The sequence below is a fragment of the Aquabacterium sp. genome (assembly GCF_016195855.1).
GTDB lineage: Bacteria > Pseudomonadota > Gammaproteobacteria > Burkholderiales > Burkholderiaceae_C > Aquabacterium.
This window is the reverse complement of sequence record NZ_JACPYU010000012.1, coordinates 1-55120: the sequence shown is the minus strand read 5'-3', so window position 1 is coordinate 55120 and position 55120 is coordinate 1. Positions and strand designations below refer to the sequence as shown.

The following is a 55120-nucleotide window of genomic DNA, read 5'->3' as shown; positions in this document are numbered from 1 at the left end:
GCAGCTGCAGGTTGAAGACGGCAGGGTAGGCTTCCTTGGCCGGCACGGCTTCGGTTTTCAATTCCGAGCCGGCTTCCAGCGACGTCAGGTAGTTGGTGATCATGCCGTCGTAGGCGGCGGTGTGCGCGAACACCTTCTTGGCGAGCATGAACTTGGTCGAGCGGGTGATGCCCTCGGCCTTCATCTCGGACAGCACTTGCTCGTAGTCGATCGGGTCGATGATCACGGCCACGTCCTGCCAGTTCTTGGCGGCGGCGCGCAGCATGGTGGGGCCGCCGATGTCGATGTTCTCGATGGCGTTTTCCAGCGTGCAGTCGGCCTTGGCGGTGGCCTGGGCGAAGGGGTAGAGGTTGACCACCAGCATGTCGATGGTCTCGATGCCGTGGGCCTTCAGGGCGGCCATGTGCTCGGGCAGGTCGCGGCGGGCCAGGATGCCGCCGTGCACGCGGGGGTGCAGGGTCTTGACGCGGCCGTCGAGCATCTCGGGGAAGCCGGTCACTTCGGAGACCTCGGTCACGGGCAGGCCTTTTTCGGCCAGCAGCTTGGCGGTGCCGCCGGTGGACAGCAGGCGCACGCCTTGCGCGTGCAGGGCCTGGGCAAATTCAACGATGCCGGTCTTGTCGGACACGGACAGCAAGGCGGTCAAAGCCATGGTTTTTCCTTCAGTTCAAAGAGCGGGGATACAGGGGGAATGCTTTATTTGATGAGCTTGTGCTCAAGCAGCTTGCGGCGCAGCGTGTTGCGGTTGATGCCCAGCCACTCGGCGGCCTTGGACTGGTTGCCATCGGCGCGCAGCATGACCACCTCCAGCATGGGGCGCTCCACCGCGTTGACGACCATGTCGTACACGGCATTGGGCTCGGCGCCACGCAGATCGTGGAAGTAGCTGTCCAGGTTGTCTCGGATGCAGTCTTGGATGTTCTTCTTGCTCATGATGCTTTGTCAGTTCGCGGCACACGAGGCTGCGCGGTCCTCGTGGGCATCGTCATCTTCGTCGATGGCGGGCGCCGCGTCCGGCAGGCGGTCGTGGTGCAGGCTGAGTTCGTCGAAGAAATGGGTCACGGCCTGGATCTGGCTGTCGATGCTGTCCAGGGTGTTCATGTGGGCACGGAAGTCCTCCCCACCGGGCAGGGCGCGCACCGCCCAGCCGATGTGTTTGCGTGCCGTGCGCACGCCGGCGAATTCGCCGTACAAACCGTAGTGTTCATGCAGGTGCTCCACCAGCCACTGCCTGACCTGCAAGGTCAGGGGCCGGGCACGGTGCGTGCCAGTGGCCAGGTAGTGGGCGATGTCACCAAAGATCCAGGGGCGGCCTTGTGCGGCGCGGCCCACCATGATGGCGTCGGCGCCCGTGAGCTTGAGCACCAGCTCGGCCTTCTCGGGTGAGGTGATGTCGCCATTGGCCACCACCGGCACACGCACGGCAGCCTTCACCGCCGCAATCGTCTCGTACTCGGCCTGGCCCTTGTAGCCCTGCTCGCGCGTGCGGCCGTGCACCGTCAGCATGGCCACGCCGGCGCTCTCGGCGGCGCGGGCAATGCGCACGGCGTTCTTGTTGAGCTGGCTCCAGCCCGTGCGCATCTTCAGGGTCACGGGCACATTGCGCGGCGCACAGGCGGCCACCACGGCTTCGACGATCTCCAGCGCGAGGGCCTCGTCCTGCATCAACGCCGAGCCAGCCCACTTGTTGCACACCTTCTTGGCGGGGCAACCCATGTTGATGTCGATGATCTGCGCGCCGCGGTCGATGTTGTAGGCAGCGGCCTCGGCCATCATGGCCGCATCCGTGCCGGCGATCTGCACCGAGATCGGCGCGGTTTCACCCTCGTGGTTGGCGCGGCGCGAGGTCTTCAGGCTGTGCCACAGGTCCTTGCGCGAGGTCACCATCTCGCTGACCGCATAACCCGCGCCCAGGCGCTTGCACAACATGCGGAAGGGGCGGTCCGTCACCCCGGCCATCGGCGCCACGAACAGGCGGTTGGGCAGCTTGATCGAGCCGACCATCAGCGTGCTGGCGGGAGGAGTAGGGGTGGACATCAGGATGAGGCGAGCAAAGGTTTGCCGGAAAAGCGGATGGGCTCTTTTGACCGAAGAAGACAGGAAAGCCCTGACCGACCAACCGTGTGGAATGGGCTCAGGGCTGCTTAAAAAGGAGGCAGAGTATAGCTGTCCGGGTGAACCCTGTGCACCCCCTTTGATCAAATTTTGATCTGCGGATTTGGCCCGTGCGATACGTCACAAATGGACGTTGTGTACCGCCCTGATCCCCGCATGGTGCGAAGCGTGTTGCATAGAATGTGCAACTGTTGCAGTCATTCTGCAATGTTGTACGGCCAAAGCCGCCCCTCTCAGGGACGGTTTTTTTTCCTCCATCGGACCCTATGAAAACATCCTTCTTCCAGATGAACGCTCGCGCTGTGGTGTGCGCTGTGGCTTGCGGCGTGATCCCGTTTGCCGCTTCGGCACAGACCTATACCTTCAAGATCGGCGCAGGTCGCATTGATCCTCGCGCGACCAGCAGTGATCTGGAGGGCTCCCTGCCCGCTGCCAACCCCCTTCGTGCCACCTATGGCCTCGGTGTTCCGACCGGCTTGCAGATGGAGGTGCAGCCCAAGTCCACCTTGCTGTTCAGCATCGAGCGGGCTTTCAACGATAACTGGAGCGCCGAACTGGTGCTGGGTGTACCTCCCAAGCACGATGTGAAGCTGCGCATCAACGATGCCTCCAAGCTGGCACCTGCCGGTTATGGCGCGCTGAGCAGCATCCCCACCGCCAGCTACGGCCTGTTTGCCACGACCAACAACCAGGTGGTGGCCACTGTCAAGGAAGTCGCGCCCACGGTGTTCTTCAACTACAAGTTCGGCGATGCATCCAGCGCCTTGCGTCCTTATGTGGGCGTGGGCGTGAACTACACCCACTTCGATGCCAAGGCCACGCAGACCGGCACCGACTTCTACACGGATGGCCCCGTCAAGATCGAGCTGACGGACTCCATCGGCTTTGCCTTCCAGACCGGTGTCAACTACAAGTTCGACAAGAACTGGCTGCTCAGCGCAGGTTGGTCGACGGCGGCAGTCAAGAACAACATGACCATCTCGACCAATACGAGCCGGCAGACAGCGTCTTACCGCTTTCACCCCTCCGTGTTCTCGCTGATGGTGGGCTACAGCTACTGATGCACCGGGCGCAAGCCCTGTCATCGCCAAGCCGGGCATGTCCCGGCTTTTTTGTGCGCGTGGGGTTTTCAAGGGATTGTCATGAAGCGCGGGCATGCTGCCGCGCAGCGTTGTAACCCCTTGTTGGAGAAGTCCCCATGCGTTTCGTCCTGAGCCCCGTGGCCGCCCGTCTGGCCAGTGTGTTTGTTCTGAGCTCGGCCATGGGTTCTGCCCATGCCGCTTTCGAGTTGATCGGTATCGGCTCATTGGGCGGCAGCAGCGACCTGTCGGGCCTGACGGGCACGCTGGAAAGCGGCGTGGCCGCCAACGTCCTGGGTGGCATGGGCTCCGGCCTGGCCTGGGCCGGGGGCAACACCTTCCTGGCCTTGCCCGACCGCGGCCCCAACGCCATGGCCTACGCCGGTGGCGCGGCGGTGGACAACACCACCTCCTACATCGCCCGCTTCAACACGGTCAGCATGAACGTGACGGCGACCCCGTCGGCCGTGCCGGCTGGCACCTTGCCTTACACCGTCACCCCAACACTGCAGAGCACCACCTTGCTGTGGAGCAGCACCCCCCTGAACTATGGCAGCACGGCTGGCCTGGCCAGTGGCGTGCCCACGCTCAATGCCAATGGCAAGTACTACTTCACCGGCCGCTCCGATGGCTTTGTGGCGGGCAGCTCCGGCAACCCGAACAATGCCCGCCTGGACCCCGAATCCATCCGCGTCTCCAAGGACGGCAAGAGCGTGTTCGTGTCCGATGAATACGGCCCTTACGTCTACCAGTTCGACCGCAGCACCGGTGAGCGCATCCGCTCGTTCACACTGCCGACCAACCTGGCTGTGACCAACCAGAGCGCCATCGGCAACAACGAGATCAGCGGCAACACCGTGGGCCGCGTCGCCAACAAGGGCATGGAAGGCCTGGCCATCAGCCCGGACGGCAACAAGCTCTACGGCATCATGCAGAGCGCGCTGCTGCAAGACGGCGGTGACACCTCGGCCGGCAAGACCAACCGCATCGTCGAAATCGACATCGCCACCGGCAACACCAAGGAATACGCGGTCAGCAACCAGATCGGCACCAAGGGCTACAACAACAGCGACATCGTGGCCATCAACGACCACACGCTGGCCTTCCTGCCGCGTGACGGCAAGGGCCTGGGCGATGGCTCCAGCGCCGTCATCAAGCAGATGTGGGCCATCGAGCTCAACGGCGCCACCGATGTGAGCGGGCTCAGCGGGGACGCCGCGCTGCAGGGGCAACTGCTGGCCAAGACGCAACTGGTGGACTTCGTGGCGATGCTCAAGGCAGCCGGTTTCACCGACACGCAGATCCCCGCCAAGCTTGAAGGCCTGACCTTCGGCGACGACCTGGTCGAAAGTGGCGTGACGTACCACACCATGCTGCTGGCCAATGACAACGACTTCGTGCCCGGCGTGGCCGGCGACAACAAGTTCTACATGTTCCGCTTCACCGACGCGGACCTGCTGGCCAAGGGCGTGAGTGGGGGGTTGCAGATGCAGGCCATCAATGCCGTACCCGAGCCCGAGAGCTATGTCTTGGCGCTGATGGGCCTGGGCTTGATCGGCCTGGTTCGCCGCCGCGCCTGACCCGGCCTTGTCTGCACGCGCGTGGCCAGGCCGCGCACGAGGGAGGCTGCAACCCCCGCACAATGCACACATGGAAGATGCATTGATGGCGGGGGTTTCCGCTTTGCTGCACTGGCTGGCTGTCCCGGAGGTCGGGCTGGGTGCGATATTCGTGATTGCCTTTGTTTCGGCGACCTTGTTGCCGATGGGCTCGGAGCCGGCTGTGTTTGGCCTGGTCAAACTCCAGCCGGAGTTGTTCTGGCCTGCCATCCTGGTGGCCACAGTGGGCAACACCCTGGGCGGAGGGCTGACCTGGTGGATGGGCTTGGGCGCCCGGCAGGCGGCCGATCGCGTTCGGCACGAGGCGGGCCATGAGCCTGATCTGCAACCCGGTCACGACAAACCGGCCAATCACCGCGCCCTGAAGTGGTTGCAACGCTACGGCGCGCCAGCGTGCCTGCTGTCCTGGCTGCCTGTCGTGGGTGACCCCCTGTGCGCGGTGGCGGGGTGGTTGCGCTTGCCGTTCTGGCCCTGCCTGTTTTACATGGGCATTGGCAAGTTTCTGCGCTACCTGAGCATGACGGCCGTGCTCATCCATGTGACCTGATTTCACGGTATGGGATGGGGTGTGGTCACATGAACATGGGATTGCATCTTGTAACCACTTCCGAGGTATCCATGTCAGATTTGACATGTTCGGACACTAGACTCGGTACAACTGCACACCAAAGGCGCAAGCCAACACAAAAAGTGCAGCCAGAGCGCTGTCCACAGAACCACGTCCAGGGAGGACTAATGCAGCGAGACAGGCCCCAACGGTCGCCGTTGGGGCCTGTTTTTTTTTGCGCTGTTTACTTGCGCACTTCGATGGCGGTGATGGTGAACTGGCCGCCCACCTTGTCCGCAGAAAAGCGGACCTTGTCGTGCACTTGCAAGGTCTTGAGCCAACTGGGGTTGGCCACCCGGAAGGCCATCTGCATGGCGGGGATGTCCAGGTTCTTGATTTCGCCGTGCTTGAGTGTGACCTTGCCGGCTTCCTGGTCGATCCGCATGACTTCACCATCGACCGGCTGGGCGGCGGCGGTCAACGCCACACCAAGTCCCAGCATCAGGCCAGCGAGGGGGCGGGCAAAGTTCAGTTTCACGTCATGCTCCTTCAAGGGATGAGCCCTTGTTGCTACCTTCAACGGGACAGCGGTGCGGCAGGTTGACCCTGGAGGCGAGGGCGCGAACGCAAGTGATCACTAACCCCCTCAAATGGTGGGTTTTCAATTCATTACAGTAGGTGAATCCTGCGAGTTCCCATACCATGCCCCAAACCTCATTTAATCAGGGCCTGCCCGGTTTTTCCGTGAAGGCTTCACACTTTATTCGGGAGCAAGCATGTCCAAAGCAATTTTCCGCACCTTGACCTCTGTGGCGCTGGCTACCAGTCTGGTTGCTGCCTCTTCGGTTGCCTCGGCCACCACCACCGCTGATGTGGCCTTTCTGCCGGCCCTGACCGATTCGTTCAGCTTCTTCGGTGTGACGATCAGCGCCTCGGGTTCGGGCACTTACGCGAACAACACCTTCAGCGCCGCGACCTCCGATCTGGCTGCCGGTGGCACCCAGCTGAACTGGGCTCCCACTGCCGCGCTGACCTTTACCATCGCCGGTAACGGTGCCATGACCTTTGACGGTCTGGTTTACAACAACACCACTTCGTCTGTGGTGGGTGACATCCACTTCGTCAATGGCACCACCACGTTCGACTTCAATGACGTCACCGTGTTCTCGGTGTCGCCCTTGACGCCTGCTTTCTCGACCTTGACCACGGGTGGCTCCGTGTCCGGCGCTTTCGCTTTGAGCAGCGCAGGTCTGGGCACCGTGACCAAGACCTTGGGCATCACCATCCCCATCCCGACCCAGAACGTGGGTACCTTGACCTTCACCGCCACGACGCCCGTGCCTGTTCCTGAGCCCACCACCTGGGCGCTGGTCTTCACCGGCCTGATTGGCCTGGGCGTGTCCGGCGTCACTCGTCGCCGTCGTCAGGGTTGATTCGACTCGCGGCACCTGTCTCGCTGACAGGGCTGCCAGCCACACGTGGGGCCTCGGCTCCGCGTGTGGCTTTTTTCTTGTGCCTTTCGATGGCTCTTAAAATGCCTGTCCCGTCCATCGCTCCGAGTTGTCCATGACCGCCCCTACCCACCTGCCGCAATCCGACTCCGTTGCCAGCATCGCCCCGCGTGACAAGGCCGAGATCCTGGCCCAGGCGCTGCCCTACATCCGCAAGTTCCACGGCAAGACCATCGTCATCAAGTACGGCGGCAACGCCATGACCGATCCGGAGCTGCAGGCCGACTTCGCCGAAGACGTGGTGCTGCTCAAGCTGGTGGGCCTCAACCCGGTGGTGGTGCACGGCGGTGGGCCGCAGATCGACGCCGCGCTCAACAAGATCGGCAAGAAGGGCCAGTTCATCCAGGGCATGCGCGTCACCGACGACGAAACCATGGAAGTGGTCGAGTGGGTGCTGGCCGGCGAAGTGCAGCAAGACATCGTGGGCCTGATCAATGCCGCAGGCGGCAAGGCCGTGGGCCTGACGGGGCGCGACGGCGGCATGATCCGCGCGCGCAAGCTCAAGCTGATCGATCTGGAGGACCCGACCAAGGAGCACGATGTGGGCTCGGTCGGCGAGATCGAGGCCATCGACCCCAGCGTCGTCAAGGCCCTGCAGGACGACCAGTTCATCCCGGTCATCAGCCCCATCGGTTTTGGCGAGCACAACGAGAGCTACAACATCAACGCCGATCTGGTCGCCTCCAAGCTGGCCGAGATCCTCAAGGCCGAGAAGCTCATGCTGCTGACCAACATCAAGGGTGTGCTGGACAAGGAAGGCAATCTGCTGACCGACCTGACCGCGCGCCGCATCGACGAGCTGGTGGCCGACGGCACGATCTCGGGTGGCATGCTGCCCAAGATTGCTGGCGCGCTGGATGCCGCCAAGAGTGGGGTCAACGCCGTGCACATCGTGGACGGCCGCGTGCCGCACGCCATGTTGCTGGAGATCCTGACCGAGCAGGCTTACGGCACGATGATCCGCAGTCATTAAGACTTAGGCCCCCCAGCTCGTCGCTTCGCGCCTTCGCAGCCCCCCAAGGGGGAGGCGCCGGCCTTGGGGCGGCCCGGCGGCCGGCCGTCCCCCCTGCTCGCCGCTAACGAATGCCGCGCCTCATGTCTTCGGGCTCCCCCATCTGGTTATTTGATCTGGATAACACCTTGCACGACGCCAGCCGTGCGGTGTTCTGGCGGCTCAATGGCTCGATGACCGATTACATCGAGCAGCAACTGGGCTTGCCGCGTGACGAGGCCGATCGCCTGCGTATCCATTACTGGCGACGTTATGGCGCCACCTTGCTGGGTCTGGAGCGCCACCATGGCATCCGGGCCGCGCACTTCCTGGCCCAGACCCACGTGCTGCCGGGGCTGGAGGCGCAGTTGCACATGCCAGCGGCTGATCGCGCCGCGCTGCGCAGCTTGCCGGGCCGCAAGTTCCTGCTGACCAATGCCCCTGCCGAGTATGCCAAGCGCGTGCTGACCGCGCTGGACCTGGCCTCGTGCTTCGAGGGGGTCATCGCCATCGAGGGCATGCGGGTCTTTGGTGACCTGCGCCCCAAGCCGGACGCCCGCATGCTGCGTATCGTGATGGCGCGCTACAAGCTGCCCGCTTCACGCTGCATCCTGGTTGAAGACACGGTGGCCAACCTCAAGAGCGCCCGCAAGGTGGGGCTGAGCACGGTCTGGATGCAACACTATTTGCGCCATAACCAACACGGCCCCGAAGTGGGCATTCGCTTGCATGGCAAGCCCGTTGGGGTGTGTGTCAGAATCAAAAAGCTCAGGGCACTGCACGCTTGGAGACCACATGGCACCACAGGGGCTCGATGATCCGGACAAGGACGCACCAGACGGTGCGCCTGCGGCCCCCGTGCGCAAGCGCCCCAAGCCGGGCGAGCGGCGCGTGCAGATCCTGCATGCACTGGCCACCATGCTGGAGCAACCCGATGCCGACCGCATCACCACGGCGGCCCTGGCAGCGCGCCTGTCGGTGAGCGAAGCTGCCTTGTACCGGCACTTTGCCAGCAAGGCGCAGATGTTCGAGGCGCTGATCGAGTTCATCGAGCAGTCCATCTTCACCCTGGCCAACCAGATTGCCGAGCGTGAGGCAGACCCGGCCGTGCAGATCCAGCGCATCCTGTCCATGGTGCTGCAATTTGCCGAGAAGAACCCCGGCATGACGCGGGTGATCGTGGGCGACGTGCTGGTGTTCGAGCATGAGCGCCTGTCGGCCCGCATGAACCAGTTCCTTGACCGGCTGGAGTCGCTGCTGCGGCAAAGCTACCGGGCTTTGGCGGACGCGCGTGGCTCGATGTCACCCACGGTGGACGCGCAGGTCGGCGCATCGCTGGCCACCAGCTTCTTGCTGGGGCGCTTGCAGCGCTTTGCACGCACCGGTTTCAAACGCCCACCCACCGAACACCTGGCGACCACGCTGCAGCATCTGCTCGTGGCCTGAAGCCCGCTCCGGGCCATCAGGCCCGATGCCCATCGGATCATGCGCAGGCCATCGCCGCGTCATGACGCTTTGTTCTGATGCGCTCCAAGCCTTTCAATCTGGAGCGTGTCATGTCGTCCTTCCAACCCGCCCTGCTGGCCGCCGTCCTGGCCGCATCGTCCCTGGCCGCGCAGGCCACGACCCTCAACCTCGCTGCCGATGCGCAGTGGCAGGCCTTTGGTGTCGACAACTTCTCGGCCATCTCCATGGGGACGGAGTGGATCGACAACGCCGACAGCAACGCGGCCGGGTTTGGTACGCCGCTGGATTTCAGCTTCACCATCGCCGCCGGCTTCGTGGGGCAGTTGACCGTGGTGGATGCCAGCATGGCCGGTGACACCTTCAACGTGTTCAGCAACGGCCACCTGCTGGGCGCCACCAGCAGCGTGCCGGTGCAGGTGTATGGCAGCGCCCCCGATGTGGGTTATGACTACGACGCCGCCTTGCTCAGCAACGCTTTCAGCCGCGGGGTCTTCACCCTGGGGGCGGGCACCTACAGCATCACCGGTGCACTGGCCCAGTCCCTGATGCTGGACGACGGCCAAGGTGGGCTCAGCCCGCTCAATGCCACGGCGGGCGCCGTCAAGCTCAGCGTGAGCGCCGTGCCCGAGCCTTCGTCGCTGGCCCTCGTGTTCGCGGCCCTGGGCGCGACCTGGCTGGTGTCGCGTCGCGGCGCTTCGCGCTGATCCACTTTGCTGCCCATCCGCTAACGGGAGACCCCAACATGATCATCCGCACCCTGTGCCTCAGCCTGGCGCTGGCCTTCTCTGGCGGCGTCTTTGCCCAGACCACGCCTCCTAAGGCGGCCTTCACCGTCAAGATCATCGGCTTCAACGATTACCACGGCAACCTGGAGTCCCCGGGCACCTTCGGGGTCAACACGCTGGTCCCCACGGCCAGCCGCCCTGCTGTGGGGGGTGCCGAGTACATGGCGGCCTACGTGGCCCGCATGAAGGCCGCCAACCCGTTGAATGTGGTGGTGGGCGCCGGCGACTACATCGGTGCCACGCCGCTGATCTCGGCCCTGTTCTTCGATGAGCCCGCAGTCGAAACGCTCAACAAGATCGGCGTGGAGTTCAACGCCGTCGGCAACCACGAGTTCGACAAGGGCAAGGATGAGCTCAAGCGCCTGCAAAACGGCGGATGCAAGGTCACGGCTGGCGTGCAGGAGCCCAACAGCTGCAAGGGCTTTGGCTCGGCCGTGCCCGGCAGCTTTGATGGTGCCAAATTCAAGTGGCTGTCGGCCAATGTGCTCGACACCGCCACCGGCAAGACCTTGCTGCCGGCCTATGGCATCAAGACCTTCAACGGTGTGAAGGTGGCCTTCATCGGCATGACGCTCAAAGGCACGCCCGGCATCGTGACGCCCACCGGCGTGGCCGGCCTGAGCTTTCAGGACGAAGCCGACACGGTCAATGCCCTGGTCCCCCGCCTGCGCGCCCAAGGCATCGAGGCCATCGTGGTGCTGGTGCACCAGGGTGGCTTCCAGAACGTCGTGACGGGCAGCACCAACCAGCCCACCACCAGCGACATCAATGGTTGCACGGGTGACCTGCTCAACACCAATGGCAGCGACTCCGACATCCGCGCCATCGTCAAGCGCCTGGACAACGCGGTGGACCTGGTCATCAGCGGCCACACGCACGCAGCCTACAACTGCTCGGCCAACACCATTGATGTGCGTGGCACGACGCTGGCCAATGCCGTGACGACGGTGCGCCCCACGGGCATGCCCAACAAGCTGGGCCGCCTGATCCCGGTGACCAGCTCCAGCGCCTTTGGCCGCGTGCTGACGGAAGTGGACGTGAGCATTGACCCGGGCACGCGTGACATCGTGGCCGTGAGCCCGCACAACGTGCTGGTGGACCGCACGGATGCGGCCATCACCGCCGCCATCACCGCCAACCCCGAGGTCAAGAACGTGGTGGCCGCCTACAAGGCCGCCGTGTCCCCGCTGGCCAATGCGGTCATCGCCACCATCACGGCACCGATGACCAACGCGGCCAACGCCGCCGGTGAAATGGAAGCAGGCGATCTGATCGCCGATGCCCAACTGGCGGCCACACAACCGGCCACGCTGGGTGGGGCCGTGATGGCCTTCATGAACGCAGGCGGTGTGCGCAACCCGGGCTTCGTCAACACAGCGGGGACCTACCCCTATGACCTGACCTACGGCGACGCCTTCACCACCCAGCCTTTTGGCAACAGCCTGGTGACGATGACGCTGACGGCCCAGCAACTCAAGGATGTGCTGGAGCAGCAGTTTGCCAACTGCAATGGCCAGGGCTCGGCCAACCGCATCATGCAGATCTCCAACGGGTTGAAGTACAGCTGGAACTCGGCAGGCACCTGCGGCACGCGCATCGTCGAGGTGACGTACACGCCCACGGATGTGACGGTGGCCCCGCCGGTGGTCACGGGCCCGACCGAGTTCATCGTGCAGGGCGGGGTGGTGCTCAACCCCAGCAAGACCTACCGCGTGACGGTCAACAACTTCATGGCCACGGGTGGTGATGGTTTTGGTGTCCTGGTGGGCGGCACCAACCCGCTGGGTGGCGCGCAGGACATCGATGCCCTGACGGCCTATCTGGCCAACTACAAGGCACCGAGCGCGGCCTACAACCCCGCCAGCGCCGTGCTGAGCAAGCCCCGGATCACGCGCCAGTGATGCGGCGTTGCTTGGGGCGGCCCGCATGGTGGGCCGCTGCGCTGGGTGTGGTGGCCTCGTGTGCCTTGGCGGCCACCCCGCCCGGTGCGGTACCTGTTGGGCAGCCGCAGGCCGTGTCAGTTGACCATGGTGACCATGAGCACGGGCACGGGCACGGGCACGATGCAGGCAGCTCCCCGCAGGCCCTGGCCGAGCGACGCCGTCTGCTGGACGAAGGCGAAAGCCGCTTGCGTGCCGGTGATGCCGATGGCGCACGGCAGGCTTTCGAGCAGGCGGCCTTGCAGGCGCACGAGGCCCACATCGAGCTGGGCATCCTGCGCGCGCAGATGCAGGCGGGCGACTATCGCCATGCCCTGGCCTTTGCCGCGCACACGGCCGGCGTGCACCTGGATGAGGTGCAGGGGCGTGTGTTCTACGCCTGGCTGCTGAAGCTGGGCGGGCAAGAGGCCATTGCCTTGCAGACGTTGGCGCAGGCCGAGGCCACGGCACCTGATCACCCGATGGTCAAGGCGGCACGCAGCCGCTTCCAGTCGGGCGAGTGTCTGGCTGATGGTGTGCTGCTGTCCATTCCTGCCAGGCTGGCGCCGTTCGCCACGGGGGCTGTCGTCGCGCCTGGTGCAAGGGTGGTGGCATCGGCCATCTTGCTGGCCGATGGACGGCATGCGCTGGCGCCGCAGGCCGCCGTGCCTGCATCTGGCGCCATCTGGTTGCGCAATGGTCTGGGACAGACGGTCGCAGCGGCACCTGATCCACAAGACACCGCACCCGGCCTGGGACTGGTGTTGCTGAAGCTGGTCGAGTCGTTACCGATACCCGGCGCGATGGCCGTGCCCCCGCACGATGCCTTCCCCGGCTCGCCCGCTTATGTCATCGACTACGCACCCGATCCGGCGGGTGAGGCCGCCTGGCCCTTGATGCGCCTGGGTTTTCTGGGGGCGCCCACCCTGGCGGGCTCGGCAGGCGCGCGTCGCCTGGGCATCGCGCCGCCGGGCGTGGGCCCGCGTGGTGGCCCGGTGTATGACCAGGGCGGGCGCCTGGTCGGGCTGGCGCTGCGCGGCATGGATGACGCCGACAGCCTGGTCCCGGTGGGCGCCTTGCGTGGCCGTTTTGGCGAACGCTTTGGCGCCGAGCGCAACACACCGCGCCCCGTGCCACTGGCCAACGACGAGCTGTACGAGCGTGCGATGAAGGCCAGCTTGCAGGTGCTCGTGGGCAGGCCATGAACACACCATGAGCAGGCCTTGGGCAAGGCTCTAAACTAGCGCCCATGGCTCAACCTGCTCTTGACTCCCTGCTGATCCGCGCTGAGCGGCTCGTCGCGCAACTTGAATCTCTGCTGCCACATCAGCTGAGTGAACCCGATTGGGGGGCGTCCGTGGCCTGGCGTTATCGCCGGCGCGGTGGCGCCTCGGCCTGGGGTGGTGCGGCGCTGGAGCCCGTGCGCCACGTGGCCGTCATCCGCTATGAAGACCTCAAGGAGGTCGACACGCAGAAGGGGCGTTTTGCTCGCAACCTCGCGCAGTTCGTGGCCGGCAAGCCCGCCAACAACGTGCTGTTGTCCGGTGCGCGCGGCACAGGCAAGTCCTCGCTGGTCAAGGCCGGGCTGCACGCGCATGCGGCGCAAGGCCTGCGCCTGATCGAGGTCGACAAGGCCGACATGATCGACCTGCCTGATCTGATCGACCTGGTCAGCGGCCGCCCAGAGCGCTTCGTCATCTTCTGTGATGACCTGAGCTTCGATGATGGCGAGCCGGGCTACAAGGCGCTCAAGTCCATCCTGGATGGCACCGTCTCGGCCAGTGGCGACAACGTGTTGATCATCGCCACCTCCAACCGCCGCCACCTGCTGCCCGAATACCACGCGGACAACAAGAGCTACAAGCACACCGCCGATGGCGAGCTGCACCCTGGTGAGGTCGTGGAAGAAAAGATCTCGCTGTCCGAGCGCTTCGGGTTGTGGGTCAGCTTCTACCCCTTCACGCAGGACGAGTACCTGGCCATCGTGGCGCAGTGGCTGGCGCACTTTGGCCTGCCTGAATCGGCGATGGCGACCGCGCGCCCCGAGGCCCTGGTCTGGGCCATCGAGCGTGGCTCACGCTCGGGCCGGGTGGCCTATCAGTTCGCACGTGACTTTGCGGGCCGTGACCATGTCTGAGCGCAAGTCAGAACGCAAGTCCTATCACGTGATGGACGCCACCGATCGCACGCCGGTGGAGGTGGCTGTGGGCGTGTTGATCGAGCGTGATGCGCAGGGGCGGGAAGGGCGCTTCCTGCTCACCTCACGCCCTGAGGGCAAGGTGTACGCGGGCTACTGGGAGTTTCCTGGCGGCAAGCTCGAAGCCGGCGAAACGGTCGAGCAGGCCTTGCGGCGCGAGCTGCACGAAGAGATCGGCATCACCATTGGCGAAGCCCACCCCTGGCAGATCGAGGTCATGGACTACCCCCATGCCCGGGTGCGCCTGCACTTTTGCAAGGTCTACCAATGGCAGGGCGAGTTCGAGATGCGTGAAGGCCAGCACATGGCCTGGCAGAGCCTGCCTGTCGAGGCGGTGCCCGTCTTGCCGGGCACCATCCCCGTGTTGCAATGGCTGGCCGCTGAGCGAGGCCACCAGGGCCTGACCCATCACGAGGCCCAGCCAGGCTGAGCGCGCTGGCCGGGGGCGCAGGCCTGGCGCTTACTGCGAGGCCGCGCTGGCGGGTGCGGATGCCGCAGCCGTGTCATGAGGGGCTTCATGCGTGGCCTCGGTTTCGATGCCGTGCTTCTCACCGCCCATGTCCACATTGGCGCCGCCCTTCATCAGCAGGAACACGGCGAGTGCGGCGAAGATGATGAAACCCACGAGCAATTTCCACATGCTTGTTCTCCAGTTCAATGATCGAGCGGGCGCATTGTGCGCCGCATCGGGCGGCATCCTGGCCGGGGGATTCCCCTGCCGGCCGCTTTCGTGAATCTATAACAGATCGCATGCGTTATCCTGCGCCGCTGACAGCGCACATGCGCTGATCGCTCCCCGCACTGATCACACACAGACCGAGAAGAGACAAGCATGACCTACAACACCTTGGACTACGCCATCGGCGACGATGGCGTGCTGCTGCTGACCCTCAATCGCCCTGAACAGCTCAACTCGTTCACGGTCGAGATGGCCAATGAACTGGTGGATGCCTTCACCACGGCCAGCGACGACGACCGTGTTCGCGCCATCGTGGTGACCGGCGCCGGCAAGGCCTTCTGCGCCGGCATGGACCTGAGCGTGCCGGGCAATGTGTTTGGCCTGGATGAGACCCAGCAGCCCGGCATGCAGGACATGCGCGAGCGCCTGGACGACCCTGCCATCTTCAACGGCGTGCGCGACACCGGTGGCCGCGTGGTGCTGTCCATCTTCAATTGCAAGAAGCCGGTGATCGGTGCCATCAACGGCGCGGCCGTGGGCATTGGTGCCACCATGACCTTGCCCATGGACATCCGCATCGCATCTGAAAAGGCGCGCATCGGTTTTGTATTCGGCCGCATCGGCATCGTGCCCGAAGCCTGCTCCAGCTGGTTCCTGCCGCGCATCGTGGGCATCTCGCAGGCGCTGGAGTGGACCTACATGGCCGACATCTTCGATGGCCATGAAGCGCAGCGCGGTGGCCTGGTCAAGGCCGTTGTGCCGCCCGAGCAGTTGCTGGACGAGGCCATGAAGATCGCGCGCCGCATCGCCACCGAGCGTTCGGCCGTGGGCATCGCGCTGACGCGTCAGATGATGTACCGCAACTCGGCCCAGCCGCACCCGCTGGCTGCCCACCAGGTGGACTCGCTGGCCATGTTCTACACCAGCATCGGCGATGGCAAGGAGGGCGTGCAGGCCTTCCTGGACAAGCGCCCGGCGCAGTTCACCAGCAAGACGTCCGAGATGCCACCGTTCTACCCGTGGTGGGAGTGAGCGTGGCGGCCTGACGCAGGCCGCGCGTTCGTGCAAACGCAAAAAAGCCCGGCCAGGCCGGGCTTTGCTGTTGGTCAGCACCATCTGCCTCGTCAGGCTCGATGGTGCATCCCCACTGAATCAGGACAGTTGGTCGCTGATCAGCTTGGTCAACTCAAACATGGTGACCTGGGGCTTCTTGAAGATGACCTTCAGCTTGTCGTCTGCATTGATGTTGCGCTTGTTGGCGGCATCTTGCAGATTGTGCTTCTTGATGTATTCCCACACCTTCTTGGTGACTTCCGTGCGAGGCAGCGGGGCGGCGCCAATGATGGCGGCCAGTGCAGCGCTTGGGGTCAGAGGTTTCAGGAAAGCAGCATTGGGCGCGCGCTTGACGGCGGCCTTCTTGGCAGCGGGTGCTGCAGCTTTCTTGGCGGGAGCGGCCTTTTTGGCCGGGGCTTTCTTCGCAGTTGCCATGTGAATTCACTCCATCGAAGGTCAGATCTGATGCGGCTTTGGGCGCTTGCTCATTACGCAGGCGTTCCTCAAAAGCTGTGCGTTGCGATGGTAATGCGCTTTACCAGGGAAAAACAGCCCGCATCCACCTTTGTGGCCCTCGAACATCAAGATTTTTTGCGTTGAAGCAGGGCTTATGCGGTCTCGGGCCCTGTTTGAGCCCTCTTGAGTGATGCTTTGACGGTGTCGCCGTTCTTCCGAATCGTGTCGCGAATGTTCTCTGCAGCCTTGGCCTATTTGGTGTTCAATCTTGGCTTTCGCTGATTCACCGGAGTATTTCGATGACGCCTCAGGCCGTACTGGCTCAACCGTTCACCCTGCCCAATGGGCAAGTGATCAAGAACCGCTTGTTCAAGTCCGCCATGAGCGAGGCCTTGAGTGACCGCACTTGTGTGGCCACACCGGAGCTGGCCCGTCTGTATGGTGCGTGGGCTGATGGCGGCATTGGCTTGTGCGTCACCGGCAACGTGATGATCGACAAGCGTGCCCTGGGTGAGCCGGGCAATGTGGTCATCGAAGACGAGTCGCATCTGCCGGCGCTCAAGGCCTGGGCTCAGGCCGGCACGCGCAATGGCACGCAGTGCTGGGTGCAACTCAATCACCCGGGCAAGCAATCACCCAAAGGCTTGAACAAGGAAACCGTGTCGCCATCGGCGGTGCCCTTCAGGCCCGAGATGAAGATGATGTTCGCCACGCCGCGTGAACTCACCGATGAAGAGATCCGTGGCCTGATCCAGCGCTTTGCCAACGCTGCGGCCATTGTCAAGAAGGCTGGCTTCACCGGGGTGCAGATCCACGGTGCCCATGGCTACCTGGTCAGCCAGTTCCTGTCGCCGCATCACAACCGCCGCAATGACGCATGGGGCGGCACGCCCGAAAAGCGCCGTCGTTTTGTGCTGGAGGTCTACCGCGCGATGCGCGAGAAGGTCGGGCCTGACTTCGCCATCGGCATCAAGCTGAACTCGGCGGACTTCCAGCGCGGTGGCTTCACCGAAGAAGAGTCGCTGGACACCATCCGTGCCCTGGCCGATGCCGGCATCGACCTGGTCGAGATTTCGGGTGGCACGTATGAAGCGCCCGCCATGACCGGCGTGAAGGCCGGCAAGGAGCCAGCCAAGGAGAGCACGCGCCAGCGCGAAGCCTACTTCCTGGCCTTTGCCGAAAAGGCCCGGCAGGCCGTGAAGACGCCGCTGGTGGTCACCGGGGGCTTTCGCTCGGTGCGCGGCATGGCGGACGCCATCTCATCGGGCGCGGTGGACTTCGTCGGCCTGGCGCGCGCGCTGGCCATCGAGCCCGATGTGCCGCAGCGTTTGCTGTCAGGGCAGGAGCCGCGCCAACAGGTGCGCCCGCTCAAGACCGGCATCTCGTTTGTCGACAAGACCGGCTTGATGGAGGTGTCCTGGTACACGGGGCAGCTCAAGCGCATCGGTCGGGGCGAGGCGCCCAAGCCACGTGAGTCGGCCTTGTGGGTCTTCGTCAAGATCATGGCCCAGCAGGCGGGCCTGGGTCGCAAAAAGGCGCCCAAGCGTTTGCGTGCCAATTGAAGGCCCGGTTGGCCGACCGGGTGACGGCCTTGTCGATGGCCCTTTTCGTTTGAACACCAACCGCCCCCGTTCGCGGGGGTAGTTGACTGGCTTGCTGCGCCAGATCAAGTCTGGCGAATCAATAAATATGATAATGCGAACCATTGTCATTTAGATTCGCTTGCACATGAACCCCGCCTTGTTCCGGCCCCCTTTGGGGGCAACCTTGCGCATGATCCTGGTGGCTTGCACCAGCCTGGTCGTGAGTGCCTGTGGTGGTGGCGGTGGGGCGCCCTCGGGCAGTTCTTCGTCGACGACGCAGTCGGTGGGCTTGTCGGCCGCGGCGGCCCTGGGCGAGAAAATCTTCAAGGACACCAGCTTGTCCCTCAACGGCAATCAGGCTTGTGCCAGTTGCCACGTGGCCGAGCGTGGGCATGCGGGGCCACTGCAGTTCGTGGGGCCGAATACCGACATCCCCACCGAGCCGGGCTCGGATGGTGTGTCTGTTGGTGGGCGGATGTCGCCTTCGATCCGCTACCTGGTCTTCAACAAGCCTTTCCGGTTCGAGGATGGCACGGCCGCCACCGGCACGCCGACCGGCGGCTTCTTCTGGGACGGCCGGGCCGCGAGCCTGTCTGATCAGGGCAAAGCGCCTTTCCTCAATCCCAAGGAGATGGCCAACGCCGATGTGGCCACGGTCATCACCAAGCTGGCGGCGGCGACGTACGCCAGCGAGTTCAAGGCCTTGTACGGCCAGGCCATCTTTGACAACCCAGACGCGGCTTTCGAGCGTGTCGCGCTGGCCTTGCAGGCGTTTGAAAAAGAGTCCCCCGAGTTCGCGCGCTTCAGCAGCAAGTACGACGCCTTTCTGCGTGGGCAGACGGGTTTGAGCGGGAGCGAGTTGAGGGGGCTGGCCTTGTTCAACAGCTCGATCAAGGGCAACTGCGCCGCCTGCCACCCCAGTGCCATCGGCAAGGATGGCAGCTTCCCTTTGTTCACCGACTTCTCCTATGACGCGCTGGGCGTGCCGCGCAACTGGAAGGTGGCCACCGACCCGACCCAGTTCGACCTGGGCCTGTGCGACAACGGCACGGATGCCATCAACGCCTTGGATGCCTCGACCAAGGCGGCCTTGTGCGGCAAGTTCAAGGTGCCCTCGCTGCGCAATGCCGGCTTGCGCAAGGCCTTTTTCCACAACGGCCGCTTCACGTCCTTGACGGATGTGGTGACCTTCTATGCGCAGCGCGACATCGACCCGGATCAGTTCTACCTGGACGCCAATGGCCAGCCTGATGTCAAGTTCAATGACTTGCCGCTGGCCTACCGCGGCAACGTCAACACCACCGAGGGCCCCTACAACCGAGGTCCTGGTGACAGCCCCGCATTGAACGCCGCAGAGATCGCCGACGTGGTCAATTTCCTGTGCACGCTGACCGATGGCTGGTCCGGCTCGGACCTGGCCTGCCAGCGCTGACGGCCTTGCCGCCTTCCCCCCATTCACATCCATCAAGTCAACTGGAACCCTTGCCATGAACCAACTGCATCGTCTTACCTTGCTGGCCGGCGCGTGCCTGAGCCTGTGTTCGGCTGCTGGCGCGCAGACCGCTGCCAAACCCACGACAAAACCAAGGACTACGGCGGCCACCAAGGCCGTTGCCGCCACAGCGGTCGCACAGCCTTCGGTCCGCGAGGTCGAGCTGATGCAGCGCCTGGACAAGCTCGCTTCTGAAGTCGAGCAGCTCAAGTCGCAGCTGGCCGAGGTCAAGCAACAGCAGACCCGGCAAGCAGCGGCACCTCAGGTGGCACCCGTTGCCGTGGCGTCGCAAGCCACCGCGCCTGCAGCGCCGGCCACCGCAATGAACGGCGTGGCGAACGGTGTGGAGAACGGCGTTGGCGGCGCAGGCGCAACTGGTGGTGCCACGGCCGAGCCCGCCACCGTGCTGACCGGCTATGGCGAGATCAACTACAACCGCTACAAGGACTCGTCGCGCAACCAGGCCGATGTGCGCCGTGCGGTGCTGGGCGTGCAGCATCGCCTGGATGCCAAGACCAAGATCGTGACCGAGCTGGAAGTCGAGCACAGCGTGACATCTGCAGACGATGTGGGTGAGGTCGCCATCGAGCAGGCCTACGCCGAGCGCCAGCTCAATGACCGCTGGGCCCTGCGCGCTGGCTTGTTCCTGATGCCATCGGGCCTGCTCAATGAGAACCATGAGCCCACGGCGTATTACGGTGTCGAGCGCAACTTCGTGGAAACGGCCATCATCCCCAGCACCTGGCGCGAAGGTGGTCTGCAACTGGTCGGCAACTTCGACAACGGCCTGACACTGCAAGCTGGCTTGAGCACAAGTTTTGACGTGTCCAAGTGGGCCACGGATGACAGCGAGACGGCCGAGTCGCCTCTGGGTTCGGTGCACCAGGAGATGTCGCAAGCCCATGCCAAGGACCCGGCCGTGTTCGTGGCCCTGAACTGGCGCGGCGTGCCCGGGCTGCAACTGGGTGGCTCGTGGTTCTCGGGCAATGGCGGCCAGGGCCAGGCCGCCGCTGTGGGCAACAGCCTGCGCGTGACCTTGTGGGATCTGCATGCGCGCTACACCCTGGGTGCGCTGGACTTGTCGTCCGTGTATGCACGCGGCACGATCTCGGGCACGGCGGCTTTCAACACCGTCAACATCAGCAGCGGGCCAGACTGGTTCCCCATCCCCAAGAGCTTCGATGGCGCCTATGTGCAGGCCGCTTACAAGGTCTGGTCATCGGATGACCTGAGCCTGTCGCCCTTTGCCCGTGTCGAGCGCTTCAACACCCGCAAGTCCTATGCTGACATTGGCCAAGGCCTGACCCCGGATGCTGCACCCACCGAGCAGGTCTACACCCTGGGTGCCAACCTGAACGTGGGCCAGGGCCTGGTCTTCAAGGCCGACATCCAGCGCTTCAAGCAGAACAAGGACAATAACCGCTTCGACCTGGGAATGGGCTGGAGTTTCTGAACATGCGCTTCAAACTGATCGATGCGGCAAGTGCCTTGCCATGTTCCGCTCTGGCTGCCACGGCGGTGGTGGCTGCCGCCTTGCCGGTGACGGCTTATGCCGTGGACTACATGACGCCCCAACAGGCGCAGCAGGCCCTGTTTCCGCAGGCTGATCGGTTTGAGGTGCGCGAGATCCGGCTGGATGCCGCGCAGATGCAGGCCATGGCCACACGTTATGGCGTGCCGGCTCGCTCGGCCCAGTGGAAGGTGCTGGAGGCCACCCAGGCTGGCAAGCGCCTGGGCTGGGTCGTGATCGACAACGTGGTGGGCAAGTTCGAGCTGATCACCTATGCGGTGGGCATCTCGGCCGATGGCAGCGTCAGGCAGGTCGAGATCCTGTCCTACCGTGAAAGCCACGGTGGCGAGGTGCGCCTGCCCGCCTGGCGCCAGCAGTTCGTGGGCAAGACCGCGCAATCGCCCATCAAGGTGGGCAGCGACATCGCCAACATCAGCGGGGCCACCTTGTCGTGCACCCACCTGACCGAAGGCATCAAGCGCATCGCGGCGGTGATCGACATGGCCCGAAGCAGCGGCCAGATCGGGGCCGGCGCGTGAGCCTGGTGGCCGTGCCCCCGCTTGACGGGCACGGCTGGTTGAGGCGTGCCCGCCCGCTGTTGGGTACCCTGGTGGACATCGGTGTGCCAGCCGGTGCCGATCAGGCCGTGCAGGCGGCCTTTGCGGCCATCTGGCAGGTGCAGCAGGCCATGTCGGTGTTCGAGCCAGCCAGCGATCTGTCACGCAGCCATGCCGCTGCGGTGGGTGAGCCCGTGCGCCTGCATCCATGGACGGCGGACGTCCTGCGGCTGGCGCAAACCCTGTCTGCGCAAACCGATGGGTTGTTCGACGTGGCGCTGGGCTCCGGCCCCTGGCAGCTGCAGCAAGATGGTGAGCACACCTGCCTGGTGCGCTTGAGCCCGGCCACCCGCCTGGACCTGGGCGGGCTGGCCAAAGGCTGGGCCGTGGACCAGGCCGTGCAGGCCGCCAAGGCCCATGGTGCCCAAGCCGTGTGGGTCAATGCCGGCGGGGACCTGCGGGTGCAGGGGCTGACGCTGCCCATCGCCCTGCGTGATGAACACAGCGGTGGCGTGCGCCCCTGGGCCGAACTGGCCGACGGGGCCATGGCCACCAGCGATTTCAGGGCCGGGGCACGTTCGAAGCTGAGCGGGGCCTTGCACGCAGGCCACCTCAGCGTGGTGGCGCCCCTATGCGCCTGGGCCGATGCGCTGACCAAGGTGCTGGCACAACAGGTGCCGCAACGGCATGGAAAGCAGGGCCTGGCGTACGATTTGCTGCAACACTATCGGGCTCAAGTCTGGGTCCACGAACCGTCCACAAGCTCGCCATGAAGCAACGCAACCGCCTCTCCCGTGCACAACGCCGCCTGCTGTATGCCAGCACGGCGGCCTTGGTGTTGACGGGGCTGATGTGGTTGAGCGTGCACCAGCTGGCCTGGCCCGTGATGTCGCGCGCCAGCATGGAGGGCCTGCCCAGCCCCTGGGAGCCCTGGCTGATGAAGCTGCATGGCGCGGCCATGATGGTGATGCTGTTCATGATCGGGCGCATCTCCTCCACCCATGTGATGCGCGGCCTGCGCCTGCATTGGCGTGTGCGCGATGGCCTCGGCCTGCTGGTGGGCGCGGCCTTGCTGGCCTTGACCGGCTACAGCCTCTACTACCTGATCCCCGATGACTGGCGCGATGCCAATGGCTGGGTGCATGCCGCCATTGGCATCGTGTGGACGGTCACGCTGCTGTGGCATCGCCGCCGCCCACCAGGGCGTTGATCAACCCGCCGTCTTGCTGGGGCCGATGGCCGGTGCCGTCTTCACGCTCCAGATCATCGTGATGGCCAGGATGCCCACGACCACGCCCAGCGAGGCCAGCACGGGGATTTTCACGATGTCGATCAGCATCATCTTGCTGCCGATGAACACGAGGATCACGGCCAGGCCGTAGCTCAGCAAGTGAAAGCGCGCGGCCATTGCGGCCAGCAGGAAGTACATCGCACGCAGACCCAGGATGGCGAAGATGTTGGACGTCAGCACGATGAACGGGTCGGCCGTGATTGCGTAGATGGCCGGGATCGAGTCCACGGCAAAGATCACGTCCGTGAAGCCGACCAGGGCCACGACCAGCAGGAGCGGTGTGGCGATGCGCACGCCGTTTTGCTTCGTCCACAGGCGTTCGCCGTCAAAGTGCTGGCTCACGGGCAGCACGCGGCGCAGCAGCTTGAGCGCGGGGTTGTCTTCCAGATTGGGCTCTTTGTCCGCCGCCCACCACATCTTGATGCCGGTGAGCAGCAGGAAGGCGCCAAACAGGTACAGCACCCAGTGGAACTGGGCGATCAACCAGCCGCCCACCAGGATCATGGCCGTGCGCAGCACGATGGCCCCGATGATGCCCATCATCAGCACGCGCTTCTGGTAGGCCGGCGGCACCGCGAAGTAGGTGAAGATCATCAGGAAGACAAAGATGTTGTCGACCGCCAGGGACTTTTCGATCAGGTAGCCGGTGAGGAACTCCAGCGCCTTGGTGTGGGCGATGGCCGTGCCTTGCTCCTGCGCAACGGCCCACCACAAGAGGCCATTGAAGGCCATGCTGAGCGCCACCCAGATGGCCGACCAGCGCATGGCCTCACGCACGCTCACTTCATGGGCGCCTTGTTTGCGCAAGACGACAAAGTCCACGAACAGGGCGGCGAGTACGAACAAAACGAAAACGATCCAGAGCCAGAGCGGCGCCAGGGTTTGCATGGTGGTTCTCCAAAAGGAACAAACATGGCGAAGCCGACATGGCCTCGCACCTCAAGCGCCGAAAAATCTTGCTGGACAGACGGGCGTCTGCTGTGAACCCCGGAAGAGCCTGCATTGCACAGGCCTTCGTGGTGACGGGATGACACCGCAACCCTGATGGGTTGCGCGCTACTCCTCTTTCGGACGGGCCCATTCTAGCCGGGGTGGCTTTTACCCAGGCGTGTCGTAAGGGCTTGTGAAGACGGGCGTGTGCTGGCGGCTTCAGGCGCCGCCGTTGTCTTCGCGCATGTCCTCGCGCTGCTGGCGCTGCCAGGTCTTGAGGCGCGAGTCCATCACGCTCAACTCGACCACATCGGCTGCATTCGGCTGGCGGAAGCGCTTCTGCGCCCCCTGGATGCGGTCAATGGCGCCCGGCAGGTCGCCCAGGGCCGCCGCGGCTTCAGCCTCGGCCCGCACAGCCCGTAAGGGCTCGCCCAGGCGTTGCCACAACTCGCCCAGCACAGCCCAGGCTGCGGCATCGTGCGGGTGGAGGCTCACATGGGTTTGCAGGCGTGCCGCCGCATCAGACCAGGCCGATTGCTGAGCACGCCCTTCCGGCAAGGACAGGGCAATGTGCGCCGCCAGCAGCAACTCGGGGCGCGCGTCCACATGGGCCGCGGCGCGGTTGTCGGCGAGCTCCCGGTTGAGCGTGGCTGCGGCCTCGGCAGGTTGATGGGCGATGAGCTGGTTGTCGACCACCGCCAGCGACAGGACGCGTTGAGCCATCGCTTGCTGGCCTGCAGGCAAGCCGCGTGCAGCCTGGCGCGCCTGGTTCAGCAAGGCCAGTCCGCGCGTGGCGTCGCCGCTGCGTTGTGCGGCCAGGCCGGCGGTGTAGTAAGCCGCCACCGTCTGCAAAGGCGTGGCGCCTTTCTTGACATCCGGGTTGGCCAGGTTCTGCAAAGACACGCTGCGTGTGTCCATCAAGACCTTGGCGCGCGCGGCCATCAAGGTGTGCTGCGCCCAGATGGCCGTGTCACGTCCGGGGCTTTGTGCGGTCGTGACACGCCAGCCACCGGGGCCCAGGCGCGAGTGGGCCTCGCCAATGCGCTCGGTGGTCAGCGGGTGGGTGCGCAGATAGGGGTAGCTGCCATCGTCGTTCAGGCGCGAGGCCTGTTGCAGGTGCTCGAACATCTCGGCCATGCCGGCCTGGTCGAACCCGGCCTCGCCCAGCACGCCAAAACCCACGCGGTCGGCTTCACGCTCCATGTCGCGTGAGAAGTTGAGCTGGCCCTGCACCGCCACGGCCTGGCCACCATAGATCATGGCCTGCGCGGCTTGCGGGTTGCGGCTGGCCGCCAGGATGCCCAGCACCATCGAGGCCAGGCTCACCCACGATTGCCGGGACTGCTGCCCGATCATGCGGGCGATGTGCCGCTGCGTCACGTGGGACAACTCGTGTGCCAGCACCGAGGCCAGCTCATCCGGTGTGCTCGTCATGGCCAGCAGGCCCAGGTGCACGCCGATGTAGCCGCCGGGCAGGGCAAAGGCGTTCACCGTGCGGTCACGCACCAGGAAGGGCTCCCAGGCATGCGAGGCTTCCAGCTCGGGGCCGATCTCGCCGCGTTGCTTGGCACCGGCAATCAGCCGCGCCCAGACCTGGCCGATGTACTCCAGCACCTGCGGGTCGTCCACCACGTCCGGGTCACGCAGGATGGAGCGCATGATCCGGTCGCCCAGGCGGCGCTCGGCCATGGGTGAGAGCTCCTGCGAGGCCGCGTCGCCCAGCGCAGGCAAGGGCGAGGAGCTGCCAGGGGCGGGCGCGTCCTGCGCATGCACCGACAAGCCCAGGGGCCAGCCCAGCAGGATCAGGGCTGCGATGCGCCAGCGTGACAGCGTGGCACCGGAGGGTTGTCGAAGAGTCAAGGGCATGAACACAAACGGGGTGAACTCACTGCGCAGTATGCTGCGAACCATGCGTGCTTGGACGACGGAATCACCCACAGGTTCAGGCACTTGAATTTCTTTACCTGCCCCACCTGGGGCCACATTGGCGATTTTCCATGAGCGAGCTCACCCATTTTGACCAGCAGGGCCAGGCCCACATGGTGGACGTGTCCGACAAGGCTTCTACGACCCGCGTGGCCGTGGCGCAAGGCCGCATCGTCATGCAACCCTCGACCCTGGCCCTGATCGCCGAAGGGCGGGCGGGCAAGGGTGATGTGCTGGGCGTGGCGCGCATTGCCGCCATCCAGGGGGCCAAACGCACGGCCGACCTGATCCCGCTGTGCCACCCGCTGGCGCTGTCCAAGGTGGCGGTCGAGTTCGAGCTGGATGAGGTGGCCTCGGCCGTGGTTTGCCGCGTGACGGTGCAGACCGTGGGCCCCACCGGGGTCGAGATGGAAGCGTTGACCGCCGTGCAGGTGGGTCTGCTCACCATTTACGACATGTGCAAGGCTGCGGACCGGGGCATGGTCATGTCCGACGTGGGCTTGCTGGAGAAAGTGGGCGGCAAATCAGGGCATTGGGTGCGCCAGCCCTGAGGCCCATCCAGCGCGCCCTGGCTCAGGGCAACAGTTGCTTCCAGGTGTAGCTTTGCAGGGGCGGTTCACACTGGAAGGGCCGCTCTTCGCCCGGTTCAGGCTGGGTCTTGCACACCGCCAGGAACTCGTCCCCGATCGGGTTGCGGAACTCCTTGAGGCGCTGCACCACGTAGCGGCCCTTGTCCACCTGCCCGTGCTCGGCCAGCGAGCGGGCATAAGCCGCCATCAAGCGGGCGTCCAGCAGGTTGTGCAGGGTGCGCTTGAAGGCCTCGGGCGGTTTGCTCGGGTCTTCGTCGTCCAGGCTGGTCACGTCCGCGTAGTCGGCCTGGTAACCCCACCAGGGCATCTTCTTGCCGAATTCGATGCGCTGGTCCAGCGGGCCTGCGCCTGCGCGTGGGGCGTAGATGTTGACCGCGGCCTGGTAGTCGGCCGCGCACCAGATGGCCAGCAAGGCCATGATCAGCCCGCCGGCCAGCATGCCCGGGCTGAAGCGGCGGGGCGTTGGCGTGGCGGGCTCCAGCGCACCGGCTTGCGCCGCCAGCCCCGCGCCCCAGGCAAAGGCCGTGGGCAGCAGGAAGTAGCTGTACCACAGCGGGTACTCCAGCAGGCTGTGCAGCGCGGCGATGGTGACGATCACCGCACAGGCCCCCACGGTGGAGCGCGTGGGCTGGCTGTTGGCGTCGAGCTCGTCGCGCAGCAGGCCGCCACACAAGACCTTGAAGGCCAGCAGGCACAGGGCCAGCAAGAGCACGGTCAGGGGGATGCCGAACTCCACGGCCCATTGCAGGGGCAGGTTGTGGGTGTGGTCAAAGAAGGCGACAGGCCGGGTGGGGAAGGGTGTCAGCGACCAGGCCACATTGAACTCGCCGTAACCCACGCCCAGCCAGGGGTTGGTCTTGATCAGGTCCAGCACATTGGCCCAGATCTTGAAGCGCGAGCTGGAGATGTCGCTCTTGTCATGCAGGCGTGCTTCGGCCGCGAAGGTCACGCTCTTGTCGGCATGGGCCCACAGCCACATGCCGCCCCAGAACAGCAGGTAAACCAGCGGCGCACCCACCAGGGTGATGCGCAGCACGCGGGGCAGGCGCCGGTCCAGCGCGCCCCACAGGGTCAGGAAGGCCATGCCGATCATGCCGGTGCGCGAGGCCGTCAGCACGATGCCCCAGATGAACAGGGCGATCAGGCCGGATGCCACCCAGGCCGGCATGCGCTGGCGCGCGCCCAGCCAGGCCGCGCCGCAGCACGAGAACACCAGCAGGGTGCTGAAATGGTTGGGTTGGCGCAGGTTGCCCACCGCACGGCCAGGCATGGTGGGCTCCGCAATGAACAAACCATCTGCCCAAGCCGGGTGGAAGGACTGCACCAGGGCGAAGACCATGCCGATGCAGCCCGCCGCCGTCAGCGCCCCGAAGAAGGCCTCCAGAACGGCATCCTGATCCAGGCTGCGGGCACTGCGCCAGCCCGCCCACAACACCAGCAAGGCCGCCAGGCTCATGCCGCCACCCATCATGCCCAGCCCGGCGGGTAAAGCCCCCCAGACAAAGGCCGACCCGAAGGCCTCGGCTGCCAGGATCAGCAGCACGGCGCTCAAACCCCGCAGGGCCAGGCCGGCGGGCCCTTGCATGCTCGCCTTGGGCAGGACGCCCAACACGGCGACGAACAAGCCCCAACCCAGCACGGCCAGTGCCTGGTTGTAGAACGTCACCGAGGGAGGTTCATGGGTGGCCAGCAGGGTGGGGGCCAGCACGGCCAGCAGGCCGAATGACCACCACAGAGGGCGATGGCGAACAGCGGAGTCTTCAGAGGCGGGCGTGATCATGGCCGCTATTGTCGCGGCAGATCAGGCGCCCGATGGCGACAGGCTCGTCACAATAGACCCGCCGCAACAAGGTTGAGCAAAAGCGTCGACACTGTCGGGCTGACTGACCGCCTCCGCCCGATTGCCATGAGCTCCACCGCTTCGACGGCCCCACCCATACCCTCCACCTTGATGGTGCGCGAGCGCCTGCTGCTGTGGAGCCTGGCGGCCATCAACTTCACGCACATCGTCGACTTCATGGTGATGATGCCGCTGGGGCCGCAGCTCACCAAGCTCTTTCATGTGAGTGATGCCGAGTTCGGTTTGCTGGTCTCGGCGTATTCGCTGGCCGCCGGCCTGTCGGGCTTGCTGGTCTCCATGGTGATCGACCGTTTCGAGCGCAAGCGTGCGCTGCTGCTGGTGTACGCCGGCTTTGCGGTGGCCACGCTGGCCTGCGGCCTGGCGCCAAGCTATGGTGCCTTGTTGGCGGCGCGCGTGGCCGCCGGTGTGTTCGGCGGCGTGCTGGGCGCACTGGTGCAGACCATCGTGGGCGATGCCGTGCCTTTCGAGCGGCGCGGGCAGGCCATGGGGCTGGTGATGTCGGCGTTTTCGATGTCCACGGTGGCGGGGGTACCCCTGTCGCTGTGGATGGCCAGCCGCTGGGGTTGGCACATGCCTTTCTTTGCCATCACGGCGGCTTCGCTGGTCGTGCTGGTTGCGGCCTGGCGTTCGGTGCCCTTGCTGCGGGGGCACATGACCGGTGTATCGGCTCAGCCACCCATCACGCAACTCAAGCGCGTGCTGGCCGAGCCCAATCACTGGCGGGCGTTCGCGCTGTCCATGCTGATGCTCTCGGGCAGTTTCAGCATCATTCCCTACATCACGATCTACACGACCTCCAATGTGGGCCTGAGCCAGGAGCAGGTGCCCTATGTGTACTTCGCAGGCGGTGTGGCCACGCTGTTCACGGCCCGTCTGTGGGGACGCCTCACTGACCGCTGGGGCAAGGTCCTCATGTTCCGCGTCATCAGCGTGCTGGCCGTGCTGCCCATGCTGGCCCTGACCCATCTGCCCGTCGTGGCGCTGCCGGTGCTGCTGCTGGTGACCACGGCCTTCTTCGTGTTCGTCTCGGGGCGCATGGTGCCCGGCATGGCCTTGCTGACCGCGGCGCCCGAGCCCTCTGTGCGCGGCTCGTTCATGAGCGTCAACGGGGCCCTGCAATCGGCTGCCATGGGCGTGTCGGCCTGGGTGGGCGGCCTGATGATTTCACGCACGCCCGAAGGCCTGGTGCAGGGTTACGGCCGCGCCGGCTGGCTGGCCCTCGTGACCACGCTGATCATGGTCTGGTGGGTGGGCCGGCTGCGCCTGCATACACAGTCCGCCCCAGCCCGAGGGTGAGGGTTTGACAGGGGTTTTGAGCTGTCTCAAGCGATAGCGGGTTTTCTTCACGGCCCCCTCGACCTCCATACAAATACTGAGGCGATGCACTTGTCAGGCCGCGCCGACAGGCGCACACTGGCCTTCCGGTCGACGATTTTCAGCAATGAAATCGGTAGTGAAGCCGTAACAAAAATGCGGCTTTGCCGCTGGTTCGCCAGCCGGGTGTCTTCAACGCTTCTGCTCTCGAAAGGAGGCAGTATGAATTTGACGATCAGTGGCCACCACCTGGAAGTTACCCCTTCGCTGCGTGAGTATGTACTCACTAAGTTGGATCGAGTGACCCGTCATTTCGATCAAGTCGTGGACGTCAATGTCTTGCTAACCGTTGAAAAGCAAAAGGAAAAGGATCGCCGTCAAAAGGCCGAAGTCACTGTGCATGTGAAGGGTAAGGACATATTCGTCGAGACTTCTCACGAAGATCTGTACGCCGCCATTGATCAACTCATGGACAAGCTGGATCGTCAGGTCTGCCGCCACAAGGATCGCGTGCAGGACCACCATCACACATCCCACAAGCGTCAGGATTCGTCCTGGGACGCTATTCAATAAGCACGCGCTGCCGCCGCAAGCCTCAAACAGCGTGCTTGGTATGCCTGATTGCGGGTCGCCAGCGCAGGTAGACACCAAGTTAACGGCCCTTCGGGGCCGTTTTTCATGGGCTGACGCGAACCGATCGGACTAGAGTGGATTTCACCCGGGCATCGGGGTGTTCCGGGGCGTTTTGGGTAATTTGCCCCTTGCTGCGGTGCAGCAAAGGGTGCAGAATCCCTTAAATCGAGGGTTGGTGTGATAAGTCATCGCTGTCACGCTATCCCTATAATCCGCCCCTCATCCGTCCCGGTAGCCGGGGTCAAGGTGCTCGCCGTCACCCCTGCTTGAATCAAGATGAATCGACTATCAGCCATCCTTCCCGCCAGCCAGGTGCTGGTGGACGTGGACGCCAGCAGCAAGAAGCGGGTCTTCGAGCACGCTGGGCTGCTGTTCGAGAATCAGCACGCCATCGCCCGCGCCATCGTGACGGACAACCTGTTTGCCCGTGAGCGGCTGGGTTCGACCGGCCTGGGGCATGGCGTGGCCATCCCGCACGGCCGCATCAAGGGGTTGAAGAACCCGCTGGCCGCCGTCATCCGCCTGAGCCAGCCCATTCCTTTTGACGCGCCGGACGACGAGCCCGTCAACCTGCTGATCTTCCTGCTGGTGCCCGAAGCGGCCACCCAGCGTCACCTGGAAATCCTGTCCGAAATCGCCGAGTTGCTGTCTGACCGGGAGTTGCGCGAACGCCTCAAAACCGAGGGTGATGCGGCTCAGGTTCACGATTTGATCGAGCGTTGGCAGCCGCTGAAGTCGGTAGCCTAGTCTTTTCGGGCGTGGCTGGGGCATCATGAGATCCTGTCGTTAACCAAACAGATCACTCGTGAGCGTCAAAGATCTCGCCATCATCAGTGCCGAAGCGCTTTTCGAAGCCAACCGCGGGGCTTTGCGCTGGGAGTGGATCGCCGGGCACGCACACCCTGAGCGCCGTTTCGACGAAGAAGCCGTTCAAACCGCGCAGTCCGCCGCCGATCTGGTGGGCTACCTCAATTACATCCATCCTTACCGCGTCCAGATCGTGGGCCGGCGCGAGGCCGCCTATTTCTCGGGCTCGACTCCTGAGGACCAGGAGCGCCGCATCCAGCGCATCGTGACGCTGGAGCCGCCCGTGGTGGTGGTGGCAGACGCCCAGGCGCCCTCTGACAAGCTGGTGGCCATGTGTGGCCGAGCTGGCATCCCGCTGTTCGTCACCCAGGAGCCGGCCGGCCACGTCATCGACGTGCTGCGCAGCTACCTCACCCAGCATTTCGCCGAGCGCATCACGCGCCACGGCGTGTTCATGGACATCCTGGGTCTGGGCGTGCTGCTGACAGGTGAATCCGGCCTGGGCAAGAGCGAACTCGGGCTGGAATTGATCTCGCGTGGCCATGGCCTGGTGGCCGATGACGCCGTGGACCTGTTCCGCGTCTCGCGCACGGCCATCGAGGGCCGCTGCCCCGAGTTGCTGCTCAACCTGCTGGAAGTGCGCGGGATCGGCCTGCTGGACATCAAGGCCATCTTTGGTGAAACCGCGGTGCGCCGCAAGATGCGCCTCAAGCTCATCGTGCACCTGGTCCGCAAGGAAACCATGGAGCGCGAGTTCGAGCGCCTGCCTTACGAGCCCCTGTTCGAAGAGGTGATGGGCGTGCCCATCCGCAAGGCGGTGATCGCGGTGGACGCTGGCCGAAATCTGGCCGTGCTGGTGGAAGCTGCCGTGCGCAACACCGTGCTGCAACTGCGCGGCATCGACACCTACAAGGAATTCATCGAGCGCCACCAGCGCGCGATGGAGCGGGGCGGCAACTGAAGCGCTGCCCTTGGGGCTGACTTGGGCTGAGCCTCAGCGGCCGTTGGCCTTGCCGGCGCAGCCTTCACGTTCGCAGATCACGTACAGCGCCAGGGCGTGGTCCTGCAGTTTGTAGCCGCGTTCCTGGGCGATTTCCTGCTGACGGCGCTCGATTTCCGCGTCGTAAAACTCTTCCACCCGGCCACAGTTCACGCACACGAGGTGGTCGTGGTGCTTGCCCTCGTTGAGCTCGAACACGGCCTTGCCGGCTTCGCTGCCCGCCTCGAAATGGTTGCGCGACAAGATGCCGGCCTGCTCAAACTGCATCAACACACGGTAAACCGTGGCCAGGCCGATGTCCGAGCCCTCGGTGAGCAGGACCTTGTAGACGTCTTCGGCCGTCATGTGGCGCTGGGCGGCCGCCTGGAAAACTTCCAGGATCTTGATGCGAGGCAGGGTGGCTTTGAGCCCGCTGCTCTTGAGTTCTTCTGCGTGGGTCATGGGTGGAGGCTCCGGCTGCGGAGCAACCTTGATCGGCCCCCGCTAGAATGCCCAATGATATCGACATGGGCGAGACCTGTGAAATGGTCGGGCCTTGTCGCTGCGTGGCATTCGTGCTGCGCGGGTTGATTCCTGTTTTCCGCCCGCCTGCCCCGGGCACCAACCAAGCTGCTCATCCATGACGCTGAAACCCCTTCGCCGCGCTTTGTTCTGGCTGGCCCCCGTGGCCATGCTGTCGGCCTGCAGCAATTTGTCGCTGAGCAAGCCCGAGACGCTGTTCGGCCTGCTTGAGCCCTACAAGGTGGACGTGGTGCAGGGCAATGTGGTCACGCAGGAAATCATGGCGCAGATCCAGCCGGGCCTGGGCCGCATGCAGGTCAAGGAAATCCTGGGCACGCCCTTGCTGGCCGACCCCTTCCACACCGACCGCTGGGACTACGTCTTCACCATCCGCCGCCAGGGCGTGGCCGACCAGCAGCGCCGTGTCAGCGTGTTCTTCAAGAACGATGCGGTGGAGCGTTTTGACACCGAGCCGCTGCCCAGCGAGCGCGATTTCGTGGCCTCCATCGACAAGCCTGTCAAAGGCAAGGACGTGGAGAACCTGACGCCCGAGCAGATCGCCGCCTTGCCGGTGCCGCCCAAGAGCGACGTGGTCAAGACCGTGCCGCAAGGCGCTGTGCGCGCCTACCCGCCCCTGGAAGCCGGCAAGCGCTGAGCCCGAGCCGCATTTCCCCCAGATTCAACTGCTTCACCGAGATTTGACTGCATGAGCACCGCCGCCAACGCCAGCCCCGTCCACCAGATTGCCATTGCCGGTGCCTCCGGCCGCATGGGCCGCATGTTGATCGAGGCCGTGCACAACGCCGCTGACGCCCAACTCGCTGGCGCGCTGGACATCGCAGCCAGTCCTGCTGTCGGTGCCGATGCCACGGCCTTTCTGGGCGCCAACAGCGGTGTCGCCATCACGGCCGACCTGCGTGCCGGCCTGAAGAACGCGCGCTACCTGATCGACTTCACCCGCCCTGAAGGCACCATGGAACACCTGCGCGTGTGCCGTGAACTGGGCGTCAAGATGATCATCGGCACCACCGGCTTCACCGATGCCCAGAAGGCCGAGATCCAGGATGCCGCACGTGACATCAGCATCATGATGTCGCCCAATATGGCCGTGGGCGTGAACGTGGTCTTCAAGCTGCTGGAGCAGGCTGCCAAGGCGCTCAAGGAAGGCTACGACATCGAGATCATCGAAGCACACCACCGCCACAAGGTGGACGCGCCCAGCGGCACCGCCCTGAAGATGGGCGAGATTGTGGCCGAAGGCGTGGGCCGCAACCTGCAGGAATGCGCGGTCTACGGCCGCGAAGGCGTGACCGGCGAGCGCGACCCCAGCACCATCGGCTTTGCCACCGTGCGTGGCGGCGACATCGTGGGCGACCACACCGTGCTGTTTGCCGGCATTGGCGAACGCATCGAGATCACGCACAAGTCCTCCAGCCGCGCCACGTATGCCCAGGGCAGCCTGCGTGCCGTGCGTTTCCTGTCGCACCAACCCCATGGCCTGTTCGGCATGGACGATGTGCTGGGCCTGAAGTAATCCAACAAGGACGCGGCATGGGTGGTTTGACGCAGTATTGGGAGCAGGGTGACGCGATCGGGCGTGCGGTGGCAATCATGCTGCTGCTGATGTCGATCAGCGCCTGGGTGGTGATCTTCTGGAAGGGCTGGCTGCTCAAGCGGGCCCGCCGTGACCTCACGCTGGGCGTGCAGGCTTTCTGGCAGTCGCCCGACATGGTCTCGGCCCGTCAGACCTTGCAGGGGCTGGACCGCGAAGGCGTGCTGCTGCCGCTGGTGGATGCCGTGAGCGAGCCGGCCACTGCGGGTACGCTGGAGGCCCGCGCCTTGCCTGAGGCCCAATTGACACGCCGCCTGCGCGACAGCCTGCATGGCGTGCTGGCGCGCCTGCAGGTGGGGCAGGTGCTGCTGGCCTCGGTGGGGGCCGTGTCGCCCTTCGTGGGCCTGTTTGGCACCGTCTGGGGCATCTACCACGCCATGATGGGCATCGCCACCGAAGGTTCGGTCAGCCTGGACAAGGTGGCAGGCCCGGTGGGCGAGGCGCTGATCATGACCGCCGCCGGCCTGGCCGTGGCCATCCCGGCCGTGCTGGCCTACAACATCTTTGGCAAGTACGTGTCGGCCTGCGAGGCCGATCTGGAAGGCTTTGCCCACGACCTGCGCGAAGCCCTGCTGGGCGCGCAAGCCCGCGACTGAGCAAGCAAGTAAGGAACGGCCATGGCATTCGGGCGTCTGGAGCGACCACAGGGCAGCCAGCCCATGAGCGAGATCAACATGACGCCGCTGATCGACGTCATGTTGGTGCTGCTGGTCATCTTCATGCTGACCGCGCCCTTGATGACGTCCAAGCTCAAGCTGGATCTGCCCAAGGCGGATGCCCCGCCTGCGCCGCAGAACAACCAGACGGTGCTGGCCGTGGCCTTGACGGGCGACGGCGCGGTGCACCTGGACGATCAGGACAGCTCGCTGGAGGCCGTGGCCAGGCAGGCCACCGAGCTGGCCAAGCGGCGCCGCGACACCGAGGTGCAACTGCGTGCCGACAAGGGCGTGCCCTATGGGCGCGTGGCCGAGCTGATCGGCGTGTTGCAGAAGGCGGGGCTCAACCGCATCGCCTTCGTGACCGAAGCGCCGGGTGCTGCGGCTGCGGCCGCGTCGAAATAACAAGCCATCTTAAAGCGCGCCAGCGTGCGCCAAGGCATCGCCCTGTCTGTTGTTGGGGCAGATGTCGGGTCTGATGTCGGCCGCGAACGACAAGGGGCCACAAGCCTTGCATTTCGCTGCGCCAGGCCCGATGGCCGCGCGCACAATGGTCTGCAAGTTGACTGTTGGTCAGGATCCCTAGATGGCAGCCCCGAAGTTCCCCACCCAGCGATTCGACAACGCGCAGGCCGCGCTGGATCACGTGACGCGCCTGTACGACTCGCAAATTGCCTACCTGCGTGATGCGCTCCAGCGCTTTGTGGCCGGCGACAAGCTCAAGGGCCATGTGCGCGCCAAGTACCCCTTTGTGCGCATCCACACCGACACGGTGGCCCGCGCGGACTCCCGCTTGTCCTATGGCTTTGTGGCCGGGCCCGGCACCTACGAGACCACGCTGACGCGCCCCGATCTGTTCGCCGACTATTACCGTGACCAGTTCGACCTGCTGCTGGCCAATCACGGCGTGTCCATCGAGGTGGGCCTGGGGGCCGATCCGATCCCCGTGCACTTCAGCCTGGCCGAACACCAGCACCTGGAAGGCAGCATGTCGGCCGAGCGCCGTTTGCTGCTGCGTGATCGCTTCGACTTGCCTGACCTGGCATCGATGGACGACGGCATTGCCAATGGCACCTACGAGACACGCGGCGGCGCGCCCCGGCCGCTGTCCTTGTTCACCGCACCGCGTGTGGATTACTCGCTGCACCGCCTGCGCCACTACACCGGCACCTCGCCCGAGCACTTCCAGAACTTCGTGCTGTTCACGAACTACCAGTTCTACATCGACGAGTTCGTGCGCATGGGCCACGAGTTGATGCGCCGCGCGCCCGACCCGAAGAACCCGCGCGACGACGACGACTGCATCGCTTTTGTCGAGCCGGGCAACGTGATCACGCGGCGCGTCGGGCAGTCTGTCGAGGCCGCGGATGCACTGGGTTCGGTGCCGCCACGCCTGCCACAGATGCCCGCCTACCACCTGATCCGCAAGGACCGCAGTGGCATCACCATGGTCAACATCGGGGTGGGGCCGGCCAATGCCAAGACGGCGACCGACCACATCGCGGTCTTGCGTCCGCATGCCTGGATCATGCTGGGACACTGTGCGGGCCTGCGCAACACGCAGCAACTGGGGGACTATGTGCTCGCGCACGGTTATGTCCGTGAGGACCACGTGCTCGACGAGGATCTGCCTTTGTGGGTCCCCATCCCGCCGCTGGCCGAAATCCAGCTCGCGCTGGAAGGGGCGGTGGCCGACGTGACCCAGCTGCATGGCTACGAGCTCAAGCGCATCATGCGCACGGGCACGGTGGCGTCGACCGACAACCGCAACTGGGAGTTGCTGCCGCAGCGTGAACCCGAGCGCCGCTTCAGCCAGAGCCGTGCGGTGGCGCTGGACATGGAGAGCGCGACCATTGCGGCCAACGGCTTCCGCTTCCGTGTGCCTTACGGGACGCTGCTGTGCGTGAGCGACAAGCCGCTGCACGGCGAGTTGAAGCTGCCGGGCATGGCCAACCAGTTCTACCGCGAGCGGGTAGACCAGCATCTGCGCATTGGCTTGCGCGCCATTGAGCGTTTAAGGGCCAATATGGCTGGTCAACTGCACAGCCGTAAGCTGCGCAGTTTCGCCGAGGTGGCGTTCCAATAAAGGCTAACCAGTTCTGGTTGACTTGGCTGCGCGGCGCTGACCGGTTTACCCAGGGTCAGGCCGCGTGACAGGCTGCTGGCAGGCTCGTGGAGCGCGGCTGCAGCCTGTTCTCAAGCGTTCAGGCAGCGGCGGCCAGAACGGGGGCTTCAGCGACGGGCACAGGGGCCACTTCGCGGCGAATCTGTTCGCCAGCCAGGTCTTCTGCAACGCGCAGGTCGTAGGCCGTTTGCAGGTCCATCCAGTACTGAGGCGTGGTGCCAAAGAAGCGGGCCAGACGCAGGGCCGAGTCGGGGCTGATGCCACGGCGTTCGCGCACGATGTCGTTCACACGGGGTGCCGGTACGTGCAGGCGAATGGCCAGACCGCTGGCCGACAGGCCATGTTGTTCCATGAACTTGGCACGCAGGATGGCGCCGGGATGCACAGCTTGTGAATTGCTCATAGGACTAAGGGTTTTTCATAGATACTGGTCCGATCGTATGAGGTTTGTCTCATTTAGATTGTCAAAACTTAGACAATTACACGCAATTCATCTAACCATTTCGGGGTATTGCGGGTAAACACTGAGTCCATTTACCGTTTGACGAAACCATGGCGCGCCGAACCGAATCCACGCCGCTGACCTTGTTGCCAGCGCTCAAATCCCATCTCTGGTTTGCCAGTTGCCCTGCACCTTTTCAGCAGGCCCTGGTCGAGCGTTCGCGCCTGTGGCACATCGGGCCGGGCGAGATCCTCTTTTCACGCGGCGAGGCGCAAGACAGCCTGTGCTGCGTGGTGGCGGGGGCCTTGAAGCTGGGGTCCATCAACCCCAAGGATGGCTCGCACCATTTGACGATGTACGTGGAGCCTTATCACTGGTTCGGCGAGGTCTCGATGATCGATGGCCTGCCGCGCAGCCAGGACGCGATCGCCGATACCGACAGCACCGTCATGGTCGTGAGCGGCCCGCTGTTGATGGAGTGGCTGGCCGAGCACCCCGAGAACTGGCGTGATCTGGCGCGCCTGGCCTGCGCCAAGCTGCGCCTGATCCTCACGGCCATTGAAGACAATGCCTCGCTGTCCATCGAGCAGCAGGTGGCGCGGCGGCTGCTGTTTTCGGCCACGAATTTCGGGCAGTCCACCAACCCCAGCGTGCGCCGGCGTGTGCGCTTGCCGCAGGAGTACCTGGCGCGCATGCTGGGGGTGTCGCGCCAGACGATCAACAAGTCGCTGCGTGCGCTGGAGCGCGAACGCGTGCTGGCCTTGCACTACGCCGAGATCGAGATTGTCGACATGGCGGCGCTGGTGACCAAGGCCGGGGCGATCAACCCCGGTTTGCCCTACCCGATGCCTGACACCGATGCGGACATCAAGGGCTGACCGAGCTGGTGTGCGAATCGGCGGGCATCAGCGCTCGGCAGGCATCAGCGTGCGGCGCGCGGCTTGACTTTGGCGGCGGCGGTGCGGGCCTTCTGGCGGGCGGCATCCACGGTGGCATCGGTGGCCAAGGCCACGCCCATGCGGCGTTTGACGAAGCTCTCGGGCTTGCCGAACAGGCGCAGGTCGGTGCCGGGCTCGGACAGCGCCTCGGCCACACCGTCGAACACGACGTCCTGCGTGTCCACCCCGCCGTAGATCACGGCCGAAGCGCCAGGGGCGCGCAAGCGGGTGTCCACCGGCAGGCCCAGGATGGCGCGCGCATGCAGTTCAAACTCGCTTTGCACCTGCGTGGACAGCGTGACCAGGCCGGTGTCGTGCGGGCGTGGGCTGACTTCGCTGAACCAGACCTGGTCGCCCTTGACGAACAACTCGACGCCGAAGAGGCCCTGGCCGCCGAGGTTGTCGGTCACGGCCTTGGCGATCTCGCGGGCCTTGGCCAGGGCCTGGGCGCTCATGGGGTGGGGCTGCCAGCTCTCGACATAGTCGCCGCTGACCTGCAGGTGGCCGATGGGTTCGCAGAAATACGTCGCGACCTGGCCTTGCGTGGCACCTTGGCCGGCTGCGCGCACGGTCAGCAGCGTGATCTCGTAGTCGAAATCGATGAAGCCTTCGACGATGACGCGCCCGTGACTGACGCGGCCACCGGCCATGGCGTAGTCCCAGGCCTTGTCGACATCGGCCGGGCCGTCGATCTTGCTCTGGCCTTTGCCCGATGAGCTCATCACCGGTTTGACGATGCAGGGGTAGCCGATGCCTGGCCCGTTCTCGCCAGCGATCGCGGCTTGCAACTCGGCCAGCGAGTCGCAGAACCGATAGGGGCTGGTGGGCAGGCCCAGGGTCTCGGCGGCCAGGCGGCGGATGCCTTCGCGGTCCATGGTCAGGCGGGCGGCGCGGGCCGTCGGGATGACGCGCACCACGCCCTGGGCTTCGAGTTCTTCCAGCACCGGCGTGGCAATGGCCTCGATTTCGGGCACGACCAGATGGGGGCGCTCGGCCTCGATGAGAGCGCGCAGTTGGGCCGGGTCGCTCATGGTGATGGTGCGCGCGTGGTGGGCCACCTGCTGGCCGGGCGCGTGCTCATAACGGTCCACGGCGATGGTTTCGACACCCAGGCGTTGCAAGGCGATGAGGACTTCCTTGCCCAGCTCGCCCGCGCCCAGCAGCATGACCCGTGCGGCGGAGGGGGACAGGGGGGTGCCAAGCGGCAGCGTCTGGACGGGCTGGGTCATGATGGGTTGGCGTGCAGTGGTTGAGACAAGGCCTTGATTGTCAGGCCTGATGGGGGGCAGGCGAGATCAGGCGCTCAGCGGCAGGCTCACCGAGAAGCAACTGCCCTGGCCGACCTCGCTGCGCAGGCTCACTTCGCCACCCAGGCGCTCGACCAGGCGCTTGACCACGGTCAGGCCCAGGCCGGAGCCCTCTACGTTGCCGGCACGCTGGTCATCCAGGCGCACATAGGGCTCGAAGATGCGCTGCTGGTCTGGCGGCGGGATGCCGATGCCGGTGTCGATGACCTCGATGCGTGCGGTGGCGTCGTGGGTGTCGTCCAAGCCGACACGCACCGTGATGCGCCCGCTGACCGTGTACTTGAGGGCATTGGTGATCAGGTTGGACAGGATCTGCCTGACGCGGCCGCCATCGGTCCAGACATGGTGCAAGGCCAGTACGTCTTGCTGCGGCCACTCGCACACGATGTCCAGGCGCTTGCTTTGCGCTTGCGGCAGGTAGGTGTCGCAGACCTCTTGCGCCAGGGCGGGCAGGTCGACCGAGGCCGTCTGCAATTGCCAGGCGGGGTTCTCCAGCCGCGTGTACTCGGTGACGTCGCGCAGATGGGTGTCGAGTTGGGAGGCCGCCGTGCGGATGCGGTCAACGGCCCGCCGCTCGGGCGGGGTCTGGGCCTTGAGTGCCAGCAAGTCGATCGAGCCGAGCATGGCCTGCAGGGGGCTGCGGATCTCGTGCGAGAGCATGGCCAGGAAACGTTCCTTGCTTTGATGCGAGGCCAGCTCGGTGGCGCGCAAGCGCCCTTTGAGCGCCGTGATGTAGTGCAGGGCCACGATGCAGGCGGGCTGCGCGACCAGCAGGACCATCCAGACGTGGGCGTTCATGGCCGCTTGGGGGGGCAAGCTGCTTCTGGGTGCCAGGCCATACTGAAAGAGGTACAGGCCCAGCAGCCCGGCGTAGTGCAGCCAGCAGATCAGGTTGGCGCCACGCTGGAGGGCCACGAAGGCGCCGATGTAGAACACGGGCATGAACTGTGAGCCCGAGGCCAGCTTGAACAAACCAGTGGCGGTGGTGTCCTGAGCCGCCATGTACACGCCGCCCAGGATGTAGAGGCTGGTGGGCACAAGCGCGGTGAAGATGATGGTGTTCATGCGCTCGGGAAACCGCCACAAGCACCAGGCAGTCAGCCCATACAAAGCCGACATGATCGGCACGCCGATGCGGTCCCAGGGGTTGGTCAGGCCATGAAAGGAGAGGTAGGCCGCACCCATGCACACCAAGGTGCAGAGCCAGAAGACGATGCGCGTTTCATCTCGCGCAGGCGGCTGTGATGACAAGGTGGCGTCAACCATGCGGGTGGTGCAGCCGATCCAGGCTGCTCTGGATGGCAGCAGTCAGTACAGCGGGGCGCACGGGCTTTTCAAAGAAGGTGACGCCCTGGGTGCGCAAGATGGTGGCCAGTGTGGCTTCCGAGGCGGAGCCGTCCCGCAACTGCCCGGTGAGCAGCACGATGGGGGCCTCGGGTTGTTCGCGGCGGATGCGCTCGACCAGGGCTTGCGAGGTCTGGCCGCCCCCCAGGATCAGGTCCACGACGAAGGCATCGTGGTCGGTGAGGGGCTGCGCCAGCAGGTCTTCCGAGCGGGTGTAGGCATGGGCGTCGTAGCCGACTTCGTTGAACCAGTCGGTCAGCGCGTCGGCCGAGCCGATGTCATCGTCCAGCACGGCGATGCGCGCGCGCACCTGCTCGCTCTGGTTGCGCCATTGCAGTTGCGCGACGGCATAGTGCGGCCCCCGGAAGGCTTCTTGTTGCAACCTGGCCTGGCCTGTGACCTGCCAACCCTCCAGCGGATGGTGGAAGGCCACCAGGCCCTGGCAGGACGATGCGGCCTCTTCGGTGCACAAGGGGCCGAGTTCGATATCGCAGGGCAGGCGCTGCTCGTCCATCAACAGGGTGGCCGGGTAGGTGGTGACCGGTTTGGCGTGGCCGGTTGCGGGGGGCTGCAGGCCTGACCGCAAACCAGCGGACAGTGCCGTGTCGATGCTTTCGCCAAAGTGCTGGCAGATGGCCCTGACCTCGTCGAACAGCCAGACGGCTCCGCGCAGCTTGCGGCGTGCCTGGCTGACCGAAATCGCGCAAATTTGCGCGATTTCGGTGGCCTGGTGCCGGCTCGGTACACCATGGCGCTCCAGCAGGCCAGACAGGCAGGCACTGACCCAGGAAGGGCTCTCCTCAGAAGGAAAGCCGCTGTGATCCTTGTCAAGGTCTGCGTCCATGATGGTGATGTGGGGCAACAATCAGGTCGATCTGATGGGTGAAAAAAACTTCACTTTTGCGCGAAAGCGTCAAATATGACCGATACAATGTATTGTGCGCTGAAAACACAACACGATCCATGGCGCCGCTCAGGGAATTTTTATGATTTCGATGCTGGTGACAGCTTCGAACAGCCAGGCTCCTGGTGGCTTGTCCACGAAGGGATCCGGCTGGTGCTTTCGGGCTTTTTCAAACCACCTCTCGGGGTGGTTTTTTCATGGGCGCGTCGCCAAGTGCGCCCAGCGCCGCTGAATGCCTTGATGATGGGCACCTAGCCCCATCACCTCCCCGTCGCCTCATGAACACGCCCACCCGCCGCATCGGCATCATGGCCGCCATGCCCGAAGAGTTGCAAGCCTTGCTTGACGTCATGCCCGACGAAAGCATGGAGCGCCGGGCCGGGCGCGAATTCTGGGTTGGCCATCTGCATGGCCGCGAGGTGGTGGCCGTGCTGTCACGCATCGGCAAGGTCGCCGCGGCCACGACCACCACGGTGCTCTTGAGCAGTTATGGGGTGGACCAGGTCATCTTCACGGGCGTGGCCGGCGGCCTGGGCGAGGGCGTGCGGGTGGGCGACGTGGTCGTGGCCGATGCACTGATCCAGCACGACATGGATGCCTCGCCCCTGTTCCCGCGTTTCGAGTTGCCGGGCCTGGGGCTGGCCACCTTGTCGCCGCCTGCCACGCTGACCACCGCGGTGCGCGACACCGTCGAGCAGGTGCTCAGCCCCGCCTCGCTGGCGGCCGGTGGTGCGCTGGCCGATGTGCATCTGGAGGCGCTGGGCCTGTCGCAGCCCCGTGTGCACCAGGGCCTCATCATCAGCGGCGACCAGTTCATCCACTCGGCGCAGACCTGCCGCGCCTTGACGCAAGCCTTGCCGGCCGCGCTGGCCGTCGAGATGGAAGGGCGGCCGTGGCCCAGGTCTGCCATGACTTCGGCGTGCCCTATGCCGTGATCCGCACGATCTCGGACCGCGCCGATGACGACGCCCACATCGACTTCCCCCGCTTCATCGACGCCGTGGCCCGGCACTATTCACTGGCCATCGTCGAAGCCTTGTTGCGCAGGGGTTGACCAGCCTTGATTTCGATCAGGTCTGGCGCTTAAGCTGTGGCCTGAGCTTGGCCTTACCCGGAGACACGATATGGAGCGCTACGCGTCCTTCAGCGCCTTCTACCCTTTCTACCTCTCGCAGCATCAGGACCAGACCTGCCGGCGCCTGCACGTGGTCGGGTCCACGCTGGTGTTGACGGTCTTGATCTGGGCCATCGTCACGCAGACCTGGTCCGGGCTCTTGCTGTTGCCGGTGCTGGGCTATGGCTTTGCCTGGGTGGGCCACTTCCACTTCGAGCACAACAAGCCCGCAACCTTCACCTACCCGCTCTACAGCCTGATGGGGGACTGGGTGATGTGGTGGCAGACGCTGACCGGCAAGCTGCCGCTCTGATCACCATCTGATCACAAGGACAGCGAGAGCACCTGGTTGCGCCCGGCCTGTTTGGCCTTGTATAGCGCAGAGTCCGCGGCGGCGATCAGATCCTGCTCCTGCACGCCTTCGCGGGCGCGGCAGCTGACCACGCCGATGCTGGTGGTGACCACCGGCGCCGTGGCAGAGGCCTCGTGCCGGATGCCCAGCTTGATGATGGCTTCGCGGATGCGCTCGGCCGCCTGGTGCGCTGTGTCCTTGTCGGCGCCGGGCAGCACGGCGATGAACTCTTCGCCACCATAGCGGGCCACCAGATCGCCCGGGCGGCGCAGGCTGTCCTGCATGGCATGGGCCACCTGCATCAGGCACTGGTCGCCCACAGGGTGGCCATAACGGTCGTTGTATTGCTTGAAGTGGTCCACGTCCAGCATGAGCACGGCCACCGGCGCCTGATCGTACTGGGCGCGCTGCCAGGTCTGTTCCAGGTATTGCTGAAAGTGCCGGCGGTTGAACAGGCCGGTGAGGGTGTCCATGCGCGAGAGCTGCTGCAGGCGTTGCTGCACCTCGCCCAGGTCCTGCAGCAGGTGCTTGCTGCGCAGCGACAGCAGGTACTGGCGCCGCTCATCCCGCTCCAGCGCGTAGTTGGACATCAAGGTGAAGATCATGGTCGCACCGATGAGCATGGCCATGGGCAGACTCAACCGAGGGTTGAAGGCCGGCACCATCATCACCCCGCCGATGTGGATGAGGTACACCGTCAGCGAGAAAGCCACGGCATACCAGAAGCGCAGGCGCTGCACCATGTTGCCGTACATGATCACCACCATCAGGCCGACGTGGTAGTACTGGCTGGTGGTCGCGTGGCTGTTGGACAGGATGTAGGCCAGGCAGGCCGCAGCGAATGAGCCACTGACCAGCACCAGGCACTCGCCCACGAGGGTGGAGGTCTGGGGCGACATGCTGTGGCGCTTGAGCCAGACGCTCAACAGGGCGATGACCGCAAAGGGGGTGAACAAGCCTACTCTGATCTTCACGGCCAGCCAGAACACGTCGGGGGCCATGAGGTAGTCCACCAGCAAAAAGCCGTTGAACACGAAGAGCGACAGCAAGCCGCTGAGCAGGAAATAGCGCAGCCTGCGGGCCGCGCTGTCGTTGACGAACTGGTGCTCCAGCGCGGCGGGGAAGCGCAGCCAGGACAGGGTCTTGTCAAACTGCTCGGTGGCGGCGGCCACGTCCTCCCGGCTGGTGTGGCCAGTGGGTTGCACGGTGCGGCGTGCGGGTGGCAGGGCGCGGCTGAAGGTGCTCACGAGTGGGGCGCCTCCTGCAGCGTGCAGGCCTGGTTGCGACCACGGGACTTGGCTTTGTAGAGGGCGTCGTCAGCCTGTTTCAACAAGCTGGGGATGTCGGCCTGATCGGCGTCTGCGCGCAGGCAGGCCACGCCGATGCTCACGGTGACCCAGGGCTGGACGGGTGAGGTTTCATGGGGGCGTTGCAGGCGCCAGACAGCCTCACGCACGCGCTCGGCAGCGGCCATGGCTTCGGGCAGGGAGGTCTTGCTCAGGACAGCGATGAACTCTTCACCCCCAAAGCGCGCCAGCAGGTCACCGGGCTTGCGCAGGTGGCGGCTCATGGTGGCGGCTACCTCCTTGAGGCAGGCGTCGCCCACGGGGTGGCCGTAGTGGTCGTTGTAGAGCTTGAAGTGGTCGATGTCCATCATGAGCAGGGCCACGTCCTGCCCGTCCTGGCGGGCGCGTGCCCAGACCTGCGCAAGGAACTCGTCGAAGTGGCGGCGGTTGGCGATCTCGGTCAAGGGGTCGAAGCGGGTGAGCTGGTCCAGGCGCTGGTTGCCGGTTTCCAGCTTCTCAAGCAGCAGGTGCTCGTGCTGCAACATCAACCAGTTGGTGCGCTCTTCGTGCTCCAGCCAGTAGCTGCCATACAGGGTGAACACGATCGTGGAGACCATGACCAGCGCCGTGCCCGTCATCACCGGGACGTTGGGGTGCGGGAGATTCAGCACGGCCAAGGCAAACAGGGCCAGGACCACCAGGTCGATCAACAGGGCCGGCCAGAAGCGGATGCGCTCGACGCCGCCGTTGAACAGCGCGATCAGGCTCAGGCTGACCAGATAGGGGGCCGCCAGCACGTCGGTGCTGCTCATGCACAGATAAATGATGATGCAGGCGGCCACCAGGCCCTTGATCAGCCCAACCCATTCACGCCATGCTGGGCGCACCTTGTGCCACAGCGCGGCGGCCAAACCCAGCAAGGGCGCAAAAACCAGCAGGCGCAAGGTGAGGGCATCGCGGAAGCGGTCGGGCACCATCATCCAGTCGGCCATCAGCAAGCCGCTGGACAGGATGATGGACATCAGCGCGCCGGTGCGCATCTGCACCAGTTGCTCGGGCGCCTTGTCGGACTGGAAGTGCGCCTCCACGGATGGCGGAAAGCGCAAAAAGGGAAAGCCTTGCTGCTGCACCGCTTCGAACGTGCTCGTTGACATGGGCGCCGCCACGTCCAGCCCTTGCGGGGACGGTGTCGGGGGCGCCAGCGGTGTCGATGAAGCCAGATTGATCATGCCAATGCGGTGCTTGCGCATTTTGCGCACGCGGTTTGCATATTTTCGGCTTCATCCGCAAGACCTTGACGCGGTCCGTTTCACGGGGAGGCATTTGCCGCGTGACGCAATGCACAGGCGTTGGTGGCTGGTGCCTGCTGGGCGGCTGCCCAGACAGGAAAAAACCCCCGGTGTGGCCTGCACAGCGGGGGCTTGTCGGAGGCCGGGGTCAACCGGTCATCGCGCAGTGGGTCTCAGAACGGAATGTCATCATCCATGTCATCAAAGCCGGTAGACGACTTGGGTGCAGGCGCTGGGGCAGCCGGGCGCTGGGCTGCGGCAGGGCGGGCAGCCGGGCGGCTCGGTGCGGACGGGGCTTCCTGATTGAAGTCGTCACCACCACCCTGGTTGCCACCGCCGTAGCCGCCACCACCGCCACCACCGCCACCCTCACGGCCACCCAGCAGTTGCATCTGCTCGGCCACGATTTCGGTGGTGTAGTTGTCCTTGCCGTCCTTGTCCTGCCACTTGCGGGTCTTCAGGCGGCCTTCCACGTACACGGGGCGGCCCTTTTTCAGGTATTCACCGGCGATTTCTGCCAGGCGGTCGTAAAACACCACGCGGTGCCATTCGGTTTCCTCAACCTTGTCGCCGCTGTTCTTGTCCTTCCAGTTGCGCGTGGTGGCAACGGAGACATTACAGACGGCTGCGCCATTGGGGGTGTAGCGCACTTCGGGGTCGCGACCCAGGTTGCCGATGAGGATGACTTTGTTGATGGAGGCCATGGCCTGATTCCTGAAAGCTGAAGGTTGGTTAAATAAGGGTGCCGTTAGTTAGCAGCGCGATTATCACCGGTCTCAGGATCAGGCCTTTCCCTCGGGGGAGGGCGCACCGTCGGGGGTGTCACATGGCGGGAAATCCGCCCTGCGCTGGTCAGCCCAGCTTGAAGCGGGAGGCCTGTTCCGCCAGCTTCAGGCTCTGGCGTCGCAACACCTTGGCGGCGTGCGCCACCTGGGTGACCAGGGTGCTGGTCTTGTCGCAGTTGTCGTTGACCAAGGCCAGCGTGGTGGTCATGTGCTCGGCGTTGCGCTGGCCTTCGTCGGTGACCTTGGCCAGCTTGGCCAGGATGCGTCCCATGTCCTTGACATTGGACTCGGTCGAGCGCACGGCCTCGACCGTGCCTTTGGCGATTTCCTGGCCTTGCGCGATCTCGTTGGTGGAGTCGCCCACCACCTTGCTGATCTGGGCGGCGGCGTCAGACACGCGTTGTGCGAGGCCGCGCACCTCGCTGGCCACCACGGCAAAGCCTTTGCCTGAGACGCCGGCCTTGGCCGCTTCCACCGAGGCGTTGAGCGCCAGCAGGTTGGTCTGGAAGGCAATGCCGTCGATCAGGCTGACGATCTTGCCGATCTCGCGGCTGCGGTCCTGCAGCTTGTCGATCACACCCGCCAGGTTGGTCATGGCCCGGCGGCTGCGGCCGGCGTCGGCGGTGACGTCCTTGGCGCGGTCTACCGCTTCGGCGACACACTGCTGGTTGGCCTCCAGGTACTGCAGGGTGGCGACGATGCCCTGCTGCAGCCCTTCCATGGCCACCGTGGCGTCCTGAATGCGTTGCGACAGGTCTTCGCTGGCGATGGAGATGTCGCCGGATGCGTGCGAGACCGACGACACGCCGCGGCGGACCACCGTGAACAGGTCAGCCAGGCGGGACAAGGACGCGCGCAGGCTGCGCAGCGTGTCGGCGACTTCGTCGTCCCCGCGGGCCAGTGCCCGGCCTGTCAGATCACCTCGCGCCATGCGCTCTACCTCGGACTGGATGAGCTGCATGCCGCCCCGCATCACCCGCGAGAACGCCGTCATGGCGTAGGCCGCCAGCAGCACGCCGAAGATCGCCGTGCCACCCAGCCAGGTGAGGCGTTGGCGGATGTGGGCTTCATCGGCCGTCAAGGCGGTATCGAGTTGCGCCATGCAGGTCTCGCGCATTTGCTGCACCTGCTTGTGCAAGGCCAGGGTCGTCTGTGCCGCTTGGGCCTCGTCGAGCGGGGCTGCGGCATCCAGCGCAAAGGCGCGCGTCTCTTTGGCCAGCAGGCTGGTATCGGTGAACAGGGCTTCATGGCCGCTGACGCAGGCCGACCCAGCCGGGGTCCGGATGCGCGCGGCGTGCTGTTTGACCCCATCGAGCGTTTCGCGTAACTCGTGGACGCTCAGCAGCGTGGCTTCCGCCGCAGCGGCATGCCGTTCGGGGCGGGTGCTCAAGAGATGCAGCTGGCTGTGCAAATCGTAGAGGGCCTCATCCAGGTTGGGCAGCAGCTCGGTGGCCAGTTCGCTGACCAGGTGCACGTGCTGGTTGGCGCTCACGGCCAGTTGCGCGCCATCGCTGACGACATTGCTCAAGGCTTTGGCCTGGGCAATGAACTGGCTGTACATCGCGGCGCGGGTCTGGCCAGAGGGGGGCTCGTTGAGCTTGACGTAGGCGCCGCTCAGCGCTTGCCAGGCCTCGGCTGCGCCGAATCTGTTGCCGATCTGATCTTGCAGGGCGGCCAAATCGAGGTAGCTGGCCTCGATGTCCCGAGCCAGGGCCTCTTCGGCAGCCTTGTCCTGGCCGTCCTGGGGGTGCGCCAGCGCAGCGCGCAAGGGCATCACCGTGGTGACCAGTTTGTCCACATGGTGGATGTAGAGCCAGCCTTGACGATGCGATTGCGCATCGCGGTAGTGCTGCCATTGGTCGCTCAGCTGTGTGCTGATGACGAGGGCGGCCGGCACGGCGAAGGCGGCGGCCACCAGCAAGGTCTTGTAGCGAAAGTCCACATCCCGCATGAGGCGCACCAACGGGGCGAGCGCACCGTGGTAGCGGAAGTACTCCTGCAAGGATGCCCGCCATTCACTCCGGCGCCAGCGCGCCATGCGCAGCCCCCACAGGGGCGTCAGCTTGCTTGAGTGCGACATGGGCGGGTTCCTGATGCGAACGAACGGGCGAGGACGACCCCTCGCAGGCTTGCGGTGTGTCTATATCGGGCCGCAGGGTGGATTGTTGAGAGTCGGGCAACAGGTAACAAGTGATAAATGCGCGTCTATCCCGGCTTTATTGCACGCATGGACCCGGGGGTGTTCCCTCAACAATGAGGTCAGCGAGTCGAAGACCGGCAGTACCTCTCGATTTCTAAACCAGGCAGTTCTTCCCGGTATGTGAGCATGGCATCTAACCCTCCCACGGATCAGACTCAGCAAGATGCGTCTGCTGTCGCCTTGCCAAAAGGCAGCTGGGCGCCTGCAGTGGTGTCGTCCTGCCTGGTGATGCTGGTGGCGCAAGCTGCAACGTGGACGGATCTCAGCCCGCTGGTGAGCGGTGGGCTGGGCGCATTTGTCACCTTGCTCCTGATGCGGATCATGACCCGCACGCCGGTGGATGGCGGCGCCAGGTTGACCTCGAGCGCGCCATTGGTGGGTGAGGTGCTGCCTGTCTGGCGGCGCCAGATCGAGAGCGCGCGCAACCACTCGGAAGAAAGCGTGGGCGCCATCCTGGCTTCGTTTGGCTCGATCTCGGAGCGCCTGGACCAGGCCATCCAGATGACGCAGGGCAGCCAGAACAGGTTGAGCCATTGCAGCGCCGATGAGCTCGTGCAGCGCAATGAAGCGGCCGTCGAGCAGATGCTCCAGCCCTTGCGACAGGCCATCACGGCACGCGATCAGGTCTACGCCAAGCTGGACATGCTCAGCGAGGCCATGAGTGATCTGCGCCAGATCGCATTGCAGATCAAGCAACTGGCCAGGCGCACCAATATGGTGGCGCTCAATGCCTCGGTGGAAGCCAGCCGCGCCGGTGAGCGCGGCAGTGGCTTTGCGGTGGTGGCCCAGGAGGTGCGCCAGTTGGCAACCCAGTCCGGCGACGCGGCCAACAAGATGATGTCGCGCACCAATACCGTCGACCTGGAGCTGCAGGCCCTGCGCAACCAGGCCGCCACGCACGACAGCAGCGACGAAGCCTTGCGCGATGAAGCCGGTGCCAACGCCCGTGCCGTGATCAGCGGCCTGCTACAGAGCCTGGGCGACATGGACCGATCCTCGCGCGAGCTGCAGGAGGCCGGTGCCGCTGTTTCTGCCGAGTTCGAGAGCGTGCTGATGAGTTTTCAGACGCAAGACAGGCTCAGCCAGATGCTGACCTGTGTGACCGATGACATCAATCGCCTGACGCAATGGTTGGAGCAGGGTGGTGATCTGAGTGCGACGCAAGCCGGCGAATGGCTGGCAAGGCTGGACGAGAGCTACACGATGGAAGAGCAGCGTTCAGAACACCATGGCAACACTTCCATCCAGCGGGAAACCGCAGTCGAGTTTTTCTAAAGGGACTCATCATCATGAGCAAGACCATTCTCATCATCGACGACTCCGGCAGCTTCCGCCAGGTGGTCAAGATGGCCCTTCAAAAGGCGAGCTACGAGGTCGTCGAGGCGGTAGACGGCATGGATGCGTGCGCGAAGCTGGATGGGCGCAAGCTCAACCTGATCGTGTGTGACGTGAACATGCCGCGCATGGACGGCCTGAGCTTCGTCAAGCACCTCAAGACCACGAACTACAAGTTCACGCCCGTGATCATGCTGACCACCGAGTCCCAGGAGGCCAAGAAGGCCGAGGGGCGCGCGGCTGGCGTGCGGGCCTGGGTGACCAAACCCTTCCAGCCTTCGCAGCTGGTGGATGCGGTGGCCAAGCTGTGCGCGGCCTGAGCCTGATCAAAGGACGCCACCATGAGCGACACCACAACGGCCTGCCTGACAGGTGAGTGGACGATCCACGCCATTGCCCAGCACCGGGAAGCCATGCTGGCGCTGGTCAATGACGGGATCGTTGCCTTCGATGCCTCTGGCATCACGGACATGGACACCGCCGGCCTGCAGTTGTTGTTGTCAGCCCAGCGCAGCGTGGCCCAGTTGGGTCAGGAGCTGCTCCTGGTGCACCCCAGCTCCGCCGTCAAGGGCTTGCTGCAAGCCTACGGCCTGGACATGACGTTGCAGCCGGTGTCTCTCGAGGAGGCCTTGTCATGAGCCAGATTGATCCCAGCGACGAGGAGATCCTGGCGGCGGCCAGAGCAGGCTTTCTGGATGAGGCGCGCGACATGCTGCGCCAGTTCGAAGAGTCCTTGCTGGGCCTGGATGTCGACCCGGATGACCAGGAGATCCTGAACTCGGCGTTTCGTGCGGCCCACACCATCAAGGGCACGGCCGGCCTGTTCGGTTGCGACCGTGTGGTCGCGTTCACGCACGACGTGGAGACCTTGCTGGAGGCCGTGCGCTCGGGCCAGTACCAGCTCAATGATGAAGCGATGGCACTGCTGCTGAGCAGCCGCGACCAGATCGAGGCCTTGCTGGGTGATGTCGAGTCCGCCACCGGTGACCCGGATCTGCAGGCCCTCAGCCAGGAGCTGAGCGCCGACCTGCGCGCCCTGCTGGGCGGCGACGGGGCGGTGGCCAGCGCCGAGGCCGAAGCGCCGATTGCGCTCGGATCTGACAACGACGGCGGCCTGTGGCGCATCTGGGTGCAGTTCGGGCGCGATGCCCTGCGCAGTGGCCTGGACCCGGTGTCCTTCCTGCGCTACCTGGGCACACAAGGCACGGTGCGCAAGGTGCGCGTGCTGGCCGAGCAGGTGCCCGATCTGCAGACACTGGATGCCGAAGACTGCCACATCGGCTTTGAGGCCGAATACGAAACCACCGGGGACCGCGAGGCCATTGCCAGCGTCTTCGAATTTGCAGCGGACGATTGCGAACTGCACATCGACCCCTTGAGCACCGCGCACACACCGCATCAGGCGAGCGCGCTGTCCGCGCTGGCAAAGGCCGTGGTGGACGTGGCTGCGGACATCGATGATGCCCAAGCCGAGGCGGTGAGCGAGGCACAGCCCGCGGACCGCCGCCACAACCCGGGTGACCGCCGCAAGGCGCAACGTGACCGCCGTGGTGAAGAAACCCGCTTTGTGCGTGTGCAGGCCGACAAGCTCGACCGCCTGATCGACCTGGTGGGTGAGCTGGTGATCGCCAGCTCGGGCGCCCAGTTGGTGGCCCAGCAAGAAGGCTCCAGCACCTTTGCCGAGGCCGCCTTGCGCATCCGCACCCTGGTCGAGTCTGCCCGTGATGGCGCACTGGCCCTGCGCATGGTGCCCATCGGCGAGACCTTTGCGCGCTTCCACCGCGTGGTGCGCGATGTGAGCAAGACCCTGGGCAAGCAGGTGGACCTGCAGATCACCGGCGCGGACACCGAGCTGGACAAGTCCATGGTTGAGGTGATCGCCGACCCGCTGATGCACCTGGTGCGCAACAGCCTGGACCATGGCCTGGAAACCACCGAGGAGCGCATCGCCGCCGGCAAGCCCGAGCGTGGCGTGATCGCCCTGCATGCCTACCACGAAGGTGGCCAGGTCATGATCGAGGTGACCGACGATGGCCGCGGCCTCAACCGCGAACGCATCTTCAAGAAGGCCGTCGAGCGCGGCCTGGTGCGGGCCGACCAACAGATGTCCGACCATGAGGTTGACCAACTGATCTGCGCCCCGGGCTTCTCGACTGCCGACCAGGTCACCGACATCTCGGGCCGTGGCGTGGGCATGGACGTGGTCAAGCGCAGCATCGAATCCCTGCGCGGCCAGATGCAACTGGCCAGCGAATGGGGCCGGGGCACCACCACCCAGATCCGCCTGCCGCTGACCCTGGCCATCATCGATGGCTTCCTCACCAGCGTGGGGGGCACGTATTACGTCCTGCCCATGGAGATCGTCTCGGAATGCATCGAGGTGCCGCCTGAATGCGCGGACAGCCCCGAGACCGGGGTGGGCTACTTCAACCTGCGCGGCGAAGTGCTGCCCTACTTTGACGTGGCCTTGCTGCACAAGGTCCAGCCGGTGCCAAACGGGCGCCGCAGCCTGGTCGTGGCACGCGATGGCAGCACCCAGATCGGCCTGATCGTCGACAGATTGCACGGCGAGTACCAGACCGTGATCAAACCGCTGAGCAGCCTCTTTCGGCACCTGCGCGCCATTGCGGGCTCGACCATCCTCGGGTCGGGCGACGTGGCCCTGGTGCTGGATGTGCCCGCCCTGGTCAGCTATGCAGTGGAAGCCACCCGGCCGGGCGGCAGCGGGCGCACACCCTTCAGCTTGTACGCAAGCAACCCCATCGAGCAGGTTCAGCACAACAGCTGATCGCCCGCCCCAAGCCACTCCTCCGAACGCCATCCTCACCGCCAGCACACAGGGACCTCACCATGCGCACCAACCTTCCCATCACCCAGCAAGAGTATGTGCTCCGCGACGGGGCGACCATCGTCTCCCGCACGGACCTCAAGGGCAAGATCACCTACATCAACGACGACTTCCTGGAAGCCAGCGGCTTCACGCAGGCCGAGTTGATCGGGCAGCCGCACAACCTGGTGCGTCACCCCGACATGCCCGAAGAAGCCTTTGCCGATTTGTGGAAGACGCTGCAGGCGGGCAAGCCCTGGACGGGCATGGTCAAGAACCGTCGCAAGAATGGCGATCACTATTGGGTGGTGGCCAACGCCACGCCCGTGCGGGAAGGCAACTCGGTGACGGGCTTTATGTCCGTGCGCACACGCCCCACGCGTGAGCAGGTCGAAGCGGCCGATGCGCTCTACAGGATGTTCAAAGAGGGCAAGGCGCAAGGCTGGGCCATCGTGGAAGGCCAGGGCGTGCGCACCGGTGGGCTGGCGCGTTTGAACGTGATCAGCCATGTCTGGCATAACGCCGGCATCGGCAGCAAGGTGGCCATGCTGGGTGGCCTGTCGGCACTGACGGCGGGGGGCGCGGTGTGCGCGGCCTTGCATCCGGGGCTGGCCACGGTGGCTGCACCGGTGCTCACCGGTCTGCTGACGCTGGTGGGGGGGGTGTCGCTGTCCTCGCGTCTCAACAAGCTGTTGACGGCGGCCGAGTCGCACCTGGAACGTTATGGCCAGGGGAGTTTCGACGGCATCGTCGAATCCAGTGGCAATGACCAGGCCGCCTCCATGATGCGTTCGCTCAAGCGGGTACAGACCCGCCTGGGCTTCGAGTTTGCCGATACCAAAAAGCGTGCCGATGCCACGGCCCGTATCCAGCAGGCACTGGATGTGGCCGCCACCAACATGATGGTGGCCGATGCCGACTACAACATCATCTACACCAACGCCTCGCTCAACGAGATGCTCAAGGTGGCCGAGGCCGACATCCGCAAGGACCTGCCCCGCTTTGAGGCCGCGCGGGTGCTGGGCACCAACATCGACGAGTTCCACAAGAACCCGGCGCACCAGCGCGGCATGCTGGACCGCCTGAACCAGACCCACAAGACGCGCCTGAACCTGGGTGGCCGCAAGTTCGACCTGATCGTCAACCCGATCAACGGCGACGGTGGCAAGCGCCTGGGCATGGTGGTTGAGTGGAAGGACATGACCAATGAGCTGGCCGCGCTGGAGCGCGAGCAGAAGCTGGCCGCCGAGAACGCGCGCGTCAGGCAGGCGCTGGACACCTGCTCGACCAATGTGATGATTGCCGATGCCGACGGCAACATCGTCTACACGAACACCTCGGTGGTGGCGATGATGCGCCGCAACGAGGCCGAGTTGCGCAAATCGCTGCCGCAGTTTGATGCCAGCCGCATCGTGGGCAGCAACTTTGACAGCTTCCACAAGAACCCGGCTCACCAGCGCAACCTGCTGGGCGGCCTCAAGAGCGAGTACAAGACCCAGATCAAGGTCGAGAAGCTGACCTTCGCACTGACGGCCAACCCGATCAACGACGATCAAGGTAACCGTCTGGGCACCGTGGTCGAGTGGAAGGACCGCACGGCCGAAGTGGCCGCCGAAGGCGAGATCAGCACGCTGGTGGAAGGCGCCACGCAGGGCGACTTCTCGCAGCGCATGGTGCTCGAAGGCAAGGAGCCCTTCTTCCGCCTGATGGGCGAGAAGTTCAACGAGCTGATCGACACGGTGAGCAAGACCATCGTCGAGGTGCGCGTGGCGGCAGAGCAGCTGACCTCGGCCGCGGGCCAGGTGTCAGAGACCTCGCAATCGCTGTCGCAATCGGCTGCCTCGCAGGCCGCCAGCGTGGAAGAGACCAGCGCCTCGCTGCAGGAGATGGCCGCGTCCGTCAAGCAGAACGCCGACAGCGCCATGGTGACCGACGGCATGGCCACCAAGGCCGCCCAGGAGGCCATCGATGGTGGCGAGGCCGTGACCCGCACGGTGGACGCCATGAAGGCGATCGCCCAGAAGATTTCCATCATCGACGACATCGCCTACCAGACCAACCTCCTGGCCCTGAACGCCGCCATCGAGGCGGGCCGGGCCGGGGAGCACGGCAAGGGCTTCGCCGTGGTGGCCGCGGAAGTGCGCAAGCTGGCCGAGCGCAGCCAGGTGGCCGCCGAGGAAATCAGCCGGCT

The 55120-nt window shown here is 64.8% G+C and carries 55 protein-coding genes and 1 pseudogene (1 of these 56 cut by a window edge); 38 read left to right on the top strand and 18 right to left on the bottom strand.

The window, feature by feature from the left end; genetic code table 11:
- The 3 genes in view from purH to dusB are tightly spaced (at most 44 nt apart) and all read right to left on the bottom strand, a layout consistent with a single transcriptional unit that may run on beyond the window.
- Window positions 1–652, bottom strand: partial view of a bifunctional phosphoribosylaminoimidazolecarboxamide formyltransferase/IMP cyclohydrolase gene (gene purH / locus HY019_RS10385; RefSeq protein WP_290691697.1) — the beginning only. Its footprint begins 938 nt before the window's first position; the window shows 652 of its 1590 coding nt (coding positions 1–652); its start codon is at window positions 650–652; its stop codon lies off the left edge, out of view.
- A gap of 44 nt (window positions 653–696) precedes the next feature.
- Window positions 697–933, bottom strand: a complete 237-nt coding sequence (locus HY019_RS10380) for a Fis family transcriptional regulator (RefSeq protein ID WP_290691695.1) — start codon at window positions 931–933, stop codon at window positions 697–699.
- A 9-nt stretch (window positions 934–942) separates the two neighbouring features.
- Complete coding sequence (dusB, locus tag HY019_RS10375; protein ID WP_290692026.1) at window positions 943–2007, bottom strand: tRNA dihydrouridine synthase DusB; 1065 nt, start codon at window positions 2005–2007, stop codon at window positions 943–945.
- A 374-nt stretch (window positions 2008–2381) separates the two neighbouring features.
- Between dusB and HY019_RS10370 the strand changes: the two genes are divergently transcribed.
- The 3 genes from HY019_RS10370 (at window position 2382) to HY019_RS10360 (ending at window position 5360) form a co-directional block, all read left to right on the top strand.
- On the top strand, window positions 2382–3176 hold the full coding sequence (locus HY019_RS10370; protein WP_290691692.1) for an OmpW family outer membrane protein: 795 nt from the start codon (window positions 2382–2384) through the stop codon (window positions 3174–3176).
- A gap of 137 nt (window positions 3177–3313) precedes the next feature.
- Window positions 3314–4774, top strand: a complete 1461-nt coding sequence (locus HY019_RS10365) for an esterase-like activity of phytase family protein (protein WP_290691690.1) — start codon at window positions 3314–3316, stop codon at window positions 4772–4774.
- A 70-nt stretch (window positions 4775–4844) separates the two neighbouring features.
- Window positions 4845–5360, top strand: a complete 516-nt coding sequence (locus HY019_RS10360) for a YqaA family protein (RefSeq protein ID WP_290691688.1) — start codon at window positions 4845–4847, stop codon at window positions 5358–5360.
- A gap of 244 nt (window positions 5361–5604) precedes the next feature.
- Here the strand turns inward: HY019_RS10360 and HY019_RS10355 are convergent, their stop codons facing one another.
- A complete protein-coding gene (locus HY019_RS10355) occupies window positions 5605–5898 on the bottom strand; it encodes a copper-binding protein (protein WP_290691685.1) in 294 nt (97 codons plus the stop codon).
- Between the two features lie 238 nt (window positions 5899–6136).
- Here HY019_RS10355 and HY019_RS10350 point away from each other — a divergent pair, with 238 nt between their 5' ends.
- The 9 genes from HY019_RS10350 to HY019_RS10310 all read left to right on the top strand — a co-directional run bounded on the left by HY019_RS10350 (window position 6137) and on the right by HY019_RS10310 (window position 14660).
- A complete protein-coding gene (locus HY019_RS10350; protein WP_290691683.1) occupies window positions 6137–6793 on the top strand; it encodes a PEP-CTERM sorting domain-containing protein in 657 nt (218 codons plus the stop codon).
- 133 nt (window positions 6794–6926) lie between these two features.
- Window positions 6927–7844, top strand: coding sequence for an acetylglutamate kinase (argB, locus tag HY019_RS10345; RefSeq protein WP_290691681.1), 918 nt, complete (start codon window positions 6927–6929; stop codon window positions 7842–7844).
- A 122-nt stretch (window positions 7845–7966) separates the two neighbouring features.
- Window positions 7967–8680 (top strand): pyrimidine 5'-nucleotidase, encoded by a 714-nt coding sequence (locus HY019_RS10340; RefSeq protein ID WP_290691676.1) that lies wholly within the window; start codon window positions 7967–7969, stop codon window positions 8678–8680.
- Window positions 8658–9308, top strand: coding sequence for a nucleoid occlusion factor SlmA (gene slmA, locus HY019_RS10335; RefSeq protein WP_290691673.1), 651 nt, complete (start codon window positions 8658–8660; stop codon window positions 9306–9308). Before HY019_RS10340 ends, slmA begins: the two co-directional genes overlap by 23 nt.
- A gap of 110 nt (window positions 9309–9418) precedes the next feature.
- Window positions 9419–10033: a PEP-CTERM sorting domain-containing protein gene (locus HY019_RS10330; protein WP_290691671.1), complete on the top strand. Its 615-nt coding sequence runs from the start codon at window positions 9419–9421 to the stop codon at window positions 10031–10033.
- Between the two features lie 38 nt (window positions 10034–10071).
- Window positions 10072–12015: a bifunctional metallophosphatase/5'-nucleotidase gene (locus HY019_RS10325; protein ID WP_290691668.1), complete on the top strand. Its 1944-nt coding sequence runs from the start codon at window positions 10072–10074 to the stop codon at window positions 12013–12015.
- Entirely contained in the window at window positions 12015–13238 is a 1224-nt protein-coding gene (locus tag HY019_RS10320) for a hypothetical protein (protein ID WP_290691666.1), read from the top strand. Before HY019_RS10325 ends, HY019_RS10320 begins: the two co-directional genes overlap by 1 nt.
- Window positions 13239–13282: 44 nt before the next feature.
- Entirely contained in the window at window positions 13283–14170 is an 888-nt protein-coding gene (locus HY019_RS10315) for an ATP-binding protein (RefSeq protein ID WP_290691663.1), read from the top strand.
- Window positions 14163–14660 carry an NUDIX domain-containing protein gene (locus HY019_RS10310; protein WP_290691661.1) on the top strand — a complete coding sequence of 166 codons (498 nt, stop codon included), beginning with the start codon at window positions 14163–14165 and terminating at the stop codon, window positions 14658–14660. The genes HY019_RS10315 and HY019_RS10310 overlap by 8 nt, the downstream gene beginning before the upstream one ends.
- A gap of 30 nt (window positions 14661–14690) precedes the next feature.
- On the opposite strand, the gene HY019_RS10305 is transcribed toward HY019_RS10310, so the two are convergent.
- Complete coding sequence (locus HY019_RS10305; RefSeq protein WP_290691657.1) at window positions 14691–14870, bottom strand: hypothetical protein; 180 nt, start codon at window positions 14868–14870, stop codon at window positions 14691–14693.
- 192 nt (window positions 14871–15062) lie between these two features.
- Between HY019_RS10305 and HY019_RS10300 the strand changes: the two genes are divergently transcribed.
- Window positions 15063–15941, top strand: a complete 879-nt coding sequence (locus tag HY019_RS10300; protein ID WP_290691655.1) for a crotonase/enoyl-CoA hydratase family protein — start codon at window positions 15063–15065, stop codon at window positions 15939–15941.
- A 120-nt stretch (window positions 15942–16061) separates the two neighbouring features.
- Here HY019_RS10300 and HY019_RS10295 read toward each other — a convergent pair whose 3' ends face one another.
- Entirely contained in the window at window positions 16062–16397 is a 336-nt protein-coding gene (locus tag HY019_RS10295; RefSeq protein ID WP_290691653.1) for an SWIB/MDM2 domain-containing protein, read from the bottom strand.
- A 320-nt stretch (window positions 16398–16717) separates the two neighbouring features.
- On the opposite strand from HY019_RS10295, the gene HY019_RS10290 reads away from it, so the two are divergent.
- The 6 genes from HY019_RS10290 to HY019_RS10265 all read left to right on the top strand — a co-directional run bounded on the left by HY019_RS10290 (window position 16718) and on the right by HY019_RS10265 (window position 22770).
- Window positions 16718–17980, top strand: a complete 1263-nt coding sequence (locus HY019_RS10290; RefSeq protein WP_290691648.1) for an NADH:flavin oxidoreductase/NADH oxidase family protein — start codon at window positions 16718–16720, stop codon at window positions 17978–17980.
- A gap of 166 nt (window positions 17981–18146) precedes the next feature.
- On the top strand, window positions 18147–19433 hold the full coding sequence (locus HY019_RS10285; protein ID WP_290691643.1) for a cytochrome c peroxidase: 1287 nt from the start codon (window positions 18147–18149) through the stop codon (window positions 19431–19433).
- Window positions 19434–19488: 55 nt separating this feature from the next.
- Entirely contained in the window at window positions 19489–20946 is a 1458-nt protein-coding gene (locus HY019_RS10280; protein WP_290691641.1) for a porin, read from the top strand.
- Window positions 20947–20948: 2 nt separating this feature from the next.
- Window positions 20949–21542, top strand: coding sequence for an FMN-binding protein (locus tag HY019_RS10275; protein WP_290691639.1), 594 nt, complete (start codon window positions 20949–20951; stop codon window positions 21540–21542).
- Window positions 21539–22333 (top strand): FAD:protein FMN transferase, encoded by a 795-nt coding sequence (locus HY019_RS10270; RefSeq protein WP_290691635.1) that lies wholly within the window; start codon window positions 21539–21541, stop codon window positions 22331–22333. Before HY019_RS10275 ends, HY019_RS10270 begins: the two co-directional genes overlap by 4 nt.
- Window positions 22330–22770, top strand: coding sequence for a hypothetical protein (locus HY019_RS10265; RefSeq protein WP_290691633.1), 441 nt, complete (start codon window positions 22330–22332; stop codon window positions 22768–22770). Before HY019_RS10270 ends, HY019_RS10265 begins: the two co-directional genes overlap by 4 nt.
- Here the strand turns inward: HY019_RS10265 and HY019_RS10260 are convergent, their stop codons facing one another.
- Window positions 22771–23739, bottom strand: coding sequence for a TerC family protein (locus tag HY019_RS10260; RefSeq protein WP_290691631.1), 969 nt, complete (start codon window positions 23737–23739; stop codon window positions 22771–22773).
- Between the two features lie 261 nt (window positions 23740–24000).
- Entirely contained in the window at window positions 24001–25692 is a 1692-nt protein-coding gene (locus HY019_RS10255; protein WP_290691628.1) for a M48 family metalloprotease, read from the bottom strand.
- An 86-nt stretch (window positions 25693–25778) separates the two neighbouring features.
- On the opposite strand from HY019_RS10255, the gene moaC reads away from it, so the two are divergent.
- Window positions 25779–26258 carry a cyclic pyranopterin monophosphate synthase MoaC gene (moaC, locus tag HY019_RS10250; RefSeq protein ID WP_290691626.1) on the top strand — a complete coding sequence of 160 codons (480 nt, stop codon included), beginning with the start codon at window positions 25779–25781 and terminating at the stop codon, window positions 26256–26258.
- 22 nt (window positions 26259–26280) lie between these two features.
- On the opposite strand, the gene HY019_RS10245 is transcribed toward moaC, so the two are convergent.
- The gene (locus HY019_RS10245) at window positions 26281–28077 is read right to left on the bottom strand and encodes an O-antigen ligase family protein (RefSeq protein ID WP_290691624.1); all 1797 of its coding nucleotides are present in this window, start codon (window positions 28075–28077) and stop codon (window positions 26281–26283) included.
- A 126-nt stretch (window positions 28078–28203) separates the two neighbouring features.
- On the opposite strand from HY019_RS10245, the gene HY019_RS10240 reads away from it, so the two are divergent.
- From HY019_RS10240 to hprK, 4 genes are all read left to right on the top strand, one after another.
- Window positions 28204–29454, top strand: a complete 1251-nt coding sequence (locus HY019_RS10240) for an MFS transporter (protein WP_290691622.1) — start codon at window positions 28204–28206, stop codon at window positions 29452–29454.
- 240 nt (window positions 29455–29694) lie between these two features.
- On the top strand, window positions 29695–30045 hold the full coding sequence (gene raiA / locus HY019_RS10235) for a ribosome-associated translation inhibitor RaiA (protein ID WP_290692024.1): 351 nt from the start codon (window positions 29695–29697) through the stop codon (window positions 30043–30045).
- A gap of 336 nt (window positions 30046–30381) precedes the next feature.
- The gene (locus HY019_RS10230; RefSeq protein WP_290691620.1) at window positions 30382–30852 is read left to right on the top strand and encodes a PTS sugar transporter subunit IIA; all 471 of its coding nucleotides are present in this window, start codon (window positions 30382–30384) and stop codon (window positions 30850–30852) included.
- Window positions 30853–30910: 58 nt separating this feature from the next.
- Entirely contained in the window at window positions 30911–31873 is a 963-nt protein-coding gene (gene hprK / locus HY019_RS10225; RefSeq protein ID WP_290691618.1) for an HPr(Ser) kinase/phosphatase, read from the top strand.
- A 33-nt stretch (window positions 31874–31906) separates the two neighbouring features.
- Here the strand turns inward: hprK and fur are convergent, their stop codons facing one another.
- Window positions 31907–32353, bottom strand: a complete 447-nt coding sequence (gene fur, locus HY019_RS10220) for a ferric iron uptake transcriptional regulator (RefSeq protein WP_290691614.1) — start codon at window positions 32351–32353, stop codon at window positions 31907–31909.
- A gap of 178 nt (window positions 32354–32531) precedes the next feature.
- Between fur and bamE the strand changes: the two genes are divergently transcribed.
- From bamE to HY019_RS10195, 5 genes are all read left to right on the top strand, one after another.
- Window positions 32532–33068: an outer membrane protein assembly factor BamE gene (gene bamE / locus HY019_RS10215; RefSeq protein WP_290691612.1), complete on the top strand. Its 537-nt coding sequence runs from the start codon at window positions 32532–32534 to the stop codon at window positions 33066–33068.
- A 51-nt stretch (window positions 33069–33119) separates the two neighbouring features.
- Complete coding sequence (gene dapB, locus HY019_RS10210; RefSeq protein WP_290691610.1) at window positions 33120–33947, top strand: 4-hydroxy-tetrahydrodipicolinate reductase; 828 nt, start codon at window positions 33120–33122, stop codon at window positions 33945–33947.
- A 17-nt stretch (window positions 33948–33964) separates the two neighbouring features.
- Window positions 33965–34621, top strand: coding sequence for a MotA/TolQ/ExbB proton channel family protein (locus tag HY019_RS10205; protein ID WP_290691608.1), 657 nt, complete (start codon window positions 33965–33967; stop codon window positions 34619–34621).
- A gap of 21 nt (window positions 34622–34642) precedes the next feature.
- Window positions 34643–35086, top strand: coding sequence for a biopolymer transporter ExbD (locus HY019_RS10200; protein WP_290691606.1), 444 nt, complete (start codon window positions 34643–34645; stop codon window positions 35084–35086).
- 181 nt (window positions 35087–35267) lie between these two features.
- The gene (locus tag HY019_RS10195; protein WP_290691604.1) at window positions 35268–36767 is read left to right on the top strand and encodes an AMP nucleosidase; all 1500 of its coding nucleotides are present in this window, start codon (window positions 35268–35270) and stop codon (window positions 36765–36767) included.
- A gap of 118 nt (window positions 36768–36885) precedes the next feature.
- Here the strand turns inward: HY019_RS10195 and HY019_RS10190 are convergent, their stop codons facing one another.
- Complete coding sequence (locus HY019_RS10190; protein ID WP_290691602.1) at window positions 36886–37209, bottom strand: HigA family addiction module antitoxin; 324 nt, start codon at window positions 37207–37209, stop codon at window positions 36886–36888.
- A gap of 149 nt (window positions 37210–37358) precedes the next feature.
- Between HY019_RS10190 and HY019_RS10185 the strand changes: the two genes are divergently transcribed.
- Complete coding sequence (locus tag HY019_RS10185) at window positions 37359–38126, top strand: Crp/Fnr family transcriptional regulator (RefSeq protein WP_290691600.1); 768 nt, start codon at window positions 37359–37361, stop codon at window positions 38124–38126.
- Window positions 38127–38170: 44 nt separating this feature from the next.
- Here the strand turns inward: HY019_RS10185 and purT are convergent, their stop codons facing one another.
- From purT to HY019_RS10170, 3 genes are all read right to left on the bottom strand, one after another.
- Entirely contained in the window at window positions 38171–39415 is a 1245-nt protein-coding gene (purT, locus tag HY019_RS10180) for a formate-dependent phosphoribosylglycinamide formyltransferase (RefSeq protein WP_290691597.1), read from the bottom strand.
- A 66-nt stretch (window positions 39416–39481) separates the two neighbouring features.
- Window positions 39482–40759: a HAMP domain-containing sensor histidine kinase gene (locus tag HY019_RS10175; RefSeq protein WP_290691593.1), complete on the bottom strand. Its 1278-nt coding sequence runs from the start codon at window positions 40757–40759 to the stop codon at window positions 39482–39484.
- Window positions 40752–41681: a helix-turn-helix domain-containing protein gene (locus HY019_RS10170; protein ID WP_290691591.1), complete on the bottom strand. Its 930-nt coding sequence runs from the start codon at window positions 41679–41681 to the stop codon at window positions 40752–40754. Before HY019_RS10170 ends, HY019_RS10175 begins: the two co-directional genes overlap by 8 nt.
- 75 nt (window positions 41682–41756) lie before the next feature.
- On the opposite strand from HY019_RS10170, the gene HY019_RS10165 reads away from it, so the two are divergent.
- The 3 genes and pseudogenes from HY019_RS10165 to HY019_RS10155 all read left to right on the top strand — a co-directional run bounded on the left by HY019_RS10165 (window position 41757) and on the right by HY019_RS10155 (window position 43168).
- The gene (locus HY019_RS10165; RefSeq protein ID WP_290691589.1) at window positions 41757–41996 is read left to right on the top strand and encodes a hypothetical protein; all 240 of its coding nucleotides are present in this window, start codon (window positions 41757–41759) and stop codon (window positions 41994–41996) included.
- Window positions 41939–42795 (top strand): annotated as a pseudogene (locus tag HY019_RS10160) (5'-methylthioadenosine/adenosylhomocysteine nucleosidase). Before HY019_RS10165 ends, HY019_RS10160 begins: the two are co-directional and overlap by 58 nt.
- Window positions 42796–42865: 70 nt before the next feature.
- Window positions 42866–43168, top strand: coding sequence for a DUF962 domain-containing protein (locus HY019_RS10155; RefSeq protein ID WP_290691586.1), 303 nt, complete (start codon window positions 42866–42868; stop codon window positions 43166–43168).
- 11 nt (window positions 43169–43179) lie between these two features.
- On the opposite strand, the gene HY019_RS10150 is transcribed toward HY019_RS10155, so the two are convergent.
- The 4 genes from HY019_RS10150 to HY019_RS10135 form a co-directional block, all read right to left on the bottom strand.
- The gene (locus HY019_RS10150; protein WP_290691584.1) at window positions 43180–44454 is read right to left on the bottom strand and encodes a diguanylate cyclase; all 1275 of its coding nucleotides are present in this window, start codon (window positions 44452–44454) and stop codon (window positions 43180–43182) included.
- Entirely contained in the window at window positions 44451–45743 is a 1293-nt protein-coding gene (locus HY019_RS10145; protein ID WP_290692022.1) for a diguanylate cyclase, read from the bottom strand. The genes HY019_RS10150 and HY019_RS10145 overlap by 4 nt, the downstream gene beginning before the upstream one ends.
- Before the next feature lie 212 nt (window positions 45744–45955).
- Entirely contained in the window at window positions 45956–46486 is a 531-nt protein-coding gene (gene ssb, locus HY019_RS10140; RefSeq protein ID WP_290691582.1) for a single-stranded DNA-binding protein, read from the bottom strand.
- Between the two features lie 148 nt (window positions 46487–46634).
- Window positions 46635–48647: a methyl-accepting chemotaxis protein gene (locus HY019_RS10135; protein ID WP_290691579.1), complete on the bottom strand. Its 2013-nt coding sequence runs from the start codon at window positions 48645–48647 to the stop codon at window positions 46635–46637.
- A gap of 246 nt (window positions 48648–48893) precedes the next feature.
- On the opposite strand from HY019_RS10135, the gene HY019_RS10130 reads away from it, so the two are divergent.
- The 5 genes from HY019_RS10130 to HY019_RS21540 form a co-directional block, all read left to right on the top strand.
- On the top strand, window positions 48894–50042 hold the full coding sequence (locus HY019_RS10130) for a methyl-accepting chemotaxis protein (RefSeq protein ID WP_290691576.1): 1149 nt from the start codon (window positions 48894–48896) through the stop codon (window positions 50040–50042).
- 14 nt (window positions 50043–50056) lie between these two features.
- Entirely contained in the window at window positions 50057–50422 is a 366-nt protein-coding gene (locus tag HY019_RS10125) for a response regulator (RefSeq protein WP_290691572.1), read from the top strand.
- A gap of 21 nt (window positions 50423–50443) precedes the next feature.
- The gene (locus HY019_RS10120) at window positions 50444–50740 is read left to right on the top strand and encodes an STAS domain-containing protein (protein ID WP_290691570.1); all 297 of its coding nucleotides are present in this window, start codon (window positions 50444–50446) and stop codon (window positions 50738–50740) included.
- Complete coding sequence (locus HY019_RS10115) at window positions 50737–52890, top strand: chemotaxis protein CheA (RefSeq protein WP_290691567.1); 2154 nt, start codon at window positions 50737–50739, stop codon at window positions 52888–52890. Before HY019_RS10120 ends, HY019_RS10115 begins: the two co-directional genes overlap by 4 nt.
- A 62-nt stretch (window positions 52891–52952) precedes the next feature.
- A partial coding sequence (locus HY019_RS21540) for a methyl-accepting chemotaxis protein (protein WP_363302669.1) occupies window positions 52953–55120 on the top strand: 2168 nt, incomplete at its 3' end.

What these genes read in the sequence shown, in the direction of transcription:
- HY019_RS10315 (WP_290691663.1), top strand. Translation starts at nt 13,283, where the DNA reads ATGGCTCAACCTGCTCTTGACTCCCTGCTGATCCGCGCTGAGCGGCTC.
- HY019_RS10240 (WP_290691622.1), top strand. Translation starts at nt 28,204, where the DNA reads ATGAGCTCCACCGCTTCGACGGCCCCACCCATACCCTCCACCTTGATG.
- ssb (WP_290691582.1), bottom strand. Translation starts at nt 46,486, where the DNA reads ATGGCCTCCATCAACAAAGTCATCCTCATCGGCAACCTGGGTCGCGAC.
- HY019_RS10190 (WP_290691602.1), bottom strand. Translation starts at nt 37,209, where the DNA reads ATGAGCAATTCACAAGCTGTGCATCCCGGCGCCATCCTGCGTGCCAAG.
- HY019_RS10230 (WP_290691620.1), top strand. Translation starts at nt 30,382, where the DNA reads ATGAATCGACTATCAGCCATCCTTCCCGCCAGCCAGGTGCTGGTGGAC.
- HY019_RS10290 (WP_290691648.1), top strand. Translation starts at nt 16,718, where the DNA reads ATGACGCCTCAGGCCGTACTGGCTCAACCGTTCACCCTGCCCAATGGG.
- HY019_RS10280 (WP_290691641.1), top strand. Translation starts at nt 19,489, where the DNA reads ATGAACCAACTGCATCGTCTTACCTTGCTGGCCGGCGCGTGCCTGAGC.
- moaC (WP_290691626.1), top strand. Translation starts at nt 25,779, where the DNA reads ATGAGCGAGCTCACCCATTTTGACCAGCAGGGCCAGGCCCACATGGTG.
- HY019_RS10120 (WP_290691570.1), top strand. Translation starts at nt 50,444, where the DNA reads ATGAGCGACACCACAACGGCCTGCCTGACAGGTGAGTGGACGATCCAC.
- HY019_RS10305 (WP_290691657.1), bottom strand. Translation starts at nt 14,870, where the DNA reads ATGTGGAAATTGCTCGTGGGTTTCATCATCTTCGCCGCACTCGCCGTG.
- HY019_RS10265 (WP_290691633.1), top strand. Translation starts at nt 22,330, where the DNA reads ATGAAGCAACGCAACCGCCTCTCCCGTGCACAACGCCGCCTGCTGTAT.
- HY019_RS10205 (WP_290691608.1), top strand. Translation starts at nt 33,965, where the DNA reads ATGGGTGGTTTGACGCAGTATTGGGAGCAGGGTGACGCGATCGGGCGT.
- HY019_RS10365 (WP_290691690.1), top strand. Translation starts at nt 3,314, where the DNA reads ATGCGTTTCGTCCTGAGCCCCGTGGCCGCCCGTCTGGCCAGTGTGTTT.
- raiA (WP_290692024.1), top strand. Translation starts at nt 29,695, where the DNA reads ATGAATTTGACGATCAGTGGCCACCACCTGGAAGTTACCCCTTCGCTG.
- HY019_RS10380 (WP_290691695.1), bottom strand. Translation starts at nt 933, where the DNA reads ATGAGCAAGAAGAACATCCAAGACTGCATCCGAGACAACCTGGACAGC.
- HY019_RS10370 (WP_290691692.1), top strand. Translation starts at nt 2,382, where the DNA reads ATGAAAACATCCTTCTTCCAGATGAACGCTCGCGCTGTGGTGTGCGCT.
- fur (WP_290691614.1), bottom strand. Translation starts at nt 32,353, where the DNA reads ATGACCCACGCAGAAGAACTCAAGAGCAGCGGGCTCAAAGCCACCCTG.
- HY019_RS10155 (WP_290691586.1), top strand. Translation starts at nt 42,866, where the DNA reads ATGGAGCGCTACGCGTCCTTCAGCGCCTTCTACCCTTTCTACCTCTCG.
- HY019_RS10175 (WP_290691593.1), bottom strand. Translation starts at nt 40,759, where the DNA reads ATGGTTGACGCCACCTTGTCATCACAGCCGCCTGCGCGAGATGAAACG.
- HY019_RS10145 (WP_290692022.1), bottom strand. Translation starts at nt 45,743, where the DNA reads ATGCGCAAGCACCGCATTGGCATGATCAATCTGGCTTCATCGACACCG.
- HY019_RS10165 (WP_290691589.1), top strand. Translation starts at nt 41,757, where the DNA reads ATGACCGATACAATGTATTGTGCGCTGAAAACACAACACGATCCATGG.
- HY019_RS10195 (WP_290691604.1), top strand. Translation starts at nt 35,268, where the DNA reads ATGGCAGCCCCGAAGTTCCCCACCCAGCGATTCGACAACGCGCAGGCC.
- HY019_RS10340 (WP_290691676.1), top strand. Translation starts at nt 7,967, where the DNA reads ATGTCTTCGGGCTCCCCCATCTGGTTATTTGATCTGGATAACACCTTG.
- HY019_RS10255 (WP_290691628.1), bottom strand. Translation starts at nt 25,692, where the DNA reads ATGGTTCGCAGCATACTGCGCAGTGAGTTCACCCCGTTTGTGTTCATG.
- HY019_RS10185 (WP_290691600.1), top strand. Translation starts at nt 37,359, where the DNA reads ATGGCGCGCCGAACCGAATCCACGCCGCTGACCTTGTTGCCAGCGCTC.
- HY019_RS10300 (WP_290691655.1), top strand. Translation starts at nt 15,063, where the DNA reads ATGACCTACAACACCTTGGACTACGCCATCGGCGACGATGGCGTGCTG.
- bamE (WP_290691612.1), top strand. Translation starts at nt 32,532, where the DNA reads ATGACGCTGAAACCCCTTCGCCGCGCTTTGTTCTGGCTGGCCCCCGTG.
- HY019_RS10125 (WP_290691572.1), top strand. Translation starts at nt 50,057, where the DNA reads ATGAGCAAGACCATTCTCATCATCGACGACTCCGGCAGCTTCCGCCAG.
- HY019_RS10170 (WP_290691591.1), bottom strand. Translation starts at nt 41,681, where the DNA reads ATGGACGCAGACCTTGACAAGGATCACAGCGGCTTTCCTTCTGAGGAG.
- HY019_RS10330 (WP_290691671.1), top strand. Translation starts at nt 9,419, where the DNA reads ATGTCGTCCTTCCAACCCGCCCTGCTGGCCGCCGTCCTGGCCGCATCG.
- HY019_RS10135 (WP_290691579.1), bottom strand. Translation starts at nt 48,647, where the DNA reads ATGTCGCACTCAAGCAAGCTGACGCCCCTGTGGGGGCTGCGCATGGCG.
- HY019_RS10115 (WP_290691567.1), top strand. Translation starts at nt 50,737, where the DNA reads ATGAGCCAGATTGATCCCAGCGACGAGGAGATCCTGGCGGCGGCCAGA.
- HY019_RS10350 (WP_290691683.1), top strand. Translation starts at nt 6,137, where the DNA reads ATGTCCAAAGCAATTTTCCGCACCTTGACCTCTGTGGCGCTGGCTACC.
- HY019_RS10320 (WP_290691666.1), top strand. Translation starts at nt 12,015, where the DNA reads ATGCGGCGTTGCTTGGGGCGGCCCGCATGGTGGGCCGCTGCGCTGGGT.
- HY019_RS10310 (WP_290691661.1), top strand. Translation starts at nt 14,163, where the DNA reads ATGTCTGAGCGCAAGTCAGAACGCAAGTCCTATCACGTGATGGACGCC.
- HY019_RS10360 (WP_290691688.1), top strand. Translation starts at nt 4,845, where the DNA reads ATGGAAGATGCATTGATGGCGGGGGTTTCCGCTTTGCTGCACTGGCTG.
- HY019_RS10325 (WP_290691668.1), top strand. Translation starts at nt 10,072, where the DNA reads ATGATCATCCGCACCCTGTGCCTCAGCCTGGCGCTGGCCTTCTCTGGC.
- HY019_RS10130 (WP_290691576.1), top strand. Translation starts at nt 48,894, where the DNA reads ATGGCATCTAACCCTCCCACGGATCAGACTCAGCAAGATGCGTCTGCT.
- dapB (WP_290691610.1), top strand. Translation starts at nt 33,120, where the DNA reads ATGAGCACCGCCGCCAACGCCAGCCCCGTCCACCAGATTGCCATTGCC.
- HY019_RS10200 (WP_290691606.1), top strand. Translation starts at nt 34,643, where the DNA reads ATGGCATTCGGGCGTCTGGAGCGACCACAGGGCAGCCAGCCCATGAGC.
- purT (WP_290691597.1), bottom strand. Translation starts at nt 39,415, where the DNA reads ATGACCCAGCCCGTCCAGACGCTGCCGCTTGGCACCCCCCTGTCCCCC.
- HY019_RS10245 (WP_290691624.1), bottom strand. Translation starts at nt 28,077, where the DNA reads ATGATCACGCCCGCCTCTGAAGACTCCGCTGTTCGCCATCGCCCTCTG.
- HY019_RS10275 (WP_290691639.1), top strand. Translation starts at nt 20,949, where the DNA reads ATGCGCTTCAAACTGATCGATGCGGCAAGTGCCTTGCCATGTTCCGCT.
- HY019_RS10285 (WP_290691643.1), top strand. Translation starts at nt 18,147, where the DNA reads ATGAACCCCGCCTTGTTCCGGCCCCCTTTGGGGGCAACCTTGCGCATG.
- HY019_RS10295 (WP_290691653.1), bottom strand. Translation starts at nt 16,397, where the DNA reads ATGGCAACTGCGAAGAAAGCCCCGGCCAAAAAGGCCGCTCCCGCCAAG.
- slmA (WP_290691673.1), top strand. Translation starts at nt 8,658, where the DNA reads ATGGCACCACAGGGGCTCGATGATCCGGACAAGGACGCACCAGACGGT.
- argB (WP_290691681.1), top strand. Translation starts at nt 6,927, where the DNA reads ATGACCGCCCCTACCCACCTGCCGCAATCCGACTCCGTTGCCAGCATC.
- HY019_RS10260 (WP_290691631.1), bottom strand. Translation starts at nt 23,739, where the DNA reads ATGCAAACCCTGGCGCCGCTCTGGCTCTGGATCGTTTTCGTTTTGTTC.